The sequence below is a fragment of the Streptomyces sp. NPDC021096 genome (assembly GCF_040641275.1).
GTDB lineage: Bacteria > Actinomycetota > Actinomycetes > Streptomycetales > Streptomycetaceae > Streptomyces.
Map to the genome: position 1 here is coordinate 1 of NZ_JBFADG010000029.1, position 57,671 is coordinate 57,671.

48 protein-coding genes, 1 pseudogene and 1 riboswitch (1 of these 50 running past the window's edge) are annotated in these 57,671 nt (G+C 73.0%); of the genes and pseudogenes, 29 read left to right on the top strand and 20 right to left on the bottom strand.

From position 1 onward, the window contains the following. Nucleotides 1-77: 77 nt before the first annotated feature. Both cynS and AB0G59_RS25825 read right to left on the bottom strand, forming a co-directional pair. A complete protein-coding gene (gene cynS / locus AB0G59_RS25820) occupies nt 78-548 on the bottom strand; it encodes a cyanase (protein WP_360916087.1) in 471 nt (156 codons plus the stop codon). A gap of 156 nt (nt 549-704) precedes the next feature. Next, nucleotides 705-1,310: a carbonic anhydrase gene (locus tag AB0G59_RS25825; RefSeq protein ID WP_360916090.1), complete on the bottom strand. Its 606-nt coding sequence runs from the start codon at nt 1,308-1,310 to the stop codon at nt 705-707. A 124-nt stretch (nt 1,311-1,434) separates the two neighbouring features. Here AB0G59_RS25825 and cynR point away from each other — a divergent pair, with 124 nt between their 5' ends. After that, the gene (gene cynR / locus AB0G59_RS25830) at nt 1,435-2,346 is read left to right on the top strand and encodes a transcriptional regulator CynR (protein ID WP_360916093.1); all 912 of its coding nucleotides are present in this window, start codon (nt 1,435-1,437) and stop codon (nt 2,344-2,346) included. Between the two features lie 38 nt (nt 2,347-2,384). On the opposite strand, the gene AB0G59_RS25835 is transcribed toward cynR, so the two are convergent. The 6 genes from AB0G59_RS25835 to AB0G59_RS25860 form a co-directional block, all read right to left on the bottom strand. Beyond that, complete coding sequence (locus AB0G59_RS25835; RefSeq protein ID WP_071966907.1) at nt 2,385-3,179, bottom strand: enoyl-CoA hydratase; 795 nt, start codon at nt 3,177-3,179, stop codon at nt 2,385-2,387. Beyond that, a complete protein-coding gene (mmsB, locus tag AB0G59_RS25840; RefSeq protein ID WP_360916096.1) occupies nt 3,176-4,099 on the bottom strand; it encodes a 3-hydroxyisobutyrate dehydrogenase in 924 nt (307 codons plus the stop codon). The genes AB0G59_RS25835 and mmsB overlap by 4 nt, the downstream gene beginning before the upstream one ends. Continuing rightward, the gene (locus tag AB0G59_RS25845; protein ID WP_360916099.1) at nt 4,096-5,172 is read right to left on the bottom strand and encodes an enoyl-CoA hydratase/isomerase family protein; all 1,077 of its coding nucleotides are present in this window, start codon (nt 5,170-5,172) and stop codon (nt 4,096-4,098) included. Before AB0G59_RS25845 ends, mmsB begins: the two co-directional genes overlap by 4 nt. After that, nucleotides 5,169-6,323: an acyl-CoA dehydrogenase family protein gene (locus tag AB0G59_RS25850; protein ID WP_360916102.1), complete on the bottom strand. Its 1,155-nt coding sequence runs from the start codon at nt 6,321-6,323 to the stop codon at nt 5,169-5,171. Before AB0G59_RS25850 ends, AB0G59_RS25845 begins: the two co-directional genes overlap by 4 nt. After that, entirely contained in the window at nt 6,320-7,819 is a 1,500-nt protein-coding gene (locus tag AB0G59_RS25855) for a CoA-acylating methylmalonate-semialdehyde dehydrogenase (protein ID WP_360916105.1), read from the bottom strand. The genes AB0G59_RS25850 and AB0G59_RS25855 overlap by 4 nt, the downstream gene beginning before the upstream one ends. A gap of 162 nt (nt 7,820-7,981) precedes the next feature. Then, a riboswitch (cobalamin riboswitch) is annotated at nt 7,982-8,168 on the bottom strand. A 33-nt stretch (nt 8,169-8,201) separates the two neighbouring features. Beyond that, nucleotides 8,202-9,602 carry a short-chain fatty acyl-CoA regulator family protein gene (locus tag AB0G59_RS25860; protein ID WP_360916108.1) on the bottom strand — a complete coding sequence of 467 codons (1,401 nt, stop codon included), beginning with the start codon at nt 9,600-9,602 and terminating at the stop codon, nt 8,202-8,204. A 286-nt stretch (nt 9,603-9,888) separates the two neighbouring features. On the opposite strand from AB0G59_RS25860, the gene aceA reads away from it, so the two are divergent. From aceA to AB0G59_RS25875, 3 genes are all read left to right on the top strand, one after another. Next, nucleotides 9,889-11,169, top strand: a complete 1,281-nt coding sequence (aceA, locus tag AB0G59_RS25865; protein WP_360916110.1) for an isocitrate lyase — start codon at nt 9,889-9,891, stop codon at nt 11,167-11,169. Between the two features lie 84 nt (nt 11,170-11,253). Then, nucleotides 11,254-12,846, top strand: a complete 1,593-nt coding sequence (gene aceB, locus AB0G59_RS25870) for a malate synthase A (protein WP_360916113.1) — start codon at nt 11,254-11,256, stop codon at nt 12,844-12,846. Beyond that, entirely contained in the window at nt 12,843-13,712 is an 870-nt protein-coding gene (locus AB0G59_RS25875; RefSeq protein WP_360916116.1) for a 3-hydroxybutyryl-CoA dehydrogenase, read from the top strand. The genes aceB and AB0G59_RS25875 overlap by 4 nt, the downstream gene beginning before the upstream one ends. Before the next feature lie 55 nt (nt 13,713-13,767). Here the strand turns inward: AB0G59_RS25875 and AB0G59_RS25880 are convergent, their stop codons facing one another. After that, nucleotides 13,768-14,226 carry a pyridoxamine 5'-phosphate oxidase family protein gene (locus AB0G59_RS25880; protein WP_360916119.1) on the bottom strand — a complete coding sequence of 153 codons (459 nt, stop codon included), beginning with the start codon at nt 14,224-14,226 and terminating at the stop codon, nt 13,768-13,770. Nucleotides 14,227-14,427: 201 nt separating this feature from the next. Between AB0G59_RS25880 and AB0G59_RS25885 the strand changes: the two genes are divergently transcribed. Beyond that, nucleotides 14,428-15,249: an SDR family oxidoreductase gene (locus tag AB0G59_RS25885; protein WP_360916122.1), complete on the top strand. Its 822-nt coding sequence runs from the start codon at nt 14,428-14,430 to the stop codon at nt 15,247-15,249. Nucleotides 15,250-15,309: 60 nt separating this feature from the next. Here AB0G59_RS25885 and AB0G59_RS25890 read toward each other — a convergent pair whose 3' ends face one another. After that, nucleotides 15,310-17,667 (bottom strand): collagenase, encoded by a 2,358-nt coding sequence (locus tag AB0G59_RS25890; RefSeq protein WP_360916125.1) that lies wholly within the window; start codon nt 17,665-17,667, stop codon nt 15,310-15,312. 214 nt (nt 17,668-17,881) lie between these two features. After that, complete coding sequence (locus tag AB0G59_RS25895; protein ID WP_360916128.1) at nt 17,882-18,847, bottom strand: LysR family transcriptional regulator; 966 nt, start codon at nt 18,845-18,847, stop codon at nt 17,882-17,884. Between the two features lie 104 nt (nt 18,848-18,951). On the opposite strand from AB0G59_RS25895, the gene AB0G59_RS25900 reads away from it, so the two are divergent. Beyond that, on the top strand, nt 18,952-20,169 hold the full coding sequence (locus AB0G59_RS25900) for a peptidase M6 (protein ID WP_360916131.1): 1,218 nt from the start codon (nt 18,952-18,954) through the stop codon (nt 20,167-20,169). Nucleotides 20,170-20,251: 82 nt separating this feature from the next. Here the strand turns inward: AB0G59_RS25900 and AB0G59_RS25905 are convergent, their stop codons facing one another. The 5 genes from AB0G59_RS25905 to AB0G59_RS25925 are packed head-to-tail and all read right to left on the bottom strand — an operon-like array spanning nt 20,252 to nt 25,922. Further along, complete coding sequence (locus AB0G59_RS25905) at nt 20,252-21,235, bottom strand: ABC transporter ATP-binding protein (protein WP_360916134.1); 984 nt, start codon at nt 21,233-21,235, stop codon at nt 20,252-20,254. After that, complete coding sequence (locus AB0G59_RS25910; protein ID WP_360916137.1) at nt 21,232-22,248, bottom strand: ABC transporter ATP-binding protein; 1,017 nt, start codon at nt 22,246-22,248, stop codon at nt 21,232-21,234. Before AB0G59_RS25910 ends, AB0G59_RS25905 begins: the two co-directional genes overlap by 4 nt. Then, nucleotides 22,248-23,234 carry an ABC transporter permease gene (locus AB0G59_RS25915; protein ID WP_360916140.1) on the bottom strand — a complete coding sequence of 329 codons (987 nt, stop codon included), beginning with the start codon at nt 23,232-23,234 and terminating at the stop codon, nt 22,248-22,250. Before AB0G59_RS25915 ends, AB0G59_RS25910 begins: the two co-directional genes overlap by 1 nt. Next, a complete protein-coding gene (locus AB0G59_RS25920; protein ID WP_360916143.1) occupies nt 23,231-24,169 on the bottom strand; it encodes an ABC transporter permease in 939 nt (312 codons plus the stop codon). Before AB0G59_RS25920 ends, AB0G59_RS25915 begins: the two co-directional genes overlap by 4 nt. A 13-nt stretch (nt 24,170-24,182) precedes the next feature. Continuing rightward, nucleotides 24,183-25,922, bottom strand: a complete 1,740-nt coding sequence (locus AB0G59_RS25925; RefSeq protein ID WP_360916146.1) for an ABC transporter substrate-binding protein — start codon at nt 25,920-25,922, stop codon at nt 24,183-24,185. 129 nt (nt 25,923-26,051) lie between these two features. Here AB0G59_RS25925 and AB0G59_RS25930 point away from each other — a divergent pair, with 129 nt between their 5' ends. The 16 genes and pseudogenes from AB0G59_RS25930 (at nt 26,052) to AB0G59_RS26005 (ending at nt 44,696) form a co-directional block, all read left to right on the top strand. After that, a complete protein-coding gene (locus tag AB0G59_RS25930; RefSeq protein WP_360916148.1) occupies nt 26,052-27,422 on the top strand; it encodes an aminopeptidase P family protein in 1,371 nt (456 codons plus the stop codon). Between the two features lie 83 nt (nt 27,423-27,505). Next, nucleotides 27,506-28,654 carry an FAD-dependent oxidoreductase gene (locus tag AB0G59_RS25935; RefSeq protein WP_360916151.1) on the top strand — a complete coding sequence of 383 codons (1,149 nt, stop codon included), beginning with the start codon at nt 27,506-27,508 and terminating at the stop codon, nt 28,652-28,654. Nucleotides 28,655-28,697: 43 nt separating this feature from the next. After that, on the top strand, nt 28,698-29,012 hold the full coding sequence (locus AB0G59_RS25940) for a (2Fe-2S)-binding protein (protein ID WP_360916153.1): 315 nt from the start codon (nt 28,698-28,700) through the stop codon (nt 29,010-29,012). Further along, complete coding sequence (locus AB0G59_RS25945; RefSeq protein ID WP_360916155.1) at nt 28,993-30,438, top strand: NAD(P)/FAD-dependent oxidoreductase; 1,446 nt, start codon at nt 28,993-28,995, stop codon at nt 30,436-30,438. The genes AB0G59_RS25940 and AB0G59_RS25945 overlap by 20 nt, the downstream gene beginning before the upstream one ends. 67 nt (nt 30,439-30,505) lie before the next feature. Next, nucleotides 30,506-31,414: a dihydrodipicolinate synthase family protein gene (locus tag AB0G59_RS25950; RefSeq protein WP_071966886.1), complete on the top strand. Its 909-nt coding sequence runs from the start codon at nt 30,506-30,508 to the stop codon at nt 31,412-31,414. A 64-nt stretch (nt 31,415-31,478) separates the two neighbouring features. Next, nucleotides 31,479-32,483: a proline racemase family protein gene (locus AB0G59_RS25955; protein WP_360916158.1), complete on the top strand. Its 1,005-nt coding sequence runs from the start codon at nt 31,479-31,481 to the stop codon at nt 32,481-32,483. Next, on the top strand, nt 32,480-33,862 hold the full coding sequence (locus tag AB0G59_RS25960) for an aldehyde dehydrogenase family protein (protein WP_360916161.1): 1,383 nt from the start codon (nt 32,480-32,482) through the stop codon (nt 33,860-33,862). The genes AB0G59_RS25955 and AB0G59_RS25960 overlap by 4 nt, the downstream gene beginning before the upstream one ends. A 46-nt stretch (nt 33,863-33,908) precedes the next feature. Then, the gene (locus AB0G59_RS25965) at nt 33,909-34,631 is read left to right on the top strand and encodes a GntR family transcriptional regulator (RefSeq protein WP_360916164.1); all 723 of its coding nucleotides are present in this window, start codon (nt 33,909-33,911) and stop codon (nt 34,629-34,631) included. A gap of 68 nt (nt 34,632-34,699) precedes the next feature. Beyond that, complete coding sequence (locus AB0G59_RS25970; protein WP_360916167.1) at nt 34,700-35,254, top strand: hypothetical protein; 555 nt, start codon at nt 34,700-34,702, stop codon at nt 35,252-35,254. Between the two features lie 130 nt (nt 35,255-35,384). Beyond that, complete coding sequence (locus AB0G59_RS25975) at nt 35,385-36,371, top strand: CapA family protein (protein WP_360916170.1); 987 nt, start codon at nt 35,385-35,387, stop codon at nt 36,369-36,371. 202 nt (nt 36,372-36,573) lie between these two features. Beyond that, a complete protein-coding gene (locus tag AB0G59_RS25980) occupies nt 36,574-37,410 on the top strand; it encodes a phosphatase PAP2 family protein (RefSeq protein WP_360916173.1) in 837 nt (278 codons plus the stop codon). 161 nt (nt 37,411-37,571) lie between these two features. Next, nucleotides 37,572-38,759: an acyl-CoA dehydrogenase family protein gene (locus AB0G59_RS25985; RefSeq protein WP_360916175.1), complete on the top strand. Its 1,188-nt coding sequence runs from the start codon at nt 37,572-37,574 to the stop codon at nt 38,757-38,759. A gap of 112 nt (nt 38,760-38,871) precedes the next feature. After that, nucleotides 38,872-41,160 carry a tetratricopeptide repeat protein gene (locus AB0G59_RS25990; RefSeq protein WP_360916178.1) on the top strand — a complete coding sequence of 763 codons (2,289 nt, stop codon included), beginning with the start codon at nt 38,872-38,874 and terminating at the stop codon, nt 41,158-41,160. A gap of 65 nt (nt 41,161-41,225) precedes the next feature. After that, nucleotides 41,226-42,329: pseudogene (locus tag AB0G59_RS25995) on the top strand (nitronate monooxygenase family protein); the annotation flags it as partial. 104 nt (nt 42,330-42,433) lie between these two features. Further along, complete coding sequence (locus tag AB0G59_RS26000; RefSeq protein ID WP_360916180.1) at nt 42,434-43,984, top strand: acyl-CoA synthetase; 1,551 nt, start codon at nt 42,434-42,436, stop codon at nt 43,982-43,984. A gap of 130 nt (nt 43,985-44,114) precedes the next feature. After that, on the top strand, nt 44,115-44,696 hold the full coding sequence (locus tag AB0G59_RS26005) for a hypothetical protein (RefSeq protein ID WP_360916183.1): 582 nt from the start codon (nt 44,115-44,117) through the stop codon (nt 44,694-44,696). Between the two features lie 115 nt (nt 44,697-44,811). Here the strand turns inward: AB0G59_RS26005 and AB0G59_RS26010 are convergent, their stop codons facing one another. Both AB0G59_RS26010 and paaK read right to left on the bottom strand, forming a co-directional pair. Next, complete coding sequence (locus tag AB0G59_RS26010) at nt 44,812-47,241, bottom strand: penicillin acylase family protein (RefSeq protein ID WP_360916186.1); 2,430 nt, start codon at nt 47,239-47,241, stop codon at nt 44,812-44,814. Nucleotides 47,242-47,361: 120 nt separating this feature from the next. Next, a complete protein-coding gene (gene paaK / locus AB0G59_RS26015) occupies nt 47,362-48,699 on the bottom strand; it encodes a phenylacetate--CoA ligase PaaK (protein ID WP_360916189.1) in 1,338 nt (445 codons plus the stop codon). A 105-nt stretch (nt 48,700-48,804) separates the two neighbouring features. On the opposite strand from paaK, the gene AB0G59_RS26020 reads away from it, so the two are divergent. Further along, complete coding sequence (locus tag AB0G59_RS26020) at nt 48,805-49,506, top strand: alpha/beta hydrolase (RefSeq protein WP_360916192.1); 702 nt, start codon at nt 48,805-48,807, stop codon at nt 49,504-49,506. A 45-nt stretch (nt 49,507-49,551) separates the two neighbouring features. On the opposite strand, the gene AB0G59_RS26025 is transcribed toward AB0G59_RS26020, so the two are convergent. Beyond that, nucleotides 49,552-51,174, bottom strand: coding sequence for an acyl-CoA synthetase (locus AB0G59_RS26025; protein ID WP_360916195.1), 1,623 nt, complete (start codon nt 51,172-51,174; stop codon nt 49,552-49,554). A 134-nt stretch (nt 51,175-51,308) separates the two neighbouring features. Between AB0G59_RS26025 and AB0G59_RS26030 the strand changes: the two genes are divergently transcribed. The 6 genes from AB0G59_RS26030 (at nt 51,309) to AB0G59_RS26055 (ending at nt 56,259) form a co-directional block, all read left to right on the top strand. After that, the gene (locus AB0G59_RS26030) at nt 51,309-52,109 is read left to right on the top strand and encodes a crotonase/enoyl-CoA hydratase family protein (RefSeq protein WP_360916198.1); all 801 of its coding nucleotides are present in this window, start codon (nt 51,309-51,311) and stop codon (nt 52,107-52,109) included. A gap of 48 nt (nt 52,110-52,157) precedes the next feature. After that, a complete protein-coding gene (locus tag AB0G59_RS26035; RefSeq protein ID WP_360916201.1) occupies nt 52,158-53,102 on the top strand; it encodes an OB-fold domain-containing protein in 945 nt (314 codons plus the stop codon). Continuing rightward, nucleotides 53,099-54,127 carry a lipid-transfer protein gene (locus AB0G59_RS26040; RefSeq protein ID WP_360916204.1) on the top strand — a complete coding sequence of 343 codons (1,029 nt, stop codon included), beginning with the start codon at nt 53,099-53,101 and terminating at the stop codon, nt 54,125-54,127. The genes AB0G59_RS26035 and AB0G59_RS26040 overlap by 4 nt, the downstream gene beginning before the upstream one ends. Beyond that, complete coding sequence (locus AB0G59_RS26045) at nt 54,124-55,299, top strand: thiolase domain-containing protein (protein ID WP_360916207.1); 1,176 nt, start codon at nt 54,124-54,126, stop codon at nt 55,297-55,299. The genes AB0G59_RS26040 and AB0G59_RS26045 overlap by 4 nt, the downstream gene beginning before the upstream one ends. Nucleotides 55,300-55,374: 75 nt before the next feature. Next, nucleotides 55,375-55,614, top strand: a complete 240-nt coding sequence (locus AB0G59_RS26050; RefSeq protein ID WP_071966867.1) for a DUF397 domain-containing protein — start codon at nt 55,375-55,377, stop codon at nt 55,612-55,614. Nucleotides 55,615-55,758: 144 nt separating this feature from the next. Further along, nucleotides 55,759-56,259: a hypothetical protein gene (locus AB0G59_RS26055; protein WP_071966991.1), complete on the top strand. Its 501-nt coding sequence runs from the start codon at nt 55,759-55,761 to the stop codon at nt 56,257-56,259. 84 nt (nt 56,260-56,343) lie between these two features. Here AB0G59_RS26055 and AB0G59_RS26060 read toward each other — a convergent pair whose 3' ends face one another. Next, nucleotides 56,344-57,671: the 3' portion of an N-acetylmuramoyl-L-alanine amidase gene (locus AB0G59_RS26060; RefSeq protein WP_360916212.1), read on the bottom strand. Its footprint extends 667 nt past the window's final position; the window shows 1,328 of its 1,995 coding nt (coding positions 668-1,995); the start codon falls outside the window, past its right edge; it ends in the stop codon at nt 56,344-56,346.

A 57,671-nucleotide genomic window follows, 5' to 3' on the forward strand; every position in this document is an offset into this window, starting at 1 on the left:
GGGGGGGGGGGGGGGGGGGGGTCCGGTGACGACGACGTCACCGGACCCCGCCCCGGGCGGTTACCGGACCGGCCGGATCAGAAGGGCTTGGTCGGCAGGTACTTGCCGTCCAGGGTGATGACCGCGCGCTCGCCGCCCTCGGGGTCGGCGACCTTCTTCACGTCCAGCTTGAAGTTGATCGCGCTGATGATGCCGTCGCCGAACTGCTCGTGGACCAGGGCCTTGAGGGTCGTGCCGTAGACCTGGAGCATCTCGTAGAAGCGGTAGATGGTCGGGTCGGTCGGGATGCCGCCGGGAATCGAACCGCGCGTCGGGATGGTCTGCAGCAGCATCACGGCGTCGTCGTCCAGGCCCAGGAGCTCGGCGACGGCCTTGGCCGAGGCCTCGGGCAGCGGGTGCTGGCCGAGGACGGCGGCGGTGACGAAGGCGACCGACAGGCCCGCGGCGTCGGCGATCTGCTGCCAGGACAGGTCCTTGCGCACCTTGGCCTCGACGGCGGTGGCGGCCAGGGCCTCACGGGCGGTGGGGTCGAACTGCGCGTGCACCATGAGAAGGATTCCTTTCGGATGCGCCGTTCCTCCATGACGGAGGGGCGGCGGGGTGGGGTTTGGGGTGGTGATCCCGGGCGCCGGGCGGCGGCAGGGGATCAGGTAGTGCCGGTGGGTGGCCGGTCGTCAGGCGTTCACCGGCGGATGGGCCGGTCCTCAGGCCGCGAGGGCGGCCGGTCGGCCGGGTGCGCCGAGCTCCTCGACGGTGCCGGCGGGGATGTCGTAGACCCAGCCGCGCAGGGTGACCGTGCCCGCGGCCAGGGCACTGGCCACCGAGGGATGGGTGGCCAGGTTCGCCAGCTGGGCGGCCACGTTCTCGCGCACCAGGGCGTCGACCGTCCGCGTCCCGGCCCCGGCGGCCACGGCGCGGGCCCGGGAGGCGTCCGCGTGGCGCAGCCAGTCGGCGATCGCGGGCGCGCCGCTCAGGTCGTGGTCCTCGGCGAGGGCGGTCATCGCGCCGCAGGCGGAGTGCCCGCACACCACGATCTCGCGCACGCCCAGGACGGCGACGGCGTACTCGATGCTGGCCGCCACCCCGTCCGGCCCGGGGGTGTAGGCGGGGACGAGGTTGCCGGCGGTGCGGATGACGAAGAGCTCACCCGGCTCGCTCTGGGTGATCAGCTCCGGCACCACACGGGCGTCCGAGCAGCTGATGAACAGCGTCGTCGGCCGGTGGGTCGCGGCCAGGTGGGCGAAGAGCTCCGCCTTGGCCGGGTAGACGTCCCGCCGGAAACGCGCGACGCCCTCGGTGAGGTCTTGCATGGTCACTCCCTTCAGTGGCTGCCGGCCCCGAGGGGCTGACGAGATCCACCATGCATGACCTGCACCTATAGCGTCCAAGACGTAATAGCCATGACAGTCATCGATGACATCTATAGTCGTGGCTATGGCCCTGGAACTCCGTCATCTGCGCTATCTGCTCGCCGTCGCCGAGCACGCCAACTTCACCCGCGCCGCCGAGGACCTGCGGATCTCCCAGCCCACCCTCTCCCAGCAGATCAAACAGCTCGAGCGCACCGTCGGCGCCCAGCTCCTCGACCGCACCGGCCGCACCGTACGGCTCACCGACGCCGGTGAGACGTTCGTGCACTACGCGCGCCGCGCGCTGCGCGACCTGGCGGCGGCCGAGCGCGCCGTGCTGGACGTGGCCGACCTCTCCCGCGGCCACCTGCGGCTGGCCCTCACCCCCACCTTCACCGCCTACCTCGTCGGCCCGCTCACGGCCGAACTCCACGCCCACCACCCGGGCATCACCCTGGAGATCAGGGAGATGACCCAGGACCGCATCGAATCCGGCCTGCTGGCCGACGAAATCGACCTCGGCATCGCCTTCCACGGCCCCCACCTGCCCGGCATCGCCGCGACCGCCCTCTTCACCGAGACCCTCAGCCTCGTCACCGGCGCCCACGGGGACGGCGCCGGCCGCGACCGCGCGGAGCCGCTGCCCGTCGCCGACCTCGCCGACCGGCATCTCGCACTGCTCAGCGGCGACTTCGCCACCCGCGGCCACATCGACGCCTACTTCGCCGCCCACCAGGTGCGCCCGCGCATCGCGGTGGAGGCCAACTCGATCCAGGCCCTGACCGAAATCGTCCGGCGCACCCCGCTGGCCACCGTCCTGCCCGACGCCATCACCCACGACCACCCCCACCTGACCCCGGTGCCCCTCGAGCCGGCCCTGCCCGCCCGCGCCGTCACCCTCCTGCGCCGCGAGAGCGCCTACCTCAGCGCCGCCGCCCGGGCCTTCACCCGCCTGACCAGGGAATTCGTCCGCGCCCGCGGCTTCGCCCCCGCCTGAGCGGCGAGGGCGAAGGTCCGCGGTGGGTGGACTCCCGGTCAGCGGTGGGTGAACTCCGGCGGGCGCTTCTCCACGAAGGCCGTCATGCCCTCCTTCTGGTCGGCGGTGGCGAACACGGCGTGGAACAGCCGGCGCTCGAAGCGGACGCCCTCGGCGAGGGTGGTCTCGAAGGCCCGGTTCACCGCCTCCTTCGCCATCATGGCGACCGGCGCGGACATGCCCGCCACCGTCCCGGCGACCGCGAGCGCCTCGCCGAGCAGATCGGCGGCCGGCACGATCCGGGACACCAGGCCGGCCCGCTCGGCCTCGGCGGCGTCCATGGTGCGGCCCGTCAGGCACAGCTCCATCGCCTTGGCCTTGCCGACGGCGCGGGTCAGGCGCTGGGAGCCGCCGATGCCCGGGATGACACCGAGCTTGATCTCCGGCTGGCCGAAGACCGCGGTGTCGGCGGCCAGCAGGATGTCGCACAGCATGGCCAGCTCGCAGCCACCGCCGAGCGCATAGCCCGCCACGGCCGCGACCGTGGGCGTGCGCAGGGCGCCGAGGCGGTCCCAGGCGGTGAACCAGTCGCTGAGGTACATGTCCATGGAGCTCTGCGGGCGCATCTCCTTGATGTCCGCGCCGGCCGCGAAGGCCTTCGGCGAACCGGTCAGGACGATGCAGCCGACGTCCGGGTCGCGGTCGAGGGCCTCCGTGGCCGCCACGACCTCGGTCATGACCCGCAGGTTGAGGGCGTTGAGCGCCTTCGGACGGTTGAGGGTGAGGAGCGCGGTGCGGCCCGTGCGTTCGACGAGGATCGTCTCGTACGGGCGGTCCGGGGCGGTGTCGGTCATGTGGTGCTTCCCGTCCGGTCGGTGGGCCGGCCCGAGCGCGCCCTGACGGCCCGGACGATCGCGGAGAAGTCCTCGTCGGACCCGGGGCCCTGCGCGAACTCGGTGAACATCGCCGCGGCCCGCTGTCCGAGGGCCGTGTCCACCTCGCCCGCACGGGCCGCGTTCGCCGCGAGAGCGAGGTCCTTCGCCATCAGCGACGCGGCGAAGCCGGGGCGGTAGTCGCGGTTGGCCGGGCTGCCCGGGACCGGGCCCGGCACGGGGCAGTTGACGCTCAGCGCCCAGCACTGGCCCGACGCCGTGGACGCCACGTCGAAGAGCGCCTGGTGGGACAGGCCCAGGCTCTCCCCGAGCACGAACGCCTCACTCACCGCGATCATCGAGATGCCGAGGATCATGTTGTTGCAGATCTTGGCGGCCTGGCCGGCGCCGGCGGCCCCGCAGTGCACGGCCTTGCGGCCCATGGCGCCCAGCAGCGGCTCCGCCCGGGCGAACGCCTCCTCGTCACCGCCGGCCATGAACGTCAGCGTCCCGGCCTCGGCGCCCACCACCCCGCCCGACACCGGCGCGTCCAGGGCGCGGTGACCGGCGGCGACCGCCGCCTCGTGGGCGGCCCGTGCGTCGGTGACGTCGATGGTGGAGCAGTCGACGAAGAGCGTGCCGGGCCGGGCGGCGGCGAGCAGCCCCTGGTCCCGGTACAGGGCGAGGACATGGCGTCCGGCGGGCAGCATGGTGATCACCACGTCCGCACCCGACGCCGCCTCTTCCGCCGACGCGGCCGCCTCGACCCCGGTCTCCACGGCCGCGGCCAGCAGTGAGGGCACCAGGTCGTAGCCGAGGACACGGTGTCCGGCCCGCACCAGGCGCGCGGCCATGGGGCCGCCCATGTGGCCCAGTCCGACGAAGGCGATGACGCTGCTCACCAGGGCACCTCCTGAGGGAAACCGGTCGTCGCGAGGCCGAGCCCGCGCCCGCCGGGCGGTGCGAAGAAGCGGTCGACGTCCTCGTCGCCGACCTCGGCGAGCGTGGCGGGCGACCAGCGCGGAGTCCGGTCCTTGTCGATCACCTGCGCGCGGATGCCCTCGACGAAGTCCGGGTGGGACAGGGCCGCGCAGGAGACGCGGTACTCCTGCTCCAGAACGTGCTCCAAGGGACCGAGCGCACGCGCCCGGCGCAGGGCGGCGAGGGTCACCTTCAGCGCGGTGGGGGACTTGGCGAGGAGCGTCACGGCCGCGTCCTTCGCCGCCGGGACGCCGCTGTCGAGCAGCCGGTCGACGATCTCCTCCACCGTGTCCGCCGCGTAGCAGTGGTCGATCCAGCCGCGCCACGCCGCGAGTTCGCCGCCCGGCGCCGGCCGGACGTGCCGGGCCAGGACGTCGTGGACGGGTGCCCGGGCGAGGTCCGCGACCAGCCGAGGCAGCAGAGCGGAGGGGACGTGGTGGTCCGCGAGCCCGCACAGCAGCGCGTCCGCAGCGCCCACCGCCGCGCCCGTGAGCGCCAGATGGGTGCCCAGCTCCCCGGGCGCGAGCCCCAGCAGATACGTTCCGCCGACGTCCGGGACGAAGCCGATGCCGGTCTCGGGCATGGCGACGCGGGACCGCTCGGTGACGATCCGGACCGTGCCGTGGGCCGAGACCCCGACGCCGCCGCCCATCACGATGCCGTCCATGACGGCGACGTACGGCTTGGGGTAGCGGGCGATACGGGCGTTGAGCCGGTACTCGTCGCGGAAGAAGTCCGCGGAGGCCGCCCCCGCGGACGAGCGTGCGTCCTCGTGGAGGGAGCGGATGTCGCCGCCCGCGCACAGCCCGCGCTCGCCGGCTCCGGTGATGACGACGTGCTCCACCGCCGGGTCGTGCTCCCACGCGGTCAGCGCCGCGTCGATGCGGTGCACCATCGTGTGGGTGAGGGCGTTGAGGGCACCGGGACGGTTGAGGGTCATGTGGGCCGCGCGGCCTTCGGTGCGCAGCAGTACGTGCTCGCCGGTGGTGGTCATCGCAGGGCGCCCGTCAGTCCGCGGGCCACGATGAGGCGCATGATCTCGTTGGTTCCTTCCAGGATCTGGTGGACGCGCAGATCGCGGACGATCTTCTCGATGCCGTAGTCGCTGAGGTAGCCGTAGCCGCCGTGCAGCTGCAGGGCGCGGTCGGCGACGGAGTAGCCGGTGTCGGTGGCGAACCGCTTGGCCATCGCGCACAGCTGCGGGGCCTGCGGGGTGCCGCGGTCCAGGGCGTCAGCCGCCTGCCGGACGAGCGCCCTGGCCGCGGCCAGTTCCGTGGCCATGTCGGCGAGGCGGAACTGCAGGGCCTGTGCGTCGAGCAGCCGCATGCCGAACGCCTCGCGGTCGGCGAGATGGGCCAGGCTGCGGTCCAGGGCGCTCTGGGCGCCGCCCAGGGAACAGGCGGCGATGCCGAGGCGGCCTCCGTTCAGGCCGTTCATCGCGATGCGGAAGCCGTCGCCCTCGGCGCCGAGCCGGCGGCCGGCCGGGACGCGGACCCCGTCGAGGATCACCTGGCGGGTGGGCTGGGCGTTCCAGCCCATCTTCCGTTCGTTCGGGCCGAACGAGAGCCCGGGGTCGTCGCGTTCGACGACGAAGGCGGAGATGCCGTCCGCGCCGCCCTCGCCCGTGCGGGCCATGACGACGTAGACGTCGGCCGCGCCCGCCCCGGAGATGAACTGCTTGACGCCGGTGAGGACGTAGCCGTCGCCGTCCCGTCGCGCGCGGGTGCGCAGGGCGGCGGCGTCCGAGCCGGTGCCCGGCTCCGTCAGGCAGTAGCTGCCCAGCGCCTGCATGCCGCACAGCCCGGGCAGCCAGCGGCCGCGCTGGGCCGTGTCGCCGTACCGGTCGATCATCCAGGCGACCATGTTGTGGATGGAGAGGTAGCCCGCGATGGAGGGGCAGCCGGTGGCCAGTGCCTCGAAGACCAGGACGCCGTCGCCGCGGGTGAGGCCGGAGCCGGCGTGCTCCTCGCGGACGTAGACGCCGCCGAGGCCGAGCTCCGCGGCCTTGCGCAGGACGTCGAGCGGGAAGTGCTTGTCGCGGTCCCAGTCGACGGCGTGCGGGGCCAGGTGCTCCTGGGCGAAGTCCAGGGTGACCTCGGCCAGGGCGAGCTGGTCCGTGGTGAGAGTGGTCGTCACCGCGATCACCCCATTGTCGGGATGGTGAAGCTCGCGCCCTCCTTGACCCCGGAGGGCCAGCGCGAGGTGACGGTCTTGGTGCGGGTGTAGAAGCGGACGGCGTCCGGGCCGTGCTGGTTGAGGTCGCCGAATCCGGACCGCTTCCAGCCGCCGAAGGTGTGGTAGGCGACGGGCACCGGAATGGGCACGTTGACGCCGACCATTCCCGTGGTCACCCGTCGGGTGAAGTCCCGGGCGGTGTCCCCGTCCCGGGTGAAGATCGCCACCCCGTTCCCGTACGGGTGCTCGCTCGGCAGCCGCAGGGCCGCCTCGTAGTCGGCGGCGCGGGCCACGCAGAGCACCGGGCCGAAGATCTCCTCGCGGTAGATCCGCATGGCGGGGGTGACACGGTCGAAGAGGGTGGCGCCGGCGAAGAAGCCGCCCTCGTGGCCGGGCAGGACGAAGCCCCGGCCGTCGACGACGAGTTCGGCGCCCTCGGTGGCGCCGATGTCGACGTAGCGGCGTACGCGGTCCAGGGCGTCACGGCTCACCAGCGGGCCGAAGTCGGCCTCCGGGTCGTCCGAACGTCCGATCCGCAGGTCCCCGATGCGCTCCTTGAGGCGTGCGACCAGCGCGTCGGCCGTCTCCTCCCCGACGGGCACGGCCACCGAGATGGCCATGCAGCGCTCGCCCGCCGAGCCGTACCCGGCGCCGACCAGCGCGTCGACGGCCTGGTCGAGGTCGGCGTCCGGCATCACGATCATGTGGTTCTTGGCGCCGCCGAAGCACTGGGCGCGCTTGCCGTGCGCGGCGGCCGTGGCGTAGACGTGCGCGGCGACGGAGGTGGAGCCGACGAAGCCGACGGCCTGCACCCGGGGGTCCGTCAGCAGGGTCTCGGCGGACTCCTTGCCACCGTTGACCACGTTCAGGATCCCCGGCGGAAGGCCGGCCTCGAGGAAGAGCTCCGCGAGGCGCAGCGGTACGGACGGGGCCCGCTCGGACGGCTTGAGGACGAAGGCGTTCCCGCAGGCGATGGCCGGTGCGGCCTTCCACAGGGGGATCATCGCGGGGAAGTTGAAGGGGGTGATGCCGGCCGTGACGCCCAGTGGGGAGCGCAGCGAGTGGACGTCGATGCCGGTGCCGGCGTTGTCGGTGAACTCGCCCTTGAGCAGGTGCGGGATGCCGGCGGCGAACTCGACCACCTCCAGGCCGCGCTGGAGGTCGCCGTGGGCGTCGGCGACGGTCTTGCCGTGCTCGCGGGACAGCAGGCGGGCCAGCGAGTCCCGTTCGCCCTCGACGAGTTGGAGGAACCGCAGCAGGACGCGGGCGCGGCGCTGCGGATTCCACTCGCCCCACTCCGGTTGCGCGGCGGCGGCGTCCGCGATCGCGGCCGCGGTGTCCTCGCGCCCGGCCAGGGGCACCCGGGCCTGTACGGCGCCGGTGTTGGGGTCGTACACGTCGGTGAAGAGCCCCGACGTTCCGGGGGTGTGCTTGCCGCCGATGAAATGTGTCAGTTCACGGACCATGGAAGCCTGCTCTCGTCAGGTCAGGTGAGATCCGGGGATGGGCATGGGGCTTCGTGGCTCTGCGAAGAGCTACGCGTGCGCGGACATCAGTGCGCGCTCCGCCGGATCACCAGGGTCGTGAGTACGGACCGGTGCCATGCGTGTCTGCTCCATCCTCGTGGACAACACGGAACACCCCGCGGCCGGTATCCTGACTCCCGGATCACCGCGCGCCGCCAGCCTTCCCGACGAATGGCACATCTCGTCAGTGGCGTGCTGTCGACGGCACACTCCCCGGTCACAGTGGCGGGACCGTGCCGGAATCACACCGGCTTCCCTGACACCGCGGGCCTTGGTCACGAACATATAGTTGGACGTCCTAGTAAGTCCACCCCCGGCGTGATCACTTGTCCGCCACCGGGTACGGCACGAACGTGCTGCTGTTCTCGTCGATCGCCAGCGGCCGGCCCAGCGGCGGCACCGCGCGCTGCGGGCAGTCCAGGCGTTCGCAGATCCGGCAGCCCATGCCGATGGGGGTGGCCGCGGAGGTGTTGCCGAGGTCGAGCCCGTCGGAGTAGACGAGCCGGGAGGCGTGGCGCACTTCGCAGCCGAGGCCGATGGCGAACGTCTTGCCCGGCTCGCCCCAGCCCCCGCGGTGCCGGGTGACGGCGCGGGCGGTCCACAGGTAGCGCTGTCCGTCCGGCATGGCGGCGATCTGGACGTGGATCCGGCCCGGGGCGGCGAACGCCTCGTACACGTTCCACAAGGGGCAGGTGCCGCCCGCGCGGGAGAAGTGGAAGCCGGTGGCGGACTGGCGCTTGGACATGTTGCCGGCGCGGTCCACGCGGACGAAGGAGAACGGCACACCGCGCAGCCGCGGCCGCTGGAGGGTGCTGAGGCGGTGGCAGACGGTCTCGTAGCCGAGGCCGAAGCGGTCGGTGAGCCGTTCGATGTCGTAGCGGACCTCCTCCGCGGCGGCGTGGAAGGCGCGGTACGGCAGGATCAGCGCGGCGGCGAAGTAGTTGGCGATGCCGATCCTGGCGAGCGACCAACTGGCGGAGCCCTCCGCGTAGTCCTCCGACGCCAGCGCGGACAGCCGGTCGCCGAACTCCAGCAGCGCGAGCTGGGTGGCCATGCGGAAGGCCTGCTGTCCGGGGCGCAGCCGGTTGGACAGGTGCAGGACGCGGGTGGCCGGGTCGTAGTGGTGCAGCCGGTCGCAGTCCGCCGCCAGCCGCACTCCATGCCGTTCGGTCAGGCGCGCGGAGAGCGTTCGCACCACCTCGCCGGGCCGCACGCCCAGGGCGTGGGCCAGGTCCTCGGCCGCGAGGTCGGCCTCGTGGAGGTAGTTCTGCCGCCGGTAGAAGAACTCCCGTATCTCCTCGTGCGGGGAGCGCGGCAGGGCCACGTCCTCGTGGCCGCGGGCCTCCGCGGCTTCGGCCAGCCGCTCGGCCAGGGCGTGGCCGCGGCGGCCGAGGTCGAGCAGGACCGAGGCCACGGCCGGCATGCGCGAGGCCAGTTCCGCGAGGTCGGAGGGGGAGACCCGGGCGGCGTCGACCTCGGTGGCGAGCACCTCGCGCAGGTCGGCCACGAGTCTGCTGGTGTCGCGCTCCGAGAAGAACCCCGGGTCGACGCCGAAGGCCTCGGTCAGCCGCAGCAGCACCGGCACGGTCAGCGGCCGGGAATCGTGCTCCATCTGATTGAGGTAGCTGGGGGAGATCGCCAGGACGCGCGCCAGCTCCGCCTGACTGAGCCGCCGCTCCTCGCGCAACCGCCGCAGCCGCGCCCCCGCGTATGTCTTGCCCACCGCTCTCCCCCTGCTCCGTGCCCGACGTCCGTGATCGGACGGGTGTGTTGGCAAGATTCGCAGAACCGGGCCGGAAGATGCGCAGAACTTGGCAATCTTCCACGGTTGATGGCACTGAGTGCCACTGTCAGAGTCGTAGCGCGGCCCACCGCCCCTCCGGGCGCACTGTTCACCGCTTCACACGCCCGGAAGGGCGGCGGCGCCGCATCGGTGGCACGTCACTCAGTGACAACCCCACGCACCCTTCACAAGAACCGTGTGATCTCAGCGAACCCGGGAGACGGTCATGGCGCAGGCACAGACGGCGGCGGAAGCACTGAAGCAGCGGTGGGCGACGGACCCCCGCTGGAAGGGCGTCGAGCGCACCTACAGTGCACAGGACGTGATCCGGCTGTCCGGCAGCGTCCGCGAGGAGCACACCCTGGCCCGGCGCGGCGCCGAGCGGCTCTGGCGCCAACTGCACGAACGCGACTACATCCACGCCCTCGGCGCGCTCACCGGCGGCCAGGCCGTCCAGCAGGTCCGGGCCGGCCTCCAGGCCATCTACCTCTCCGGGTGGCAGGTGGCGGCCGACGCCAACCAGGCCGGCCACACCTACCCCGACCAGAGCCTCTACCCGGTCAACTCCGTGCCGCAGGTGGTCCGCAGGATCAACAACGCGCTGCTGCGCGCCGACCAGATCGCCACCGTCGAGGGCGCCCGGGACGGCATCGACTGGCTCGCGCCGATCGTCGCCGACGCCGAGGCCGGCTTCGGCGGGCCGCTCAACGCCTTCGAACTGACCAAGGCGATGATCGCCGCCGGTGCGGCCGGCATCCACTACGAGGACCAGCTCGCCTCCGAGAAGAAGTGCGGCCACCTCGGCGGCAAGGTCCTCGTCCCCACCGCCCAGCACATCCGCACCCTCAACGCCGCCCGCCTCGCCGCCGACATCGCGGACGTCCCCACCGTCATCGTGGCCCGCACCGACGCGCTCGCCGCGAACCTGCTGACCAGCGACGTCGACGAGCGGGATGCCCGCTTCGTCACCGGTGAGCGCACCGCCGAGGGCTTCTACCGGGTCGAGAACGGCATGGCCCCCGTCATCGCCCGCGGCCTGGCCTACGCCCCCTACGCCGACCTCATCTGGGTGGAGACCGGAACCCCGGACCTGGCCCAGGCACGGGAGTTCGCCGAGGCGATCCACGCCGAGTACCCGGACCAGATGCTGGCCTACAACTGCTCGCCCTCCTTCAACTGGAAGGCGGCCCTCGACGACGACCAGATCGCCAAGTTCCAGCGGGAGCTGGGGGCGATGGGCTACCGCTTCCAGTTCATCACCCTGGCCGGCTTCCACTCCCTCAACCACGGCATGTTCGACCTGGCCCGCGGCTACGCCGAGCACGGCATGACCGCCTACGTCGACCTGCAGGAGCGCGAGTTCGCCGCGCAGGAGCACGGCTTCACCGCGGTCAGGCACCAGCGCGAGGTCGGCACCGGCTACTTCGACCTGGTCTCGACCGCCGTCAACCCCGCCTCCTCGACCACCGCGCTGACCGGCTCCACGGAGGAGGAGCAGTTCCACTAGGCAGCCCCGGGGCGGGCCGACAACCACGCACCCGGCCCGCCCCGCCTCCGCCCGGTCCCTACCGCTCCGCTTGAGGAGACCCGCATGTCAACCACCGCTCTGACCAGCACGGTCCAGGTCCTCGGGGCACCGGGCGACCGCCACGACGAGATCCTCACCCCCGAGGCGCTGGACTTCCTCGGCCGCCTCGACGCGGCCTTCGCGAACCGGCGCTTCGAACTGCTCGCCGAGCGCCGCCGGCGCACCGAGCGGCTCGCCTCCGGCACCCCGCTCGACTTCTCGCCCGCCACCTCGGCCGTCCGCGCCGACCCCACCTGGCGGGTCGCCCCGCCCGCACCGGACCTCACCGACCGCCGGGTGGAGATCACCGGTCCGCCCGAGCGGCGCATGACCGTCAACGCCCTGAACTCCGGGGCCCGGGTATGGATGGCCGACTTCGAGGACGCCACCGCGCCGACCTGGGACAACGTCATCGCGGGCCAGCTGAACCTGCGGGACGCCACCGAGCGCCGCATCGACTTCACCACCCCGGACGGCAGGGAGTACCGGCTCGGCGACACCCCGGCGACCATCATGGTCCGCCCCCGGGGCTGGCACCTCACCGAAGCGCACCTCGTCGTCGACAGCCGCCCCCTGTCCGCCTCGCTCGTCGACTTCGGCCTCTACTTCTTCCACTGCGCACAGCGCCGGATCGACGCCGGCAGCGGCCCGTACTTCTACCTGCCCAAGCTCGAGAACCGCTCCGAGGCCCGGCTGTGGAACGACGTCTTCGTCCTCGCCCAGGACCTGCTCGGCATCCCCCGCGGCACCATCCGCGCCACCGTCCTCATCGAGACGGTCACCGCCGCCTTCGAGATGGAGGAGATCCTCTACGAGCTCCGCGAGCACAGTGCCGGACTCAACGCGGGACGCTGGGACTACCTCTTCAGCCTCATCAAGAACTTCGGCCACCGCCCCGACTTCGTCCTCCCGGACCGGGCGAAGGTCACCATGACCTCCCCCTTCCTGCGCGCCTACACCGAACTCCTCGTGCGCACCTGCCACAAGCGCGGCGCCCACGCCATCGGCGGCATGGCCGCCCACGTCCCCAGCCGCGACGCCCAGGCCAACGAGGCGGCCCTGGCCACCGTGCGGCTCGACAAGGAACGCGAGGCCGAGGACGGCTTCGACGGCTCCTGGGTCGCCCACCCCGGCCTCGTCCCCGTCTGCCGCGACGTCTTCGACGGCGTCCTCGGCGAGCGACCGCACCAGATCGACCGCACCCGCGACGACGTCCACGTCACCGCCGCCGACCTCCTCGCCGTCCGCCGTACCGCCGGACCGCCCACCCCCGAGGGCGTCCGCTCCAACATCGCCGTCGCGCTGCGCTACTTCGACGCCTGGCTGCGCGGCAGCGGGGCCGTCGCCCTGTACGGGCTGATGGAGGACGCCGCGACCGCCGAGATCGCCCGGTGCCAGATCTGGCAGTGGATACGCCACGGCGCCGTCGACCGCGACACCGTGCTCGCCCTGCTGGACGACGAGGTGGCCGCCCTCGGCGGGGAGTGCCCCTGGGCCCGCCCGGACGAGGTCCGCGCCCTCTTCACCCGCACCGCCCTGGGCCGGGACCTGCCCGCGTTCTTCACCCCCGACGCCTACGCCCGCCATCTCGTCGTCCGGCCGGAGGCACGCTCATGAGCGGCGCCATCACCCGCGTCGGGGTCGTCGGCGGCGGACAGATGGGCACCGGGATCGCCGAGGTCTGCGCCCGGGCCGGGCTCGACACCGTGGTCTGCGAGGCGGACGCCACGGCCGCCCGACGGGCCCGCGACCAGGTGACCGCCTCCCTCGAACGAGCCGTTCAGCGGGGCAAACTGGACCGGCCCTCCGCCGAGGACGCCCTCACCCGCCTCGCCTTCACCGCGGGCCTCGACGACCTCGCCGACCGCCAGCTCGTCATCGAGGCCGTCATCGAGAACACCGACGCCAAGACCGAGGTCTTCGCCGCCCTCGACAAGATCGTCCAGGACCCCGGCGCGATCCTGGCCACCAACACCTCCGCCATCCCGGTCATGCGCCTCGGCATGGCCACCCAGCGCGCCGACCGCGTCCTCGGACTGCACTTCTTCAACCCCGTGCCCGTCCTGCCGCTGGTGGAAGTCGTCGCCTCCCTCCACACGGCCGCGGAGACCGTCACAGCCGTCGAGGCCTTCGCCCGCGACACCCTGGGCAAGGCCACGATCCGCTCCCAGGACCGCACGGGATTCGTCGTCAACGCCCTCCTGATCCCCTACCTCCTCTCGGCCGTCCGCATGGCCGAGTCCGGCTTCGCCACCGCCGCCGACGTCGACGCGGGCATGGAACTCGGCTGCGCCCACCCCATGGGCCCGCTCAAGCTCGCCGACCTGATCGGCCTGGACACCGTCGTGGCCATCGCCGAGTCGCTGTACGACGAGTTCAAGGAACCCCTGTACGCCCCGCCCCCACTGCTCCAGCGGATGGTGGAGGCGGGCCTGCTCGGACGCAAGACGGGCCGCGGGTTCCACACCTACGACCAGGGCTGAGGGATCCGGTACGCCGCACCGCCGCGGGCTGAGGGGCCCGCGGCGGCGCGCCGGTTCACACGACCCAGCGACCGTCGCGCATCAGATGCCGGCCCGTGAGCTCGCGCTCCTCGTGCCACGCCTGCACCGCCAGCGGCACCACCTTGAAGAACGCGTACGACGCACCGCTCCTCCGGGGATCCCAGCCCGTCTTCACCACGAACGCCTCCACCGCCGCGGCCGGCACCTCCGAGGAACCGAACGTCTCCACCGTGCCGTCCACGAGCACGACATCACGCGTGTGCCCCAGCGCCAGCCGGGTCCGACCGCCGTGCCGCAGGTTGCGACCGGTCGGATTGCCGGCCCGCGTGGACAGCCAGATCGCCTCGCCGTCCCACACGAACCACAGAGGCACCAGACACGGCACCCCCTCGGCATCGGCCGAGGCCACCCAGATGTCCAGCTCGCGGCCCAGCCGCTCCAACACGTCGCGCTTGCGCTGCTCCGGGGCACGGACCGGCTCGTTGATCTCCATACGGCCCGACGCTACCGGCGCGGACGCGCGCGGCGCGTCGGGCCGTGGGCGTAGGGCCAGGGGCGGATGCGGGGCTCCGTCCCTGGCCCGGCCGCCCCGCGTCCGGCCCAGGAAGACGACCGCACCCCGGACGGGTGATTGGCACATGCACGTAAGCTGGCCGCGCAGGCTGCACGTGACCACTTCGGAGGCTGAACCACCATGGCGGACCAGCGAGTTTTCATCGTCACCGGCGGGGGAACGGGCATCGGCGCCGCAACCGCCCGGCTGCTGCGCGAGGCCGGGCACGAGGTGGTGATCTCCGGGCGGCGGGCCGAGGTGCTGCAGCGCGTCGCCGAGGAGACCGGGGCCCTGGCCCACCCCTCCGACATGGGCGACCCCGAGGCCGTCGAAGGGCTCGTGCAGAGGACCGTGGACACCTACGGCCGGCTGGACGGCGTGGTGCTCAACGCCGGTGTGGCCCGCGGGGGCGGCGTCGGCGAGCTGTCCGTCGAGGACTTCGAGACCGTGATGCGGATCAACGTCACCGGCCCCTTCCTGCTCCAGCGCGCCGCGCTGCCGCACCTGTTGGAGGCGCGCGGCTCGGTCGTCGCCGTCGCCTCGGTCTCCGCGCTGCGCAACGGCAGGGGCAACGCCGCGTACGCGACGTCCAAGGCGGCGCTGCTCCAGCTCTGCCGCTCCCTCGCCGTCGACTACGGGCGGCAGGGGCTGCGGGCCAACACGGTGTGCCCCAGCTGGGTGCGCACCGAGATGGCCGACCGGCGGATGACGCGCTTCGCCGAGGAGGTGGGGCCGGGCGACGGCGGCATCGACGCGGCGTACGAGGCGGCGACCTCCCTCGTGCCCGCCGGCCGCCCCGGCGACCCGAGGGAGGTCGCCGAGGCGATCGCCTGGCTGCTCTCGCCCGCCGCCTCCTTCGTCAACGGCGCGGTGCTCACCGTCGACGGCGGGGTGACGGCCGTGGACCCCGGCACCGTCGCGTTCGACTTCCATATCGAACCGCGGGCGCGCGAGGGGCGCTGACCCCTCGCGCGCGCCCGGCCCCGGGCCCGCGCCGATGGGCAGGCCCGGGACGCCGGTGCGTCAGCCCCGCAGCGGGCCCTCGCAGCTGAAGTCGGCCGATCCCGCGGCCCGGCCGGACCAGATGTCGACCTTGCCGAACGAGCAGTTCATGTCGGCGAAGTTGTTGGTGCCCTTCTTCGTACGGTCGAGGATGAAGTAGTCGACCGTCTCGGACATGTCCTTGAAGACCAGGTCGGCGTTGCCCGGGTCGCTCAGATTGGCGGTGATGCGGCCGGTGCAGGTGAAGCGGGGACGCCCGGGGGCCTCGTCGGTGCGGCATTCGGGCGACATGCCGGTCGTGGCCTTGAAGGACGCGCGGACCGTGGCGGGGTGGCCGGCGTCCAGCTGACCCACGGGCGTGAACGTGGTGTTCGGCACGTACAGGTCCTTGACCTTGGCGATCTGCTGGTCCAGGAAGGCGTCGTAGGCGCGCTGAACGCCGGTGTCCCTGCCGAGCCGGTCGCGCCAGGCGTCGAAGCCCGCGACGTCGTTGGCGCGGATACGGTCGTACATCTCCCTGAGCAGCGACGGCCGCTCCGACCACAGGAACTCGAAGAACGTGCCGGCGTAGGAGTAGAAGCGGAAGCCGTCCCGGTCGTACTCCGCGTGCAGCAGCTGGTACACGCTCATGCGCGGCTTGGTGCCGCCCGCCGTGTCGTTGATGATGCTCTGGACCAGGGACTTGCGGACCTTGATGCCGTCGTCGCGAGTGGCGCCGTCGAAGAACTCCGCCGTGCCCTCGTCCATCGCGGTGGTGCGGTCGCCCTGGTACCAGGGGCCCTCGCCGAAGCTGCCGGGCACCGCCCAGCGGCCGTTGAGGTAGTGGGTGTACTCGTGGCGGAACAGCTCCTCCAGCGTGAGCGTGGAGTCCTGCGGCACGCGGCGCTCGTACGTGTAGAAGGTGGCGCCCTTCTCGATGTAGATGCCGCCGTTGTTGGTGGCCATGCCCGTCAGCAACGGCTGGTAGATCTCGTAGTCGGCGCGCGAGGCGTACAGCACGATGTTCAGCGTGGTGTTGGTGTCGCCGGCCAGCGGCTGATCGGTGCCCAGGACGCGGTGGAACTGCGCCTTGACCTGCTTGCTCGCGTAGTAGAGGCGGTCCACGGTGGTGCGCGGCAGGGCGGTGCGGACCTTGATGCCGCCGTTGTCGTACGTGTAGGTGTTCGGGAAGATGCGGCGCTCGATGTCCGCCTTGCACACCCCGTACTGCTTGCACATCTCCAGCTCGTTCAGCCAGGTGACGATCTTGCCCCAGGGGGCGCTGCCCTGGCCGAAGTTGCGGGCGACGGTGTCCAGCACTCCGCCCAGCGAGGAGCTGATCTCACTCTTGACCGCGGCGACCTGGCTGAGCCGGCCGTACTCGTTGAGCGCGTCGCGCACCACCCACTCGTTCTCGGCGCCCTTGAGGTGGGTGTGGCCGGCGAAAGCCTTGAGGGCGGCGCGGTAGGCGGGGTCGGCGGCCACGGCCGCGTCGAAGGCGGGGTCGTCGTTGTAGACGCCCAGGTAGCCCACGGACAGCGCGCCCAGCGCGGCGCCGCCCCAGGACCGGTCCTTCGCGGTGTCGGGGTGGGAGGCGTCCATCGTGCCCAGGACCCGCTTGATCAGCGGCAGCTGGTGGTGGCGCAGCCCGGGGGCGCTGGCGGCGTAGAGGGCCTCGCGCAGGGTCTCGGCGTTGGTGCGGGTGGCATCGAAAGTGCGCGCCGCGACGCCGAAGTAGTGGACCGCGCGACGGATGGCCTCGACGGTCTGCGGGTCGGTGTGGTCGATCTCGTCGTGCGAGAAGTCGTGGTAGGCGGCGGCGTGGAGGTAGGTGAACATCTCCAGCACGTGGGTGCTGTTCTTCCCGTCGTGGGAGGAGCCGTAGCGCTCGGCGCGCTGCGCGACGGCCCGCACGTGCTCCTTCGTCATGACGCGGGCCAGTCGCTGGTCCCAGGTCCACAGGATGTCGCGCAGACAGCCGTCCGCGGTGACGGCCGGGTCGGCGAGGAAGTCGGCGAACTGCTCGGGGCCGAGCCCGCTGACGCCGTCGAGCGTGCAGGGAACGCCGGCGCCGCCCACCGTGGCGCGCGGGGCGAGGGACTTGGCCTTGCCCTTGCCGTCCTTGCTCTGCGGGGTGGCCGGGCCCGGGACGCGGGCCCGCGTCTGCTCGCCCGGCCCCGTCGCGGTCAGGTCCGCCGGCTTGGGGGCCTTCGCCAGGCGGGTGACCTCGTCGAAGGGGTTCGGCTCGGCCGCGGCCTGGCGCGGCGCGGCCGTGGTCGGCGCGACGGGGGAGGGGGCGGCGGGGGAAGCCGCGGAACCGGTCTGGACGGCCGTGGCGCAGAGCGTCACGGATATCGCCGCGGTGAGCAGGGATCTGCGCAGGGTTCTCGACTGGAACACCGATGACTCCTGTGTGGGAGGTGATGGGGGGTTACGCATGGGGCGTCATATGCCCTGCGACGGAAGGCGCCTGAGGGGCCGATGAGCCGCCATGTGATGCGTAACGTAGTAATGTGAAATGTTACTGACAACCCCTCAGGCGCAATCGGTTGTTCACATCGCGGTGCGGAAGACCTCGCTCCGGAGCGCGCCCGGGCTGCGGAAACCCTCCCGATCAGAGCGTCAACCGGGCCCAACCGGGGTTGCGCGCACGCCACTTGGCGTAGGCCGGGGCGTCGGCGCACGTGCTCAGATATCCCGCACCGACCCTGCGGAGGATTTCCTCGCCGTGCGCGGCGAGCGGCCCCTCGCGATGCCAGGCCAGTACGTGGCGGTACCACAGAGGGTTGCCGGACAGTGGACGGACGGTGACGCCCGGCACCTCGATGAAGGTCGCCTGGCACAGGCTCACGGCCAGCCCGGCCCGCACCAGCTCCACCAGCTGACGGCCCTCGGCCTCGTACGGGCTGCGGGGCTGACTCCCCGTCAAGGCACACACCGACGACCAGTACTCCCCGGTGCGGTCACCGTCGGGGCGCGGCACCGCCCAGTCCTCCTCCACGAGCCGGCCCAGGCTCACCTCCTCCCGCTCGGCCAGCGGATGGGAGGACGGCAGCAGGGCGAAGACGGGTTCGGTGACCAGCGGCCGCAGCTCCACGTCGCCGCCGGCGGCCAGCTCCTGGCCGGGGTGGTCACCGAGCGCCGCGGCCTCCAGGCGCCGCGCGGCGAGGTCGTCGAGGAGCGCCACGGGGGAGTACCGGCACCGCGCGGTCACCTCGGCCCCGGGCAGCACCGCGCGGATCGCCAGGAGCAGATGGCCGAGCAGCGGAGCCCCCACCGACCCGACCCGCACCCGCTGCGGCGCGTCCCGGCAGCGCGTCGCGCGGGCGGTGTCGGCCAACAGGCCGTCGACACCCGGCAGGATGGCACGGGCGCGCCCGAGCACCAGCTCCCCGAACGCCGTGGCCACCACGCCGGCGTGCCGGCGCTCGAACAGCGCCCCGCCGAGCATCGTCTCGATCCGCCTGAGCTGGGCGCTCAGCGCCGGCTGCGACATGCGCAGCGCCGCGGCCGCCCGGGTCAGGCTGCCGGCGTCCTCGATCGCGCACACCACCCGCAGATGACGCAGCTCGAGATCCATAGCGCGGATGTTATGAACCGGCGTGAGCTTCCCGACAGGTCCGGGTCCGCCCCACGCTTATGCCAAACATCACACCTGCACACGACGGGGGTTGAGCCCGAACCATGAGGAGAATCCATTCGCCCCGGCCGGTGATACCGGCCCTGCTGGCGGCGCTGCTGGCCGCCGCGCTGCTCCTGTGCGCGCCGCCCGCCCGCGCGGCCGCCCGCGCCGACCTCGCCACCGGGACGGCGGACAGCGCGTCCCGGTGCGCCCTGCCCGGCAGCAGCACCGGCTGGACCGACGAAGGAAACGAAGGACACGACACCGACTACTCCGTCTTCCGACGCCCCACCGGTGCCATCAGCGTCGGCATGATCTTCGTGGACTTCCCCGACGCGCCCGCCACCGAATCCCCGGCCTCCGACGCCGCCCGGATCACGCCCGGCGCGGACTGGCTGTGGTACGCCTCCTACGGCAACGCATGGCTGTCCATCAGCCAGAACCAGCGCTGGGCGCGCATGCCGCACCGCTCCACGGACTACGGCTTCGCCCGCGGCCTCACCCACGAGACGCACGAGGCGTACATCAAGGACGCCGTGGCCGCCGCGGACCCGTACGTCGACTTCTCGCGCTACGACATGCTCTACGTCGTCCCCACCCGCAACGCCTCCGCCATCTCCTTCAGCCCCACCTACATCTACGAGCCGGGAACCCGGGGCGTGGTCGCCGACGGCAACCGCCTGAAGTGGACGGTGACCTTCGGCCAGGACATGTGGCGCTGGGACCGCCGGCTCGTGGCGCACGAGAGCGCGCACACCTTCGGCCTGCCCGACCTCTACGCCTTCGACGCGGCGGACGACGCCCACCGCTTCACCGGCGGCTGGGACGTCATGGGCCTGATCGACGGCGCCGGATCGCAGTACTTCGCCTGGCACTCGTGGAAGCTCGGCTGGACCGCGGACAGCCAGGTCGTCTGCCGGGCGTCGCCGGGCAGCGACACCGTCCGGCTGACGGCCGTCGAGTACGGCAGCGGCACCAAGATGGCCGTCGTCCGCACCGGCCCGACGACCGCCTACGTCGTCGAATCCCGGCGGGAGCGCTCGGGCGCCTGCGCGACCGGGGCGCTGGTCTACAAGGTCGACTCGTCCGTGCCGACCGGCAAGGGCCCGGTGCGCGTCATGGACGCCAACCCCTCGGCCACCCCCGCGAGCGGCTGCCGCCCCCTGGACGACGCCCCTTACCGGGCGGGCCGGTCCTTCACCGACCCCGCGGCCGGCGTCCGCATCGACGTCCTGGGCGCCGACGCCTCCGGCGACACCGTTCGCGTCACCAAACGGTGAACCTCCCCGAAGGGCTGTGCCCTGGATCCCCCCATGGAACCAGGGCACAGGCTCATCGGCACGGGCGCGCGGCCCGTGGCGCTCAGGCCGCGTCGGGGAAGTGGCAGGCCACCTGCCGTGCCTCGCCCGGTGCCGCGACCCGCAGCAGCGGCGCCTCGGTCCGGCAGACCTCCTGCGCCTTCGGGCAGCGCGGATGGAAGGTGCAGCCGGGCGGGGGAGACGCCGGACTCGGTGGGTCGCCGAGCAGCGTGATCCGCTCGCGGGTGCGTTCGGCTGCCGGATCCGGCAGCGGCACGGCCGAGAGCAGGGCCTGGGTGTAGGGGTGCGCGGGGGCCGCGTACACCCGTTCCTTGTCGCCGACTTCGACGATCCGCCCCAGGTACATCACGGCGACCCGGTCGCACACCCGCTTGACCACCGACAGGTCGTGGGCGATGAAGAGGCAGGCGAGCCCCAGCTCCCGCCGCAGCCGCTCCATCAGATTGACGATCTGGGCCTGCACGGAGACGTCGAGGGCCGAGACGGGCTCGTCGGCGACGATCAGCCGTGGGCCGGTGGCGAGTGAGCGGGCGATGCCGATGCGCTGCGCCTGACCGCCGGAGAACTCGTGCGGGTAGCGGTCGAGGTGCTCGGGGATGAGCCCGACCAGCTCCATCAGCTCCGCCGCCCGCCGACGGGCGGCGGCAGCGGAGGTGCCCTGCACCAGCAGCGGGTCGGCGATGATCCGGGCCACGGTCTGGCGCGGGTTGAGGGAGGAGTGCGGGTCCTGGAAGACCATCTGGAGTTCCCGGCGCAGCGGTTTGAGCTCGCGCCGGCCCAGGTGGCTGATGTCGCGGCCGGCGTAGCTGATCGAGCCGCCGGTGGGCTCCAGGAGCCGTACGATCATGCGGCCCGTGGTGGACTTGCCGCAGCCGGACTCCCCGACCAGGCCCAGGGTCTCGCCCGCCGCCACGTCGAAGCTGACGCCGTCGACGGCCCGTATGGTCGCCGCGCGGCCGCGCCGGCCGGGGAAGGTCATCGTCACGTCGCGCACGCGGAGCAGGGGCGCGGCGGCTGTCGCGGTCATCGGGTGCCCTCCCGGGCGTGTGCGGTGGTGTGCAGGGGGAGGTGGCAGGCGACCAGGTGCCCCCGGGACGGGGTGAAGGCGGGCCGGTACTCCTCGCAGCGGGCGCGGTCGTGCGCGGACGCGGCCGCCGCGCGCGGGCAGCGCGGTGCGAAGGCGCACCCCGCGGCCGGGGTCAGCAGAGAGGGCGGGCTGCCGGGGATCGCCCGCAGCGGGGCGTCGTCGCTGTCGTCGAGGCGGGGGAGGGAGTCGAGCAGGCCCCGGGTGTAGGGGTGGGCCGGGTCGGCGAACAGGTCGTCCACCGGGGCCTGTTCGGCCGCCCGGCCGCCGTACATGACCAGCACCTCCTGGGCGACCCGGGCGACGACGCCGAGATCGTGCGTGATCATGACGACGGCGAGCCCGCGGTCCTGCTGGAGGCGGGCGATCAGCTCCAGGATCTGCGCCTGGACGGTGACGTCGAGGGCAGTGGTCGGCTCGTCGGCGATGAGCAGTTCGGGTTCGCAGGCGAGTGCCATGGCGATCATCACGCGCTGGCGCATGCCGCCGGAGAAGTGGTGGGGGTACTCGCCCGCCCGGCGTGCGGGGTCCGGGATGCCGACCTCGCCCAGCATGTCGACGGCCCGTTTGCGGGCCGCCCGGCGGCCGGAGCCGAAGTGGACGCGGTGGTGTTCGGCTATCTGCTCGCCGACAGTGTAGTAGGGGTGGAGGCTGGAGAGCGGATCCTGGAAGATCATCGCCATGCGGCGGCCCCGCAGCCGGTTCAGCTCGCGCTCGGGCAGTCCGGTCAGCTCCTGCCCGTCGAGGACGACGGAGCCGGTGACCTCGGCGCCGGTGTGCAGGCCCATCACGGCCAGGGAGGTGACGGACTTGCCCGAGCCGGACTCCCCGACGATGCCCAGGGTGCGGCCGCGGTGAACGGAGAAGCCGAGGCCCTCCACGGCCCGGACCGGGCCGCGCCCGGTGGGGAAGGTGACGGTCAGGTCCCGTACGCGGAGCAGGGGTTCGTCGGCCATCAGTACCTCACTCGCGGGTCGACGACGGCGTAGAGCAGGTCGACGGCCAGGTTGGCGACGACGATGAAGGCGGCGGCCAGGAGCGTGACGCCGAGGATGACGGGCTGGTCGCCGGTGGACAGCGCGCCGTAGAAGAGCCGGCCGATGCCCGGCAGGCCGAAGAGGGACTCGGTGATGACCGCGCCGGCCAGCAGCCCGCCCAGGTCCATGCCGAAGAGGGTCAGGACCGGTGTCATGCCCGCCCGCAGCCCGTGCTTGACGACCACGGTGCGGCGCGGCAGGCCCTTGGCGCGGGCGGTGCGGATGTAGGGCTCCGCCATGGTCTCGATCATCGAAGTGCGGCTCTGGCGCGCGTACATGGCGGCGTACAGCACGGCGAGCGCCAGCCACGGCAGGAGCAGGTTGGACGCCCATTGAAGGGGGTTGTCGGCCAGCGGTACGTACTGCGGGTACGGCAGCAGCCCGGTGGCCCGGATCAGGCCGTAGATCAGCATCATCGAGGTGAAGTAGACCGGCAGGGAGGCGGCGGCGACGGCGCCGACCATCAGGGCGCGGTCGGTGAGGGTGTCCTTGCGCAGGGCCGCGGTGACGCCGGCCGTCAGCCCCAGGAGCAGCCAGAGCGCGGCCGCGCCCACGGCGAGCGAGGCCGACACCGGCAGGCGGTCCATCAGCAGGTCCCAGACGGCCTCGGAGTTCTCGTAGGAGTAGCCGAGGCAGGGGAAGCGGCAGTGCAGGGCGTACTGGCCGCTGCCCATGGTCCGGCCGGTGAAGATGCCGGTGACGAAGTCCGCGAACTGCCGCCACAGCGGACGGTCGAGGCCCATGTGGGCGCGGATCGCCTCGAGCCGGTCCGCGCTGCACGACTTGCCGCAGGCGGCGGCCGCGGGGTCGGAGGGCAGGACGTAGAAGATGGTGAAGGTGACGGCGGCGATGGCGAGGAGCACGCCGGCGACGGCCAGGAGCCGGCGGCCGAGGTAGAGGATCATGTGCGGGCGCTCCTCGGGTCGAGGACGTCGCGCAGGGCATCGCCGAGCAGGGTGAAGGCGAGCACCGTCAGGAACAGGCAGCTGCTCGGGATGACGAAGTACATGGGATCCGTGTCGTAGAAGGCGACGCTCTCGGCGATCATCTGCCCCCAGGAGGGGGTGGGCGGACGGACGCCGACGCCCAGGTAGCTCAGGGCCGCCTCGGTGGCGATCATGCCGGGGACGATCAGGGTGGTGTAGGCGATGACGGGCCCGAAGACGCCGGGGAGGATGTCGCGGGTGAGGATGCGCCAGGGCCCGGCGCCGCCCACGCGGGCCGCGTCGACGTAGGCGCGGTGCTTGAGCGAGAGGGCCTGGCCGCGGACGACGCGGGCGATGCCGGGCCAGCCGAACAGGCCGATCACCGCGGTCATCAGCATGATCCGGTTGACGTCCTTGGCCACCGACATCATGGCGATCATGAAGATGAGGGAGGGGAAGGACATGGTGAGGTCCATCAGGCGGGAGAGCACGGCGTCGGTGCGGCCGCCGAAGTAGCCGGCCGCGAGGCCGGCGGCCGTCCCGGCGACGACGACGATCGCGGTGGCGGTCAGCGCGATGAGGAGGGAGACCTGGGCGCCGTGGACGACGCGGGCGAAGAGGTCGCGGCCCGTGACGGGCTCCACGCCGAGCCAGTGGTCGGCGGAGACGCCGCCGAGCGGGCCGATGGGCCGGCCGCCCAGGTAGGGGTCGACGGCGGTCTTGTCGAACTCTTCGGGGGACCAGCCGCCCAGGGCGCTCAGCAGCGGGGCGCCCGCGGCCATGAGCAGGAAGAGCGCGACGACGGCGAGGGAGACCTTGACGGAGGTGCGGCGGCGCAGTTCGGCGCGGGCGAGCCGCCAGGGGCCGCTGCCGGCGGGGACGGCCGCCGCGGGTGGGGGCGTGGTGGTGGTCATGGCGTACCGGCCCTCAGCCCTGGCTCTTGGAGGGGTCCTTGAGGCCGACGGTGGCGTAGTCGAGCTGGCCGCCGAAGGAGGTGTGCCCGTAGGCGCCGGCGATGTTGGTGCCGAGGACCAGCGGCCACCGCCGGACCAGGACCGGCACGGTCGGGGCCTTGGCGAGGATCTCACCGTCCAGTTGCTGCCACGCCTGGGCGGCCTGCTCGGTGTCGGTCATGGCGGCGATCTCGTCCATCCGCTTCATGGTCGCCTCGTCGCGGAAGAGGGAGTGGTTGCCGGAGTTGCCCTTGTCTTTGATGAAGCGGCCGTCGAAGACGAAGGGCAGGAAGGTGGAGCCGGAGGGGTAGTCCGGGCACCAGCCGGTGTAGACCATGTCGGTGCGGTTCTTGGTGTCGCCGATGGTGGCGTAGAAGGCGGACGGGTCCACGGTCTCGATGGTGACCTTGATGCCGGCCTTGGCGAGGGACTGCTGTATCGCCTCGGCCCGGCCCTTGTCGCCGGAGGAGACCGTGAGCTTGGTGGAGAAGCCGTCCGGCTTGCCGGCCTCCTTCAGCAGCTGCTTGGCCTTCTCGACGTCGCCGGCGGCGGGGACCTTCAGGGTGTCGGGCTGCTTGCCGCCGAAGAGCGTGGCCGGCATGTAGGCGGTCGACGGGTCGTTGAAGGCGGGGCCGCCGGAGGCCGTCAGGACGGCGTCCCGGTCGAGGGCGTACTGCACGGCCCGGCGGACCTTGACGTCGTCGAAGGGGGCCCGGCCGGTGTGCATCTGGACCATGTCCGTGCAGTTCTGGGACTCGGCGAGCAGGCGCTCTCTGACCTTCGCGTCCGGCAGCACCTTGGCCGCGCTCTCCGGCCGCAGGGCGTACCAGGGGACGGTGGAGGCGTCGGCGCCCTGGCTCGCGATCATCCGGTCGTCGATCTGGTTCGCCTTGAGCCCCATGAGGACGACGAGCTTGTCCGGGTAGGCCTTGCGGACCTCGTCCGTCTTCGGGTCCCACTTGTCGTTGCGGACGAGGACGAGCTTCTTGTTCCGGTCGTAGGAGTCGATTTTGTAGGGGCCGGAGGAGAACGGGCGGTTGTCGTACTGCGGGCCCTTGTCCCGTGCCTGCGGTACGGGCGCGAACGTCGGCATGACGGTGGCGTAGGGGAACTCCGCGAAGGACTTGCGCAGTTCGAAGACGATGGTGCGGTCGTCCGGCGTCTTGACCGAATCCAGGTGCTTGCCCTCGGCGGGGCCCCGGTAGCCCTCGGCGCCGGCGAGGTAGCGGGCCGCGTAGTCGGCGCCGCCGGGCAGGTCGGGGGAGAAGGACCGCTCCACGTTGTACTTGACGTCCTGCGCGGTGACGGGTGAGCCGTCCTCGTACGTCACGCCCTGCTTGAGGTGGAAGGTCCAGGTCCTGGCGTCGTTGGAGGGGGTGCCGAGATCGGTGGCGAGGTCGGGGGCCAGTTGCCCTCCCTTGGCTCCCGGCTCCGCCTTGTACGTGACCAGGGTGCGGTAGAGCAGCCGGGTCCCGAAGTCCATGTCGCTCATGACCCAGTTGCGGGCCGGGTCGAGGTGCGTGAAGTCCTGGTTGGACAGCACCGTGAGAGTGCCGCCCTTCTGCGGAGTGCCGCCGATCACCGCGCCTTCGTGGGCGGCGACGGGGTTCTTGGCGCCGTCGGCCGACTTCTTCCCGCCGGAACAGCCGGTCGCCCCCAGGGCGAAGGTGGCGGCCACGACCGTGGCCAGGGCAGTACAGGTGCGCTTGTTCATCAGTGGTCACTCCGTGAACAGTCGAACAGCCGGACGCTGGCTGAAATGTGACCCGTAACATAGTAATGTGAAATTGCACTGACAAGGTGTCAGTCACGCCGTTACCCACCTGTGTCCCAGGAGGACCTCGTGAACGAGCCGACGACCGCGGCGCCGCGCACGGTAAGTCATGACCTGCCCGCTTCACCGGAGTTCGCCCGCTTCATGGCGGGCGGCTGGGCGGCGACCCCGCTGCCGGCCGACATCCGGCTGCCCGTCGCGGACCTCGCCGCCGCCCGCCGGGCGAAGCTGTCCGCGAGCTTCCCCGGCGAGCGCCTGATCGTCCCCGCCGGAGAGCTGAAGGTCCGCTCCAACGACTGCGACTACCGCTTCCGGCCGCACAGCGCGTACGCCTGGCTGACCGGACTGACCGGCGAGGAACAGGCCGGACATGTCCTGGTCCTGGAGCCGGACGGCCCGCACCGCCACGAAGCGGTGCTCTACGTACGGCCCCGCTCGCCGCGCACCGGCGAGGGCTTCTACCGGGACCGCCGCTACGGCGAGTTCTGGGTCGGCCGCCGCCCCGACCTCGCCGAGGCCGAGCGCATGACCGGCATCCGCTGCGCCCACCTGGACGACTACGGCCTGCTGCCGCCGGGGCGCGACGCCTCCCACGACGCCCGGCTCGCCCGCACCCTGAGCGAACTGCGGCTGGTCAAGGACGCCTGGGAGGTCGGACAGCTCCAACTGGCCGTGGACCACACCGCCGCCGGCTTCGAGGACGTCGTACGGGCGCTGCCGCGCGCCCTGGCCCACCCGCGCGGCGAGCGGTGGATCGAGGGCGTCTTCGGCCTGCGCGCCCGGGCGGAGGGCAACGGCCCCGGGTACGACACCATCGCCGCCTCCGGCGCGCACGCCTGCGTCCTGCACTGGATACGCAACGACGGGCCCCTGGACCCCCGCGAGTTGCTGCTGTTGGACGCGGGCGTGGAGACCGACACCCTCTACACCGCCGACATCACCCGCACCCTCCCCCTCTCCGGGCGCTTCACCTCCGTCCAGCGGCAGGTCTACGAACTCGTCCTCGCCGCCCAGGAGGCGGGCATCGCCGCCCTCAAGCCGGGCGCGAGCTTCCGCGACTTCCACCGGGCCGGCATGCGCGTGATCGCCGAGGGGCTGGTGGAGTGGGGCGTGCTCAAGAGCGCCGAGGGTGACCTGTACCGCCGCTACACCCTCTGCAGCAGCGGGCACATGCTCGGCCTGGACGTCCACGACTGCGCCCAGGCGCGGGCGGAGACGTACCTGGACGGCGTGCTGGAGGAGGGCCAGGTGCTCACCGTCGAACCGGGGCTCTACCTCCAGCCCGACGACGAGACGCTGCCGCCCGAACTGCGCGGCATCGGCGTGCGGATCGAGGACGACCTGGTGATCACGGCCGAGGGCGCGCGGCTGATGTCGGGGGCGCTGCCCCGCACTCCGGACGCGATCGAGGCGTGGATGGGCGAGCTGGCGGGGAGTTGAGGAGGCCGCGAAGACCAGGAAGGCGAAGAAGACTGATCGGAACGACTCTTGGCAGTCGTAGTGCAATGTGAAATATTACTGACGTGCCAACGAGAAACTCCTCGGACGTCGTCGTCGTCGGAGCGGGGGTGATCGGCGCCGCGTGCGCCTACTACGCCGCCCGCTCCGGCCTCTCGGTCACCGTCGTCGACCGTGGCCCCGTCGCCGGCGGGACCACGGGGGCCGGCGAGGGCAACCTGCTGGTCTCCGACAAGGAACCGGGCCCCGAGCTCGAACTCGCCCTGCTCTCCGCGCACTTGTGGCGGGAACTGGCCGACGTGCTCCCCGCGAGCGTCGAGTACGAGGCGAAGGGTGGCCTGGTCGTCGCCTCCGACGAGGCGGGCATGGAGGCGCTGCGGAAGTTCGCCGCGACCCAGGCCCTGGCCGGCGTCACGGCGGAGGAGATACCGGCGGACCGCCTGCACGACCTGGAACCCCACCTGGCCCCCCACCTCGCGGGCGGCTGCCACTACCCCCAGGACGCCCAGGTCCAGCCCGCCCTCGCCGCCGCCCACCTGCTGCGCGCCTCGGGAGCGCGCGTACGCACCGGCGAGGAGGTCACCGCGATCCTCACCGGCGCGGACGGCGACGTGCGCGGGGTCCGGACACCCGCCGGCGACCTCCACGCCCCGTACGTGGTGAACGCGGCCGGCACCTGGGGCGGCGAACTCGCCGCCCTCGCCGGCGCGCACCTGCCCGTCCTGCCCCGCCGCGGCTTCGTGCTCGTCACCGAACCACTGCCCCGCGTGGTGCGGCACAAGGTCTACGCGGCGGACTACGTCGCCGACGTGGCGAGCGGCTCCGCGGCCCTGCAGACCTCGGCCGTGGTCGAGGGCACCCCCGCCGGGCCCGTCCTCATCGGCGCCAGCCGCGAACGGGTCGGCTTCGACCGCACGGTGTCGGTCGAGGTGCTCCGCCGCCTCGCCCACCAGGCCACGACGCTGTTCCCGGTGCTGGCCGGGGTGCGGGCGATGCGGACGTACGCCGGGTTCCGCCCCTACCTGCCCGACCACCTGCCCGCCATCGGAGCCGACCCCCGCGCGCCCGGACTGCTCCACGCCTGCGGCCACGAAGGCGCCGGCATCGGGCTCGCCCCGGCCACCGGGCTCGCCGTCGCCCACCTGCTGACGGACCGCGAATCGCCCCTGGACCTGGGACCGTTCCGCCCCGGCCGCTTCGCGCCGCCCGCCTGAGCCCTCCGCCCACCCCCCTTCCGCACCCGAGAGGAGGCCCGCAGTGGCCCGTACCCCCGCCGGCCTGGTCCAGGCCGAACCCGGCCCGCCGTTCGAGATCACCTTCGACGGCCGGACGGTCCCCGCCCGCCCCGGGCAGACCATCGCCGCCGCCCTGTGGGCCGCCGGCATCCTCGCCTGGCGCACCACCCGCGACGGCGGCCGCCCGCGCGGCGCCTTCTGCGGCATCGGACAGTGCTACGACTGCCTCGCCACCGTCAACGCGCAGCCCAACAGGAGAGCCTGTCTGGTGCCCGCCCGGCCCGGCGACGCGATCACCACCCAGGAAGGACACGGCCATGCCGGGCTCGCCGTCTGAGCCGTACGACCTCGCCGTGATCGGCGCGGGCCCCGCCGGCCTCGCCGGTGCCACCGCCGCCGCCCGGCTCGGCCTGACCGTCGCCCTCCTGGACGCCTCCACCCAGACAGGGGGCCAGTTCTTCCGGCACCCCGACCCGGCCATGAAAGCCGCACGACCGGGGGCCCTGCACCACGACTGGTCCGCCTTCGCCGCCCTGCGCCGCCGCCTGGAGAGCAGCGACGTCACCCACCTCGCCGGGCACCACGTGTGGACCGTGGCCCGCGAGGACGAACGGCTGTGGACCGTGCACGCCCTCACCGGCGCCGACGGCGACGGCGAACGCCCCGTACGGATACCGGCCCGCACGGTCCTGTTCGCCACCGGCGCCCATGAACGCCAACTCCCCTTCCCCGGCTGGACCCTGCCCGGCGTCGTCGGCGCCGGCGGCGCCCAGGCCATGCTCAAGTCCGGCCTCGTCCTGCCCGGCAGCCGGATCGTCGTCGCGGGCAGCGGACCGCTGCTGCTCGCCGTCGCCGCCTCGCTCGCCGCCGCGGGCGCCCGCGTCCCCGCCGTCGTCGAGGCGTCCGGCTACCTGGGATACGCCCGCCACCCCCGCGCCCTGGCCACCAACCCCCACAAGCTCCTCGAGGCGGCCGTCCACGGCTCGGCGCTGCTGCGCCACCGGGTACGGCCGCACCCGCGCAGCGCGGTCACCGAAGTCCACGGCACCGACCGCGTGGAGGCGGTCACCGTCTCCCGCCTCGACCGGCAGTGGCGGCCGGTACCCGGCACGGGCCGCCGCATCGCCTGCGACGCCCTGGCCGTGGGACACGGACTCATCCCGCAGACCGAGCTCGCCACGGCCCTGGGCTGCGCGATACGGCGCACACCCGACGGGACGCACGCCCTGCTCCTGGACGACCTGCAGGAGACCACGGTCCCCGGCCTGTGGGCCGCGGGCGAGAGCGGCGGTATCGGTGGCTGGCAACTCGCCCGCGTCGAGGGCGAACTGGCGGCCTTCGCCGTGGCCGACCGCCTGCGCGGCCGTACCCCTCCCGCCGCCGGTCCGCACCTGCGGGCCCTGCGCCGCCGCCGGGCCCGGATGCGCGCCTTCGCCGACGCCATGGCCACAGCCCACGCCCCCGGGCCCGGCTGGACCGACTGGCTCCGCGACGACACCGACGTCTGCCGCTGCGAAGAGGTCACCGCCGGCCGCGTCCGCGAGGCGGTCACCGACCTCGGGGCCCGCGACGCCCGCACCGTCAAGCTCCTGACCCGGGCCGGCATGGGCTGGTGCCAGGGACGGATGTGCGCGACGGCTGTCGCGTGCCTCGCCTCCGGGGCGGGGGAGCGGCCGGAAGAGGGCGCCGTGGCGCCGTCCGCCGAGCGCCGTCCCCTCGCCGTGCCCGTACCGCTCTCCGCTCTGGGCGACCAGGGCGAATGAACACAACAGACAGCACATCAGACAACACATCGGACAACACGTCAGGCAACGCAGAAGGGTTACCGGCATGACCGTCACCTCCTGGAACACCGACCACCCCTGGCGCGGCATCATGACCGCCACCGCGCTCCCCCTGCGCGAGGACCTCTCCGTCGACTACGACGCCTACGCCGAGCACGTCCGCTGGCTCATCGACAACGGCTGCGACGGCGTCGTGCCCAACGGCTCCCTCGGCGAGTACCAGACCCTCACCGACGAGGAGCGCGCCCGCGTCGTGCGCACCGCCGTCGAGGCGGCCGGCGACGGCGCCCGCGTGATGCCCGGCGTCGCCGCCTACGGCAGCGGCGAGTCCCGCCGCTGGGCCGAGCAGGCCGCCGAGGCGGGCTGCGGCTCCGTCCTGCTGCTGCCCCCCAACTCCTACCGCGCCGACGAGCACGCCGTACGCGCCCACTACGCGGAGGTCGCCGGCGCCGGAGTGCCGGTCGTGGCGTACAACAACCCCATCGACACCAAGGTCGACCTGACCCCCGGCCTCCTGGCCCGGCTCTACCACGACGGCAGCATCGTCGCCGTCAAGGAGTTCAGCGGCGACGTCCGGCGCGCCTACGAACTGGCCGAACTCGCCCCGGAACTCGACCTGCTCGTCGGCGCCGACGACGTCCTCCTCGAACTCGTGCTCGCCGGCGCCGTCGGCTGGATCGCCGGATACCCCAACGCCTTCCCCGACGCCTGCTCCCGGCTCTACCACGCCGCCGCCGCGAAGGACCTGGAGAAGGCGCTGCCCCTGTACACCTCGCTGCACCCGCTGCTGCGCTGGGACTCCAAGACCGAGTTCGTGCAGGCCATCAAGGTCTCGATGGACATCGCCGGCCGCCCCGGCGGCCCGACCCGGCCGCCGCGCCACCCGCTCACCGGCGAGATCGAGGCCGCGGTGCGCGCCGCCACCGAGAAGGCCGTCGCCGACGGCCACCGCTGACCCGCCGCCGGCCCCGTCCGTACCTCCGGGGCCGCCCGGCCGCCCGACCGCCGAAAGGACGTCCGTGCGCACTCGTCACGTCTTCCATGCCGTCGACTCCCACACCGAGGGCATGCCCACCCGCGTCATCACCGGTGGCGTGGGGGTGATACCCGGCGCCACCATGGCCGAGCGCCGGCTCCACTTCATCGAGCACCTCGACCACCTCCGTACGCTCCTGATGTACGAACCACGCGGCCACTCCTCCATGAGCGGCGCGATCCTCCAGCCGCCCACCCGCCCCGACGCCGACTACGGCGTGCTCTACATCGAGGTGTCCGGCCTGCTACCGATGTGCGGCCACGGCACCATCGGCGTCGCCACCGTGCTCGTCGAGACCGGCATGGTGCCGGTCACCGAACCCGTCACCACCGTGCGGCTGGACACCCCCGCCGGCCTGGTCACGGCCGACGTCCGGGTCGAGGACGGCGCGGCGAAGGCCGTCACCTTCACCAACGTGCCCGCCTTCTGCGTCGGCCTGGACCGCAAGGTGGAGGTGCCCGGCTTCGGCACGGTCACCTACGACCTCGCCTTCGGGGGCAACTTCTACGCCTTCGTCGAACTCGACGCGCTGGGGCTGCCCTTCGCGCGGGACCGCAAGGACGACCTCCTCGCGGCCGGGCTCGCCGTCATGGACGCCGTCAACGCCTCGCCGGACCGGCCCGTCCACCCCGAACGCCCCGAGATCAGCGGCCTCAAGCACGTCTACCTCGCCGCTCCCGGCTCCGACGCCCACCGCTCCCGGCACGCCATGGCCATCCACCCCGGCTGGTTCGACCGCTCGCCCTGCGGCACCGGCACCTCCGCCCGCATGGCACAGCTGCACGCCCGGGGCGCGCTCCCCCTCGACCGCGACTTCGTCAACGAATCCTTCATCGGCACCGAGTTCACCGGCCGCCTGGTGGGGGAGACGGAGGTCGGCGGGGTGCCGGCGGTCGTGCCCACCATCACCGGACGCGCCTGGATCACCGGCACGGCCCAGTACTTCCTCGACCCGGACGACCCCTTCCCCGGAGGCTTCCTGCTGTGACCGCCGCCCCGACACCGTTCCTCTCGCGCAACCCGGCCGATCCGGCCGACATCCTCACCGAGGTCGCCCCGGTCGGCGCCGACGCCGTCGCCGCGGCTGTCGAGCGGGCCCGCGCCGCCCAGCCGGGCTGGCTCGGCGGCGGCGCGGCCGCCCGCTCCGCGGCGCTCTCCGCGATCGCCGCCGCCGTCGAGGCCGCGGCCGCGGAGCTGGCCGACCTCGCCGTTCGCGAGGTCGGCAAACCGCTCGCCGAGGCCCGGGCCGAGGTGGCCCGCACCGCCGCCGTCTGGCGCTACTACGCCCAGGCTCCCTACGAGCCCACCGGCGCCGTCCACGAGAGCGCCGCCGGCCCCGGGCTGCTGCTGACCCGCCGCCGCCCGCACGGCGTCGCGGGCCTGATCACCCCCTGGAACTTCCCGTTCGCCATCCCCAGCTGGAAGGCCGCACCGGCCCTGGCGGCCGGCAACACGGTCGTCCTCAAACCCGCGCCGGAAGCCACCGCGTGCGCCCGGCGCCTGGCCGAGATCATCGGGCAGGCCCTGCCCGAAGGGGCGTTCACCCTGGTCACCGGCGGCCCGGAGGAGGGCGAGGCCCTCCTCGCCACCGCCGACGCCCTCTCCTTCACCGGCTCCACCACCGTCGGCACCGCGGTCGTACGGACCGCCACCGCCCGGGGCATCCCGGTCCAGGCCGAGATGGGCGGGCTCAACGCGGCGATCGTCCTGCCCGACGCCGACATCGCACGCGCCGCCGGCCACATCGCCTCAGCGATCGCCGGATACGCGGGGCAGAAGTGCACCGCCACCAGCCGCGTCATCGCCGTCGGCGCCGCCCTCGGCCCGCTGCGCGAGGCCCTCGCCGAGGAACTGCGCACGCTCGCCGTGGGCGACCCCGCCGACCCGGCGACGGTGTGCGGGCCGCTCATCGGCGAGCGGGCCCGCGACCGCTTCGCCGCGGCCCTGGAAGGGCTGCCCCCGCTCGCCGCCGGTACCGCCCCCGACGGCCCCGGGTGGTACGCGGCCCCCGCCGTGGTCGAAAAGCTCCCGGAAGGCCACCACCTGCTGCGGGAGGAGGTCTTCGGGCCCGTCGCGGTCCTGCTGCCCGCGGACGACCTCGCCGACGCCGTACGGATCACCAACTCCGTGCCGTACGGGCTGGTCACCTCGGTCCACACCGCCGGCCTCGACGCGGTCCTGCACGGCCTCGACCGCCTCGACACCGGTATGGTCCGCGTCAACGCGCCCTCCGCGGGCGTCGACTTCCATCTGCCCTTCGGAGGGACCAAGGCCTCCGGCCACGGACCGCGCGAACAGGGCCGCGCCGCCCTGGAGTTCTACACCTCGAGCCGGACGTACACCCTGACTCCCGCTCACACAATGTGACATTGTACGCTGGTGGTCCAGTCCATCGGGGCACGAAAGGGACACCATGGGGCACCTCCAGCAGCGCACCCCCCTCATCACCGCCACGGTGCGGCTGCGCGACCAGGTCGCCCACGCCCTGCGGGCCGCGCTGATCTCCGGTGAACTGCGCCCCGGCGAGGTCTATTCGGCGCCGGGTCTCGCGGAGGACTTCGGCATCTCCGCGACGCCCGTGCGCGAGGCGATGCTCGACCTGGCCCGCGAGGGCCTGGTCGAGCCGGTCCGCAACAAGGGCTTCAGGGTGACCGAGGTCAACGAGCGCGACCTGGACCAGTACACCGAGATCCGCACCCTGATCGAGGTCCCCATGACGGGCCGGATCACCCGGACCGCGGCCCGCGAGGAGCTCGAGGCGCTGCGGCCGGTCGCCGAGGAGATCGTGCGCGCCGCGCGCGAGCACGACCTCATCGGCTACCTCGAGGCCGACCGGCGCTTCCACCTCACCCTGCTCGCGCTCTCCGGCAACGAACGCCTCGTCGAAACCGTCAGCGACCTGCGCAAGCGCTCGCGCCTGTACGGCCTGAACGCCCTGGACGAGCGCGGCGAGCTGATCCCCTCGGCCGAGGAGCACCTCGAACTCCTCGACCTGATGCTGGCGGGCGACGCCGAGGGCGCCGAGAAGTGCATGGCCCGCCACCTCGGCCACGTGCGCTCCCTGTGGGCGAAGGGCGTCAGCGAGGACGGCCCCGACGGCGGCAAGCCGGCGCGGAAGCCCGGCGCCGGCCGCTGACGTTCACACCCGGGCGGCTCCGGCGCGCCGCGCTTCCACTTGGGCGGGCACGCTGCGAATCTGCTCGAATGATCAAGCGTTCCGCCGCCCGGTTCCTGGCCGTCGCCATGGCCGCTTCGGCGTTCGGCGGCATCAACGCTGCCGCCGCGTCCTCGGCGACCGCCGCCGACCCCGTGCAGCACATGTGCCCGGACTCCACCCCGCTGCAGTCCCGGTGGATCGACCTGCCCGGCCTCAAGCCCACCATGATCCACAGCGCCCACGTGTGCAGCCGGCGCAGCGGTGCCTCGATCAAGTCCATGGTCCGGCTGTACTGGCAGATCGAGGAGGACGTCATCCAGGACCGGAGCAAGCGGTACACCTCGTTCAAGGTGACCAACCGCCTGGAGCGTCGCTCCGGTGCCTCGGGTGCCGACTCCGTCGTCACCACCAAGGCCTGTGACGTCACCAACGAGGTCAACGGCGACTACGGCAACAGCGTGGGCCTGGAGTGCGCCTCCCCCTCCGCCACCTTCGACCCCGCGTACAAGTGGTCCGGGGACGCCGCGATCGTCTACGACATCGAGGGCGACAACAAGGGCCCCATCACCTGGAAGCTGACCGGCTCCGCGCTGACGAGCTGACCTCTCGCGAGGCCGCACAAGGCGGTGCCCGGGACCGGAGACGGCCCCGGGCACCGCCTCTTCGCTTTCTCCCCGGGCCGTGCGTCGCATACTGGCGGTGAGGGCGTCGGACCGGCGGAAGGCGGAGCGGATGGCGCCGATCACGGTGGCGATGGCCGGCGACACCATGCTGGGACGGGGCGTCGGCGAGCGGCTCGCACAGGTGCCGGAGCCCGCGACGCTGCTGAGCGAGGAGCTGCGCGCGGTCGTCGCCGGGGCCGATCTGTTCGTGGCCAACCTGGAGTGCTGCGTCTCCGGCCGCGGCGAGCCCTGGCCCGAGCCGGGCAAGCCGTTCTTCTTCAGGGCCCCGTCGGCCACCGCCGACGTGCTGGCCGAGCTGGGCGTGGACTGCGTCACCCTGGCCAACAACCACGCCCTGGACTACGGCTACGACGCCCTGGCGGACACCCGTGACCTGCTGACCCGGGCCGGCGTCCGGGCGGTGGGCGCGGGCCCGGACGCGGCCGCGGCCCGGGCGTTCGCCGTGCTGGAAGCGGGCGGGGTGCGCCTGGCCGTGATCGGCGTCACCGACCACCCGGAGGACTTCGCGGCCGGCGAGGACAGCCCCGGGGTGGCCTACGCCGATCTCGGGCACGGCGTGCCGGGCTGGCTCGCCGACCTCGTGGCCCGCGCCGCCGGGGAGGCCGACGTCGTGCTGGTCACCCCGCACTGGGGCCCCAACATGACCTCCGGGCCGCCCCGCCACGTACGGCGCGCGGCCGCGGCGCTGCTGGAGGCCGGGGCGACGATGATCGCCGGGCACTCCGCCCACGTCTTCCACGGGGTGGCCGACCGCGTCGTCCACGACATGGGCGACTTCATCGACGACTACGCGGTCGACCCAGGCCTCCGCAACGACCTGGGCCTGCTCTTCCTCCTCACCCTGGACGGCCCCGCCCCGGCGTCGTACCGGCCGGTCCGGCTCGAGGCGGTGCCCCTGTACCTGGACTACTGCCACACCACCGCGGCGCGCGGCGAGCAGTGGCGGTGGATCCACGACCGGTACGCACGGGCCTGCGCGGAGTTCGGCACGGAGGTGAGCGTCAGCGGAGAGCGGCTGGTCGTCGACTGGGTGTAGCGGCCGCCACTACACACCGTCACCGAGCGCCTCCGGTGCCCGCCCGGCGGCTACAGGCGGGACCGTGGTCCACGGCCCGGCGCGGTAGTTTTTGCTGTACAGCCGCGCCGACGTCATCTGCACGGCATGTACCCGTCACCCGACCGTACGTCTCGCGCTGCCGCCCCGGTACCGCCATACCGATCCGAAGGACGCCCCACCCATGCCCTACGTGCGCCATTGGCTGCGCAACTCCCTCCTGCTGTTCGCGAGCGCGATCGCGCTCGGGCTGGTCGCCGCGCACACGAAGGTGATCCAGCCGCACGACCTGGATCTGGACCGGACGATCCAGACCAACACGCGCACCGGCTGGCTGAACACCACGATGGAGCTGGTCAGCTACTGTGCCTCGCCGGTCGCCGGAGTGGTGATCCTCGCGATCTGGTGCGGGTACCTGCTGTTCGTGCGGCGCCGGCCCATCACCGCCGCGGCCGTCTTCCTCGTGGTCGCGGTCGGCTGGAACAGCACGCAGCTCGCGAAGGCCATCGTGGCCCGTCCCCGGCCGCCGCGTGAGTTCATGCTCGACCCCGAGATCGGCTCCAACAGCTTCCCGAGCGGTCACACCGCCTTCACGGTCGCCGTCGCCGTCGCCGTGTTCTTCCTCTTCCGCGAGTCCCGGCACCGCCGCACGGTCGTCGTCTGCGGCGTCCTCGCGGTGCTGCTGGTCGCCTTCTCCCGGATGTACGTCGGCGCCCACTACCCGACCGACACCTTCGGCTCGGTGCTGATCGCCGGCTCCGCGATCCTCTTCGTCACCGGCGTGTGGCACGCCTGGCTGCTGCCGAACCTGGAGCGCGTGCCGGTGCTGGGCGGCCTGCTGGGCCGCTTCGGCCTGGCCGAGGAGCGGGCCGCGCTCGCGGCGGCGGAGCACGGCGGCGAGTACGGCGACCCGTACGGCCAGTACGGTCACCACGACCAGTACGGTCAGTACCCGGCCGCCGGGCAGGGCCACGGGCGCCCGGCCTCCGGCGGCCGGCACCGCAGGCACGCGGGGCGCTGACGCCGCGCGGCATCACTCCCTCGCGCGAGAGCGCACGATCATGGCGGATCCCCGACGGGGGTCCGCCATTGTCGTACCCGCACGGCCTTCCGCATTACTGCAACACGTTCTACCGTGTGCGCCCGTACCCCAGGGACCGCCGGCGACCACATGGAGGGGCCGTGGATCTGCAGTACACCCCGGAGCAGCAGCGGTTACGGGCCGAACTGCGCGCCTACTTCGCGGACCTGGTGCCCGACGACGCGTACACCCGGCACGCCGACCCGGCCGAGCGCAAGCGCTTCTACCGGCGCACCATCCGCCGGCTCGGCGCCGACCGCCGGCTGGGCGTGGGCTGGCCGGTGGAGTACGGCGGCCGCGGGATGACGCCCATGGAGCAGTTCATCTTCTTCGACGAGGCCGCGCAGGCCGGAGTGCCGCTGCCCCTGATGGCGCTCAACACGGTCGGGCCCACGCTCATGCAGTTCGGCACCGAGGAGCAGAAGGCCTACTTCCTGCCCCGCATCCTCTCCGGCGAGCTGGACTTCGCCATCGGCTACAGCGAGCCCGGCGCCGGCACCGACCTGGCCTCCCTGACCACCCGGGCGGTACGCGACGGCGACGACTATGTCGTCAATGGACAGAAGATCTGGACCACCAACGGCGACACCGCCGACTGGGTCTGGCTCGCGGTCCGCACGGCCCCGGTGGAGGACGGCGTACCGCCCCACAAGGGCATCAGCATCCTCCTCGTCCCCACCAGCGACCCCGGCTACTCCTGCACCCTGATCAACACCCTGGCCTCGCACGACACCACCGCCAGCCACTACGACGACATCCGCGTGCCCGTCACCCGCCGGGTCGGCGAGGAGAACCGGGGCTGGCGCCTGATCACCACCCAGCTCAACCACGAGCGCGTCACCCTCGCCGCCCACGGCACCACCGCCATCAGGGCCCTGCGCGACGTACGGGACTGGGCCGCGGCCACCAAGCTCCCCGACGGCCGCCGCGTCATCGACCTCGGCTGGGTACGCGGCCGGCTCGCCCGTACGCACGTACGCCTGGACGCCATGAAGCTGCTCAACTGGCGCATGGTCGACGCCCTCCAGCACGGCACCCTCACCCCGCAGGACGCCTCGGCCGTCAAGGTCTACGGGTCCGAGGCGCGCCGGGACGCCTACGCCTGGCTGATGGAGGTCCTCGGCGCCGCGGGTCCCCTGAAAGAGGGGTCCGCGGGCGCGGTCCTCCACGGAGAGCTGGAGCGCGGCTACCGCAGCGCCGTCATCTTCACCTTCGGCGGCGGCAACAACGAGATCCAGCGGGAGATCATCTCCTGGATCGGCCTGGGGATGCCCCGGGTGCGCCGCTGACGCCCGATCAGGCCCCGGTCAGCCGTCCGTCGGCCTACAAGCCGCACACGGTGGCCGCCATACTTGAGAGGCCGGGGGAGGCGAAGCGAATCGACGGGGGCGGCGGCACAGCATGGCGGACACCAGGCTGATCCAGGGCCGGTACCAGCTGCTCGACCTGATCGGGCGGGGCGGAATGGGCGAGGTCTGGCGCGCCCGCGACGAATCGCTGGGCCGCCAGGTGGCCGTCAAGTGCCTCAAACCCATGGGACGCCAGCACGAACAGTCCTACCTTCGGGTGCTGCGCGAACGGTTCCGGCGAGAGGCGCGCGTCGCCGCCTCCCTGCAGCACCGCGGCATCACGGTCGTCCACGACTTCGGCGAGTCGGAGGGCGTGCTCTACCTCGTGATGGAGCTGCTCGAAGGCCGCAACCTCAGCCAGCTCCTGGAGGACAACAAGCAGCACCCGCTGCCCGTGCCCGAGGTCATCGAGATCGCCGAGCAGGTCGGCGCCGCCCTCGCCTACACCCACCGGCAGGGCATCGTGCACCGCGACCTCAAGCCCGCCAACATCGTCCGCCTCACCGACGGCACGGTGAAGATATGCGACTTCGGCATCGCGCGCCTGGCCCACGACATCGGGTTCTCCACCCGTCTGACCGGCACCGGCATCGCCATGGGCACCCCGCACTACATGTCGCCCGAGCAGATCGGCGCCGGCAACGTCGACCACCGCAGCGACCTGTACTCGCTGGGCTGTGTGCTGTACGAGCTCGCGACCGGCGCCCCGCCCTTCGACATGGACGACGCGTGGGCCGTGCTCGTCGGCCACCGCGACACCCCGCCGCGGCCGCCGTGCGAGCTGCGCCCCGAGCTTCCCGCGGCCTTCGGGCGCATCGTCCTCGACCTGCTGGCCAAGGACCCCGAGGACCGACCCGAGGACGCCGGCGACCTCGTCCGGCGGGTCGCCGCCCTGCCCCCGTACCGGGCGGGCGCGCCCCCGCGCCGCACCCTGCCCGAAGGGCGCCCCCGGCCCGTACGGGCGTCGGCGCGACTGCCCGAACCGCCCCGGCTGCCCGGCTGGGCCCGGAACATGACCACCGGCTCCAAGGCCGCCGGCACCGGCCCCCTCACTCCGCCCCCCGACCCCGCCGCCGCCCTCACCGGCGCGTGGACCGGCCCGTGGGAGGAGGACCGCACGCTCCCGGCCGGCACCGGGGCGCACGGGACCGGGCCCCGCACCGCCGGCGCCGAGCGCCCGCCCCCCGAGCTGCTCGCCCGGCTCGCCGGACGGCACAGCGAGGGCCTGCGCCTGGCCCGGCTCGACCGCTGGGCGGAGGCCGGCGAGGTACAGCGGGCCGTCGCCGCCGAGCGCGAACGGCTCCTCGGCCCGGACCACCCCGACACCCTCGCCAGCCGCTACGAGGTCGGCTTCGCCCTCAGCCGGCTGGGCCAGCCGCGCGAAGCGCTGCGGGAGTTCGCGCGGACCGCCGCCGGACGGGAGCGGGTGCTGGGCCCCGAGCACCCCGACACCCTCGCCGCGCGCCAGGAGACGGCGTACGTGCTCGGCCAGCTCGGCCGGCACTTCGAGGCCCATCAGGTCTACACGACGGTCCTCGGCGCCCGCGAGCGCGTCATGGGCACCGACCACCCCGACACCCTGCGCTGCCGCCACAACCTGGCCTTCAACCTCAGCAGACTGGGACGTCTGGAGGACTCGTACACCATGGCGCGCGACGTCGCCGCCGCCCGCGCCCGCGTCCTGGGCCCCGAGCACCCCGACACGCTCGTCACCCGCTACGAGGTCGGCTACGCCCTGGGCCAGCTCGGCCGCTGGACGGAGGCGCTGCGCACGTACGAGGAAGTGGCCACCGCCCGGGCGCGGGTGCTCGGCCCGGACGACCCCGACACGCTCGCCGCCCGCTACGAGGCCGGCATCTGCCTGGGCCGGCTCGGCCGCAGCGCGCAGGCCCTGGAGCTCTACCGCGAGCTGGTGGAGGACCGCACGCGCGCCCAGGGCCCGGCCCACCCCGACACCCTGCGCGCCCGGCACGGCCTGGGCGTCAACCTCGGCCGGCTCGGCCGCTGGGAGGAGGCCCTGGCCGAGGCGCGCGACGTCTGCGCCATCCGCGCCCGGGTGCTGGGCGCCGACCACCCCGACACCCTCGTCAGCCGTCGTGAGGTGGCGGTCGGGCTCGGCTGGCTCGGCCGCTGGACCGACGCCCTCGCCGTCTACCGCGACGTCGCCCAGGCCCGCCAGCGGGTGCTGGGCGCGGCCCACCCCGACGCCCTGGCCAGCCGTCAGGACGAGGCCCACTGCCTGGAGCAGCTGGGCCGCTCCGCCGAGGCCGTCGAGCTCTACCGGCAGGTGGCGGCGTTGCGCAGGACCCGCTCCACACGCGGCCATCAACCACTGATCTGACACAGTGTCAGAAAAATGCTCCTCCCGGGTTCCCTCGCCCGCCCCGCTGCGGCATCCTGCCGCCCATGCGGACCGAGCTGAGCAGGCGGATGGGAATCGAGCACGCCCTCTTCGGCTTCACCCCGTTCCCGGCGGTCGCCGCCGCCATCACCCGCGCCGGCGGACTCGGCGTCCTGGGCGCGGTGCGCTACCGCGCCCCCGGAGACCTGGCGCGCGACCTCGACTGGATGCAGGCGCACACCGACGGCAGACCGTACGGGCTCGACGTCGTCATGCCCGCGAAAAAGGTCGAGGGGGTGAGCGAGAGCGACGTCGAGGCGATGATCCCGGCCGGGCACCGCCGCTTCGTCGAGGAGACCCTCGCCCGCTACGGCGTGCCGCACCTCGCCGAGGGCGAGGCCTCCCGGTGGCGCATCACCGGATGGATGGAGGAGGTCGCCCGCAGCCAGCTCGACATCGCCTTCGACTACCCCATCAGCCTCCTGGCCAACGCCCTCGGCCCGCCGCCCGCCGACGTCATCGACCGCGCCCACGACCACGGCACCCTCGTCGCCGCGCTCGCCGGCAGCGCCCGGCACGCCGCCCGGCACGCCGCCGCGGGCGTCGACATCGTCGTCGCCCAGGGCTACGAAGCGGGCGGCCACACCGGGGAGATCGCCACCATGGTGCTCACCCCCGAGGTCGTCCGGGCCGTCGACCCGCTGCCCGTACTGGCCGCCGGGGGCATCGGCAGCGGCGAACAGATCGCCGCCGGTCTCGCGCTCGGCGCACAGGGCGTCTGGCTCGGCTCGCTCTGGCTCACCACGGAGGAGGCCGGCCTGGCCTCCCGCGTCCTGACCGCCAAGCTCCTCGCCGCCGGTTCCGGGGACACCGTCCGCTCCCGGGCCCTGACCGGCAAGCCCGCCCGCCAGCTGCGCACCGCGTGGACCGACGCCTGGGACGACCCGGCCGGCCCCGCCGCCCTGCCCATGCCCCTGCAGGGACTGCTCGTCGCCGAGGCCCTCACCCGCATCCAGAAGTACGAGGCGGTCCCCCTCCTCGGCACCCCGGTCGGCCAGATCGTCGGCCGCATGGACACGGTACGCGGCGTCAAGGCGGTGGTCGACGACCTGACCCGGGACTTCGAGAGGGCAGTGGCAAGGCTGGACCGGATGACAGGTTGTGGGCAGTCGTTCCGCAGGCTGGGGGCACCTCCCAGCGGTAGCTGGGGGAGGGTGGGCACAACGGACGACGGCCCGCACCCGCCCCACACACCTGAGGGGAACGATGCGTCATGACGGCGACAGTCAGCGGCTTCTGGGCCCAAGCCACGGCCGCCCCGAACCGCAGAGTACTGGTCACCCCCACCGGCGAGGCCTGGACGGCCGGCCGCCTCCACGAGGCCGCCAACCGCCTCGTCCACGCCCTGCGCTCCGCCGGGCTCCGCGAGGGCGACGCCTTCGCCACGGTCCTCCCCAACGGCCCCGAGTTCCTCACCGCCCATCTCGCCGCCACCCAGGCCGGCTTCTACCTCGTCCCCGTCAACCACCACCTCCTGGCGTCCGAGATCGCCTGGATCGTCGCCGACTCCGGCGCCAAGGTGCTCATCGCCCACGAGCGCTGGGCCGCCGCCGCGACGGCCGCCGCGGACGAGGCCGGCCTGCCCGCCGCGGGGCGCCACGCCGTCGGGGACATCGCCGGCTTCCGCCCGTATGCCGCGCTCCTGGACGGCCGTCCCGGCACCCCGCCCGCCGGCCGCACCCTCGGCTGGGTCATGAACTACACCTCCGGCACCACCGGACGCCCCCGCGGCATCCGCCGCCCCCTGACCGGCAGGCCGCCCGAGGAGAGCCATCTCGGCGGCTTCCTGGGCATCTTCGGCATCGCGCCCTTCGACGGCAACGTCCACCTGGTCTGCTCGCCGCTCTACCACACCGCCGTCCTGCAGTTCGCGGCCGCGTCCCTGCACATCGGGCACCGGCTGGTGCTGATGGACAAGTGGACGCCCCAGGAGATGCTGCGCCTGATCGACACCCACCGGTGCACCCACACCCACATGGTCCCCACCCAGTTCCAGCGCCTGCTGGCGCTTCCGGAGGACGTACGGGCCTCCTACGACGTCTCCTCCCTGCGGCACGCCGTCCACGGCGCCGCGCCCTGCCCGGAGCATGTGAAACGAGCCATGATCGACTGGTGGGGGCCCTGCGTCGAGGAGTACTACGCGGCCAGCGAGGGCGGCGGCGCGTTCGCCACGGCGAAGGAGTGGCTGCGCAGGCCCGGCACGGTCGGCCGGGCCTGGCCCATCAGCGAACTCGCCGTCCTCGACGACGACGGCAAAACCGTGCCGCCCGGCGAACTCGGCACGGTCTACATGCGGATGACCACCGGCCGCTTCGCCTACCACAAGGACGCCGCCAAGACCGAGGAGAACCGGATCGGCGACTTCTTCACCGTCGGCGACCTCGGCCACCTCGACGAGGACGGCTACCTCTTCCTGCGCGACCGCAAGATCGACCTGATCATCTCCGGCGGTGTCAACATCTACCCCGCCGAGATCGAATCCGTGCTCCTGGCCCACCCCGCCGTCGCCGACGCCGCCGTCTTCGGCATCCCGCACGACGACTGGGGCGAGGAGGTCAAGGCCGTCGTCGAGGCGGCCGACGGCCACCGGCCGGGCGAGGAGCTCGCCGCCGCGCTGCTCGCCCACTGTGCCCACCGCCTGGCCGGCTACAAGTGCCCCAAATCGGTGGAGTTCATCGCCTCCATGCCGCGCGACCCCAACGGCAAGCTCTACAAGCGGCATCTGCGCGAGCCGTACTGGAACGGCCGGAACCGCGCGGTGTGACGGATTCCCGACCCCTGCGGATCCCGCCCCTCCACGGCGGTTCCCGGCCGATGCCCGCCTAAGGGATGTGCCGGCCGCCCCGGCTCGCTAAACAGGACGGCGATCAGCCCATCAACAGGAGGAGACTGCTGTGAACGGCTTCGTCACCACAAGCGGCAAGGCACTGCTGGCACTGTCCGCGGCCGCCGTGCTCGGCCTCACCGGAACCGCCACCGCACAGGCGCAGACGCCCTCGGAGCGGACCGCCAGAACCGGCGCCGTCGACACGGCGGCCGACGCGGTCAGAGACCAACTGGCCGAGCGTGGCGCGGCCGCCGGACGGATCGTGTGTTACCGCGTCCACGTGGCCGAGCAGGGCTGGCTGCCCGCCGTCTGCGACGGCAGCGTCGCGGGGACCACCGGTCAGTCGCGGCGCATCGAGGCCATCGAGGTCGCCGTGGGCAACGTGGGCTGGGTCTGCCTCAACGCCCACCTCGCCGACATCGGCTGGCAGGGCACGCGCTGCGCCAACGACTTCCAGAACGTCGTCGTGGGCACCACCGGGGAGTCCCGCCGCCTGGAGGCCCTCAACATCCGCGTCTCCTCCGGCTCCGTGTGGGCCCGCGCCCATGTGCAGGACCTCGGCTGGCAGAACGCCGTGCGCGGCGCCTCCGTCACCGTCGGCACCACCGGCCAGTCCCGCCGCATGGAGGCCATCCAGATAGACGTCTGACCCAAGGACGTCTGACCCAAGCACGTCCCGTCCGTGGACGTCTGATCCCCGGGGAACGGCGAAGGGCGCACCGCGCGGCTCGCGCGGTGCGCCCCCACGCATGCGGGGTCAGCGCTCAGCGCTCGCCGACCCGCACCACCTTCAGCTTGGGCGACGCCATGATGTCCTTCTCGCAGAACCGGCCCCGCACCATGCGCCCGGCCGAGAACAGCTCGGTCTGGTCGCTGTAGTGCGGCGACGCGGAGTTGGAGGACTGCGAGTAGGTCAGCAGCGTACGGGCCACGGGGCAGCCGCTGCCGTCGAAGCCGACGGCCTGGATGTAGCTGGAGCCCACGCCCACGTCCGAGTAGCCGCCGCGGGCGGCGTTCCAGCCGCGCGCCTCGATGATGTTCCAGATGCCGAGCGCGTTCGTGCCGCCCGGTATCGCTATCCGCTTGCCGTTCCGCGTGACGAACTGGTGCTTGCCCAGCGGTGCGTCGAGCGCGATGTCCGCCGACCGCAGCTCGCGGACGGTGTCCGCCAGCGCGCGGGCGAAGCCCGGGTGGCCGGTGTTGAGGGTGTTCGGGGTCTTCACCGGTGATGCGGCGGAGAAGGGCACGCGCCACAGCTGGTCGGCCGGTATGGCCTCGTCGTCGACGAGCCTGCGCCAGAACCGGTCGAAGAGCAGCGCTCCCTTGCTGCCGGTGCCGACCGTGCGGTCCCAGGCGGCCAGCACTCCGCACGCGGCCGAGACGTCGACGGGCTTGCCGTCGCTGCCCCGGGCGGTGCCTGACGGCAGCGCGGCGCAGGCCTTGGCGGCGTCCTCGGCGGCGAGGTCGCCGGCCGGAGCCCGGTTGGAGAACTGCAGCTTCTGCAGATCGTCCACCGTCAGCTTGCCGCGCTCGGCCATGGCGGCGACGCCCTCTATGGAGCCCCGGGTGCGCAGGCCGCGCTGGGTGGCGATGTCCCCGAAGATCCGCGGGTAGCCGGTGAGGGGCCGGTCCGCGTTGGCCAGCCAGGGGCTTTCGTTGGAGTTCTCGGCGTACGGGGCGTCGACGAGCGTCGGCATGGCGGACGGGCCGAAGATGCCGGGCTGTGCGGCGTCGGCGTCCTTGCCCAGCGCGCATGCGCCGCGCGAGCCGTCCAGGACGGCCAGGCCGCCGGCCGGCAGGGTCTGCCGGCCCAGCGGCGTGGAGCAGCGCGCGGCCAGCTCGTCGGTGACGCGCGGCAGGACCTGCGACTGGGTGTAGAGGCTGTGGCCCCTGGAGTCGGCGGCGATGGTGTTGACCCAGGGCAGTCCCTGGGTGCGGCGCAGCACGTCCCGGACGTCCTGGACGCTGCGGGCCTTGCTCAGCCCCAGCGAGGACTCGCCGAAGCGCAGGTTGGCGGCGTTGGGGTCGACCAGGACGAACACCGACGCGGCGGTCCAGGGCAGCGGCAGCTCGGCGGTCAGCGAGGTGAGGACGGGGCCGTAGCGGGTGTGCCACTGCGTGCGGGTGACGTCCGAGACGCGGCCGTCCTTGCCCCGCACCGGGACGGTGACCGTGCGCTTGGTCATCTTCTCCGGTCTGCCGTCCACCAGATAGGAGTACGGGTCCGAGGGCGCGGTCTTGAGTTCGTAGAGGCTCAGGGGCACGCCGGTGGAGACGGTGTGGCTCCAGGCGATGTCGGCGTTGTGGCCGATGGAGATCATCGGGAGGCCGAGCAGCGAGCCGCCCGCCACGTTCAGCTCGCCGGGAACGGTCAGCTGTGACTGCCAGAAGCGGCGGCCGCCGGCCCACGGGTAGTGCGGGTTGCCGAGCAGCAGGCCGCGGCCGTCGGCGGTGGTGGAGCCGGCGAAGGCGACCGCGTTGGACCCCATGTCGGCGTTCTGGCGGTCGAAGACCTTGCGGGCGGCGGCCGCGAGGTCCTTCGCGCCCGGCTTCGGCCCGGCCCCGGTGGTCGGGTGGGCCCCGGTGATGCCGTCGGCCGCCATGCCCTGGCCGCCCAGCACGGTGATGGCGTAGCCGCGCCGGGCCACGTCGAGGGCGGTGACGGGGCGCACCCAGCCGGCGCCCTTGCAGGCGGGGTCGTTGATCCGGTTCTGGCGCAGCCAGGCGTTGTAGCCCGCGGCCCAGCCGCGCATCAGCTCCTTGGACTGCTTGCCCGGCCCGGCGGGGGCGGGCTGCTCGAGGAGCTTCTCCACCGTCCTCGCGTCGTTGATGCCACGGAAGAAGAGGTCGCTGGAGAGGTTGTCGCCGGCCTCGGACAGGGACCCGTCGGGCTTGCGGTCGGCGCCGAAGGTGCGCGAGCGCTCCCCGCGCAGGGTGACGAAGCCGTCGGCGAGCACGCAGACCTGGTCGGCGGCCTGGGCCCAGCCCTGGCCGAACCCGAGGTTCGCGTAGTCCTTGCCGACGATGTGCGGGATTCCGTACTCGGTGTAGCGGATGACGGCGGAGAGGCCGCCCCCGGACGGGCGGTGCCCGCGCTCCGGTGCGGCGGTGGCCGCGGCGGGCAGGGCGGTGGCGCCGGTCAGCAGCGCGAGGCCGCCGACCGTCAGCGCGCGTAAGCGGTGACGTAGGTGCAACGTGGTCCCCCATCAATTGATAAAAGGGAGCAAACGGTTGACTGTGTGACGCAGGTGCGCCAAGAGGGTCTCAGTATCCGTCCGCGTGTTCGGGGCCGCCCCCGGAATCGGGTGTACCGCTTATCTGGATCGGCGGGCCGCCGTCTCGCGGGGCCGTTCGTCCACGACGCGCCTGAGCTTGCCCATGGACCGCTCGAGGGTCTGCGGGTCCACGACCTCGACGGTCACCGAGACCCCGATGCCCTCCTTCACCCGCCGGGCCGTCTCCTGCGCCGCCGCCTCGCGTTGAGCGGCCGTCGCCTCCTGGCGCGCCTCGGCGCGCACGGTGAGCCGGTCCATCCGTCCCTCGCGCGTCAGCCGCAGCTGGAAGTGCGGGGCGAGGCCCGGGACATGCAGCACGATCTCCTCGATCTGAGACGGGAAGAGGTTGACGCCCCGCACGATGAGCATGTCGTCGGCCCGGCCGGTGATCCGCTCCATCCGGCGGAAGGCGCGGGCCGTGCCCGGCAACAGCCGCGTCAGGTCGCGGGTGCGGTACCGGATCACGGGCATGGCCTCCTTGGTGAGCGAGGTCAGGACCAGCTCGCCGTGCGCGCCGTCGGGCAGGGCCTGCCCGGTGACCGGGTCGACGATCTCGGGGAAGAAGTGGTCCTCCCAGATGTGCGGCCCGTCCTTGGTCTCCACGCACTCCTGCGCCACGCCGGGGCCGATCACCTCCGACAGGCCGTATATGTCGACGGCGTCGATGGCGCAGCGCTCCTCGATCTCCTGGCGCATCGCCTCGGTCCAGGGCTCGGCGCCGAAGACGCCCACCTTGAGGGAGGTGCCGCGCGGGTCGACGCCCTGCCGCTCGAACTCGTCGAGCAACGTCAGCATGTACGTGGGCGTGACCATGATGACCCGGGGGCGGAGGTCCTGGATGATCCGTACCTGCCGCTCGGTCATTCCGCCGGACGCGGGAATCACCGTGCAGCCCAGCCGCTCGGCGCCGTAGTGCGCGCCCAGTCCGCCGGTGAACAGCCCGTATCCGTACGCCACATGGACCGTGTCGCCGGGGCGGCAGCCGGCCGCGCGCAGTGAGCGGGCCACGACGCCGGCCCACAGGTCCAGGTCGCGCTCGGTGTAGCCGACGACGGTCGGCGTGCCGGTGGTGCCGCTGGAGGCGTGCAGGCGCCGCACCCGCGAGCGGTCCACGGCGAACATGCCGAAGGGGTACTGCTCGCGCAGATCGGCCTTCGTGGTGAAGGGGAAGCGGGCGAGGTCGGCGAGGGTGCGGCAGTCCTCGGGGCGCAGTCCGGCGGCGTCGAACGAGCGGCGGTAGAAGGGGACGTTGTCGTAGGCGTGCCGCAGCGTGGTGCGCAGCCGGGTCAGCTGCAGCGCGGTCAGCTCCTCCCGCGGCATCCGCTCCGCCGCGTCCAGCCCGTCCCGGTGGTCCCCGTGGTCCTGAGTGCCCGTCATGAGTCGCCCCGCTCCCCGACCGATCGTTCGGTAGATTCGCTGGATCAAGTATTTTCGCCCTCGATGGCGGGCGTCAAGAGGTCCCGGCTCGCTAGCCTTCCCCTCATGGGTGATCTCGAAGAGGTGCGGGTTGACGGAGTGCGGCTGACGTACCGGACCTGGGGCCCCGCGGACGGCCCGCCCGCGGTGCTGCTGCACTGCCTCGGCGAGGACGGCTCGGACTGGGCCGAGGTGGCCTCCTGGCTGGCCCTGGGTGGCCACCGGGTGTACGCGCCCGACCTGCGCGGACACGGGGGAAGCGACTGGCCGGGGGAGTACGCGCTGCCGCGCATGCGCGACGACGTGACCGGCTTCCTCGCCGCCCTCGGCCTGGCGCGCGTGACGCTGATGGGCCATTCGCTCGGCGGCGCCGTGGCCCAGCTGGTGACCGCGGCGGCCCCCGCCCGGGTCGGGCGGCTGGTGCTCGAGGACGTGCCGCCCCTGGTACCCGCGGATCCGCCGCTCGTCGTGCCGGAGCGGCCCGCGGGCCCGCTCGGCTTCGACTGGGCCGTCAAGGAGCAGCTCACCGCGCAGCGCAACGCGCCCGATCCCCGCTGGTGGGCGGAGCTGGCGTCCTTCACGGCGCCGACGCTGGTCGTCGCGGGTGGTACGACCAGCCATCTCCCGCAGGAGCTCATCGCCGCCGCGGCCGAGCGGATTCCCGACTGCCGCCTCGTGACGGTCGAGGGCGCGGGCCATCTCGTCCACACGGCCCGCCCGCGGGAATTCCGGGCGGCCGTGGAGGAATTCCTCGCCGCGACGGCCTGACGAGCCGACCGGGCCCGCCGGGCTCCCGGAGCGAGCGTCGGCGCGTCAACCGCCGCCCGCCGCCACTGTGCGCGCCCAGCGGTAGTCCGCCTTGCCGCTGGGGGAGCGCTGGATGCGGTCGGTGAGGACCACCGAGCGCGGCACCTTGTAGCCCGCGAGGCGGGCCCGGCAGTGGGCCTGCAGAACGTCCAGGGTGGGCGGGGCCGCGCCCTCGCGGGGCTGGACGACCGCCGCGACGCGCTGGCCCCAGCGGGCGTCCGGGACGCCCGCCACGAGCGCGTCGTACACCGCCGGATGCGCCTTCAGCGCCTGCTCGACCTCCTCGGGGAACACCTTCTCGCCGCCGGTGTTGATGCACTGCGAGCCCCTGCCCAGGACGGTGATCACGCCGTCCTCGCCGGCCGTCGCCAGGTCGCCGAGCAGCACCCAGCGCTCGCCCCCCAGCAGGAAGAACGTCTCGGCGCTCTTGCGCGGATCGTTGTAGTAGCCGAGCGGCACATGGCCGCGCTGGGCGATCCGGCCCGTCGCGCCGGGCGGGACCGGACGGTGGGTGAGGGGGTCGACCACCGCCGTACGGTCGTTGACGCGCAGCCGGAAGCCGCGCTCCGGCCCGGAGTCCTCGGTGGCGGTGCCGTTGAAGCCCGACTCCGAGGAGCCGAAGTTGTTCAGCAGTCGCACCTTCGGCAGCAGCGCGGCGAACTGCGCGCGCACGGTCTCCGACAGGACGGCGCCCGAACTGCTGACGCTGAGCAGGGAGGAGCAGTCGGTGTCCCGCAGCGGTCCGGCCAGGGCGTCCACCAGCGGGCGCAGCATCGCGTCCCCGACCAGCGAGAGGCTGCTGACCCGCTCGCGCGCCATGGTCCGCAGGACCTCCTCGGGCGCGAACCTGCTGTGCAGGACGACCTTCTGCCCGAAGTTGAAGGCGATGAGGGCGGTGAGCGTGGACGTGCCGTGCATCAGCGGCGCGGTGGGGAAGAAGACCAGGCCCTCGCCGCCCGCCGCGACCCGCTCGGCCAGCTCCTCGGGCCGCTCGACAGCTCTGCCGGTCGGTGCCCCGCCGCCCAGCCCCGAGAAGAAGAGGTCCTCCTGCCGCCACACCACCCCCTTGGGCATGCCGGTGGTGCCGCCCGTGTAGATCAGGAACCGGTCGTCGCCGGAGCGCGGGGCGAAGTCGCGCGCGGGGGAGCCCGCCGCCTCGGCCTCCTCGAGGGGGACGGGGGTCACACGCGGCGTCGCGGCGCCCGGCGGCGGGGTTCCCACCCGCACGAGGTGGCGCAGCCGCTCCGCCCGGGGCAGTGCGGCGCTCACGCGGTCCGTGAAGCCGGCGTCGTAGACGAGCGCCGCCAGGTCGGCGTCGCGGTAGAGGTAGGCGAGTTCGTCCTCGACATAGCGGTAGTTGACGTTGACCGGCACGGCCCGGACCTTCAGGCAGGCGAAGAGGGCCTGGAGGTACTCGACGCCGTTGTAGAGGTGGAGGCCCACGTGCTCGCCCGGGCCGATGCCGCTGTCGAGGAAGTGGTGGGCCAGCCGGTTGGCGGCGGCGTCCAGCCGCGCGTACGTCAGCCTGCGCTCGGTGCCGCCGCCCGGGAGGTCGCGGTGGACCAGGGCCTCCCGGGCGGGCACCGTGTCGACGACCGACTCGAAGAGATCCGCGAGGTTGTAGTCCACGGCGGTCATTACAGCGCCGCCGCGCGGAGGGGGGAAGCCCCGGACCCAAGAAATCTGACGGGTTGTCAGAAAGCTATTGAACCGCACCCCCGCCTCCTGCACGCTGTTGGGGGTCTCACGACGGGAGGACTGCCATGGGCGGTACCGAACACCTCACCGTGGAGCGCTCCGGCGCCACGCTCGTACTCACCCTCGACCGGCCCGAGGCGAAGAACGCGCTGTCGCTGCCGATGCTGGCCGCCCTCCACGACGGCTGGCTGCGGGCGGACGCCGACGACACCATCCGCTCGGTCGTCCTGACCGGCGCGGGCGGCGCGTTCTGCTCCGGCATGGACCTCAAGGCACTGGCCGCGCGCGCACCGGACGACGACCCCGTGCGCGAGCGGTTCCGGGCCGACCCCGACCTGCACTGGAAGGCCATGCTCCGCCACTACCGGCCGCGCAAGCCCGTCATCGCCGCCGTCGAGGGCCCCTGCGTGGCCGGCGGCACCGAGATCCTCCAGGGCACCGACATCCGCATCGCCGGCCGCGGCGCCACCTTCGGCCTCTTCGAAGTGCGGCGCGGCCTCTTCCCCATCGGCGGCTCCACGGTCCGCCTGCCCCGGCAGATCCCCCGCACCCACGCCCTGGAGATGCTGCTCACCGGGCGTCCGTACACCGCCGCCGAAGCCGAGCGCATCGGACTGATCGGGCGCGTCGTTGCGGACGGCACCGCCCTGGAGGCCGCCCTGGAGACGGCCGCACTCGTCAACGCCAACGGCCCCCTCGCCGTCGAAGCCGTCAAGGCCAGCGTCCACGACACCGCCGGCCTGAGCGAAACAGAGGCCCTCGCGCTCGAACTCGAACGCGGCAGGCCCGTCTTCGACACCGACGACGCGAAGGAGGGCGCCCGCGCCTTCGCCGAGAAACGGCCCCCCGTCTACCGACGCGCCTGACAGCCGGCGACCCGAGCCAAGCGACCGAGAGATTGAGGACGCACGCCGATGCCGGAGAACCTCACCGCCCCCCTCGTCGTCTCCTTCCCCTTCACCCGCTCCCTCGGCCCCGTGCAGAGCGCCTTCCTCACCGGCCTGCGCGAACGCACCGTGCTGGGCGTCCGCACCCGCGACGGCCGGGTGCTCGTACCGCCCGTCGAATACGACCCGGTCACCGCCGAGGAGATCCGCGACCTCGTCGAGGTCGCCACCACCGGCAAGGTCACCACCTGGGCCTGGAACGGCTCACCCCGCCCCCGCCAGCCCCTGCCGCACCCCTTCGCCTGGGCACTGGTACGGCTCGACGGCGCCGACACCGCCCTGCTGCACGCCCTGGACGCGGACGGCCCCCAGGCCGTCCGCACCGGCATGCGGGTCCGCATCCGCTGGGCCGCCCGGCGCGAAGGAGCGATCACCGACATCGCCTGCTTCGAACCCTGCGCAACCGCCGCCGCCGGCCACGCCCGCGCCCACAGCGGCGAGTTCCCCGAACCCGTCACCGGCATCACGGCCCCCGCCCGCCTCGACTACACCTACACCCCCGGCCGCGCCCAGAGCCGCCACCTGAACGCCCTCGCCCGCCACCGGACCCTCGGCGAGCGCTGCCCCTCCTGCCGCAAGGTCTGCGTACCGCCCCGCGGCGCCTGCCCCACCTGCGGCGTCGCCACCACCGAACAGGTCGAGGTCGGCCCCCGCGGCACGGTCACCACCTTCTGCGTCGTCAACATCAAGGCCAAGGACGCACACATCGACGTGCCCTACGTCTACGCCCACATCGCCCTCGACGGCGCCGACCTCGCCCTCCACGGACGCATCGCCGGCATCCCCTGCGACCAGGTGCGCATGGGACTGCGCGTGGAACCCGTATGGAAGGAAGGCGACCGCTACCCCGACCACTACCGCCCCACCGGCGAACCCGACGCCGCCTACGACACCTACAAGGAGTCGCCGTGACGCACCGGGACGTCGCGATCGTCGCCTTCGCACACAGCGAGCACCACTCCACGGCAGGACTCTCCGAGACCGAGATGCTGCTGCCGGTCCTGCACGAGGCCCTCGGCCAGGCCGGACTCGCCCCCGGCGAAGCGGACTTCACCTGCTCCGGATCGAGCGACTACCTCGCCGGCCGCCCCTTCTCCTTCACCCTCGCCCTCGACGGCGTGGGAGCCTGGCCGCCCGTCTCCGAGTCCCACGTCGAAACGGACGGAGCCTGGGCCCTGTACGAGGCCTGGGTGAACATCCTCACCGGCCAGGCCGACACCGCCCTCGTCTACGCCCACGCCAAACCCACCTCCGGCACCCTGCCGGACGTCCTCACCCGCCAGCTCGACCCCTACTACCTCGCACCCCTGTGGCCCGACTCCATCTCCCTGGCCGCCCTCCAGGCCCGGGCCCTCATCGACGCCGGCCACACGGACGAGGCCCACCTCGCCGACCTCGCCGCCCGCCGGCGCACGGCCGCCGGAGAACGATCGCCCGCCCCTGACGCGTACGCCGTACAGCCGCTGCGCGTGCGCGACTGCTCCACCGTCACCGACGGCGCCGCAGCCGTGGTCCTGGCCGCCGCCGGCACCGCCCGCCGCATGTGCGACCGGCCCGCCTGGATCCGCGGCATCGACCACCGCATCGAAGCGCACGCACCCGGCCTGCGCGACCTCACCGACTCGCCCTCGACACGCCTGGCCGCCGAACACGCCGGAGCCTTCGACGCACCCGTCGACACCGCGGAGATCCACGCCCCCTTCACCGCACAGGAAGTCGTCCTGCGCAGGGCCCTGCGCCTCGACGACACCGTCACCGTCAACCCCTCCGGCGGCGCGCTCGCCGCCGACCCCGTCATGGCCACCGGCCTCATCCGGCTCGGCGAGGCGGCCGCCCGCATCCACCGGGGAGCCTCCGACCGCGCCCTGGCCCACGCCACCTCCGGACCCTGCCTGCAGCACAACCTCGTCGCCGTACTCGAAGGGGAGGGCGCATGAGCGCCGCTCACCGGGAACCCGTCGCCGTCGTCGGCATCGGCCAGACCCGGCACGCCGCCGCACGCCGCGACGTCTCCCTGGCCGGACTCGTCCGCGAGGCGGCCCTCGCCGCCCTCGCCGACGCCGCACTGACCTGGAGCGACATCGAAGCCGTCGTCATCGGCAAGGCCCCCGACTTCTTCGAGGGCGTCATGATGCCCGAGCTCTACCTCGCCGACGCGCTCGGCGCCGTCGGCAAGCCGATGCTGCGCGTGCACACCGCCGGCTCGGTCGGCGGCTCCACCGCCCTCGTCGCCGCCAACCTCGTCGCGGCCCGCGTCCACCGCACCGTGCTCACCCTCGCCTTCGAGAAGCAGTCCGAGTCCAACGCCATGTGGGGCCTGTCGCTGCCCGTCCCCTTCCAGCAGCCCCTCCTCGCCGGCGCCGGGGGCTTCTTCGCGCCACACATACGGGCCTACATCCGCCGCAGCGGCGCACCCGCCACCACCGGCACCCTCGTCGCCTACAAGGACCGCCGCAACGCCCTGAAGAACCCCTACGCCCACCTCCACGAACACGACATCACCCTGGAGAAGGTGCGCTCCTCGCCCATGCTGTGGGACCCGGTCCGCTACTCCGAGACCTGCCCCTCCTCGGACGGGGCCTGCGCCATGGTCCTCGCCGACCGGGCCGGCGCCGCCCGCGCCCCGCACCCGCCCGCCTGGCTGCACGGCGGCGCCATGCGCAGCGAACCCACGCTCTTCCCCGGCAAGGACTTCGTCTCCCCGCGCGCCGGCCGGGACTGCGCCGCCGACGTCTACCGGCAGGCCGGCATCACCGACCCGCGCCGCGAGATCGACGCCGTCGAGATGTACGTGCCCTTCAGCTGGTACGAGCCGATGTGGCTGGAGAACCTCGGCTTCGCCGACGGGGGCGAGGGCTGGAAGCTCACCGAGTCCGGGGCCACCCGGGCCGACGGCGACCTGCCCGTCAACCCCTCGGGCGGCGTCCTGTCCACCAACCCCATCGGCGCCTCCGGCATGCTGCGCTTCGCCGAGGCCGCCCTGCAGGTCCGGGGCATGGCCGGGGAGCACCAAATCCCCGGCGCACGCCGGGCGCTGGGGCACGCCTACGGCGGCGGCGCACAGTTCTTCTCCATGTGGCTGGTGGGCGACGCCCCGCCCACCGCCTGAGGCCCGCGCGGCCTGTGCGGCGGGGGCCTCGCTCGCTAGTGTGGGCGGCGACGACGAGCCGGGAGGAGTGCGAACGTGGCGGACAGCACGACCGAACAACTGGCAGGCGACGCGAAGCCGGAGCTCGACCTCGCCACCGCCAGGTGGCAGGCCAGCAGCCGCGGCAGGCGGGGCAACGTCCAGATCGCCTTCGTCGAGGGCTACATCGCCATGCGGGACCGGCGCGACCCCGATGTGCCGGCCGTGATCTTCTCCCCGGGGGAGTGGCGGGCCTTCGTGCTCAGCGCACGCGACGGAGAATTCGACCTCACCTAGCGGGCACGCCCCCCACGGCGGCGCGGACCGCTTCCGGCCCCGTTTTCGACCGCTGCCCGCCCGTTCCCGGTTCACCCCGGGCACGCACCGCCCACACGGGTTCCCCGCGGGCACGGCACGGGGCCGGGCACGTACGATGTGGGCATGTCGTTCCTCCGCCGCCGCAGCGCCGCCACCCCCACCGGGCCGGACTTCGACGTCCTCGCCATGGACCCCGGTGACTGGCCGGGTGACCTCGGGGCCGGGCTGCTGCCCGCGCCCGACGGAAGCTGCCAGGGCGTCTTCCTCCGCTACGACCTGTTCGGCGGACGCGGCCCCGCGATGATCATCGGCAACCTCCCCGAGGGCTCCCCGGCCCGGGACCTCGGCGAGGGGCAGCCGCCCTTCGAGGTGGCGCAGCTGCTGGCCGCGCTCGGCAACGACGAGCCGGTCGAGGTGCTGGAGACCGAGGACGTGCCGGTCATGCACGAGGACAATCTGCTGATCGTGCGGCGGCTGAAGTGCTCCGAGAGCCGGATCTCCTGCACCCAGTTCGACCGCAGCGACGGCGTCCTCGTCACGATCGCCAGCTGGGACCGGCCGATCACCGACGACCTCTACCAGCTGCTCAAGCCGCTCCCCGCGGAGATGTTCCAGGCCGGCTAGGACCGCCGCCGCACCACACCGACCACGACGGCACCGGAGCCCGGCGCGCCCTGCGGCGCGCCGGGCTCCCGCCGTCGGGCGCCCCTACCAGTTCGAGGGGCGGACCGTCACCTCCGAGGCCTTCACGAAGGCCACCCGGTGCCCGAACTGGATCTCGTAGTAGACCTCCTTGCCCCGGACCACCCTGTGGCCCGCGGGCTCGAACGTGGCCGCCCACAGATATTCACCCGGCGACGTCGCACCCAGGACGTACGCCTGCCCGGCGCGGAGCTTGTACGGCAGTGGCGTCACCGCCTGCACCGGCACGCCCGCGGGGTAGGCCTCCTTCTCCGGGTAGGCGCGCCCGTACACCGGGATCTCGCTCAGGCCCTCCTTCGGCGTGATCATCCGACCGTGCGCATCCAGGGCCGTCGGGTTCCACCACGGGTTGTGGAACCACGCCATCTGCCCCAGGTACCAGATCGCGGTCCAGCCGCCCTCCCGGCCCGCGACAGCGAACTGCTGTCCGGTGGAGGCGCGGGCTCCGGTGTCGTTGACGCCGGTCGTCGAGGGACTGCCGTCCGGCTTCAGCCCGATGTCCTTGACCAGGGGGGCGTCGTCGCGGGGCGCCGTGTGCAGCCGGACCGCGCCCGAGCCGTGCGGCGCGCACGTATCGCCCGGCTTGACGCAGCCGGTGTAGACCGGCTCGTGATCGTCGTAGTCGGGAGCGATGGTGACCATCCCGCTGAAGGGGCTCCCCGTCGTACGGAAGGGCTTGCCCATCAGCTCGAAGTAGTGCGCCCAGTCCCAGAACGGGCCCGGGTCGGTGTGCATGCCCGGGATCGTCGCCGGCGTCGTGCCCGGGACGTTGTCGTGGCCCAGGATGTGCTGCCGGTCCAGCGGGACGTCCAGCTTCTGCGCCAGGTGCCGCACCAGCCGGGCGGAGGTGCGGTACATCGCCTCCGTGTACCAGGCGTCGGGCTGGGCCAGGAAGCCCTCGTGCTCGATGCCGACCGACTTGGAGTTGATGTACCAGTTGCCCGCGTGCCAGGCGACGTCCTTGGTGCGGACGTGCTGGGCGATGTGCCCGTCGCCGGAACGGATGGTGTAGTTCCAGGAGACGTACGCCGGGTCCTTGATGAGCTTGATCGTCGTCTCCCATGTCCCTTCGGTGTCATGGATGACGATGAAGTCGACCTTCTGCGAGGCGGGCCGGTCGGCGATGTCGTGGTTGCCGTAGTCCTTGCCCTCCAGCTGCTGGTACGGGGCCGGGATCGACTCGCAGGCCACCGAGGCCGGGCACTCGACGCCGTCGGTCCGGGCCGGGGTGAGCCCCAGCCGCCACAGCTGCCCGGTGCGCGGGGCCAGACCCGGGGCCGGGGCCAGGGCGACCTGCTGGCCGCTGTCGGTGGTGCGCCGCTGACCGCCGCGCA

Excerpts from the sequence above, each read along its gene's own strand:
- AB0G59_RS25915 (WP_360916140.1), bottom strand. The coding sequence starts at position 23,234 with ATGATCCTCTACCTCGGCCGCCGGCTCCTGGCCGTCGCCGGCGTGCTC.
- cynS (WP_360916087.1), bottom strand. The coding sequence starts at position 548 with ATGGTGCACGCGCAGTTCGACCCCACCGCCCGTGAGGCCCTGGCCGCC.
- AB0G59_RS25980 (WP_360916173.1), top strand. The coding sequence starts at position 36,574 with ATGCCCTACGTGCGCCATTGGCTGCGCAACTCCCTCCTGCTGTTCGCG.
- AB0G59_RS26045 (WP_360916207.1), top strand. The coding sequence starts at position 54,124 with ATGAGCGCCGCTCACCGGGAACCCGTCGCCGTCGTCGGCATCGGCCAG.
- AB0G59_RS25905 (WP_360916134.1), bottom strand. The coding sequence starts at position 21,235 with ATGACCGCGACAGCCGCCGCGCCCCTGCTCCGCGTGCGCGACGTGACG.
- AB0G59_RS25885 (WP_360916122.1), top strand. The coding sequence starts at position 14,428 with ATGGCGGACCAGCGAGTTTTCATCGTCACCGGCGGGGGAACGGGCATC.
- AB0G59_RS25900 (WP_360916131.1), top strand. The coding sequence starts at position 18,952 with ATGAGGAGAATCCATTCGCCCCGGCCGGTGATACCGGCCCTGCTGGCG.
- AB0G59_RS25875 (WP_360916116.1), top strand. The coding sequence starts at position 12,843 with ATGAGCGGCGCCATCACCCGCGTCGGGGTCGTCGGCGGCGGACAGATG.
- AB0G59_RS25950 (WP_071966886.1), top strand. The coding sequence starts at position 30,506 with ATGACCGTCACCTCCTGGAACACCGACCACCCCTGGCGCGGCATCATG.
- AB0G59_RS25965 (WP_360916164.1), top strand. The coding sequence starts at position 33,909 with ATGGGGCACCTCCAGCAGCGCACCCCCCTCATCACCGCCACGGTGCGG.
- AB0G59_RS25895 (WP_360916128.1), bottom strand. The coding sequence starts at position 18,847 with ATGGATCTCGAGCTGCGTCATCTGCGGGTGGTGTGCGCGATCGAGGAC.
- AB0G59_RS25920 (WP_360916143.1), bottom strand. The coding sequence starts at position 24,169 with ATGACCACCACCACGCCCCCACCCGCGGCGGCCGTCCCCGCCGGCAGC.
- AB0G59_RS25855 (WP_360916105.1), bottom strand. The coding sequence starts at position 7,819 with ATGGTCCGTGAACTGACACATTTCATCGGCGGCAAGCACACCCCCGGA.
- AB0G59_RS26035 (WP_360916201.1), top strand. The coding sequence starts at position 52,158 with ATGCCGGAGAACCTCACCGCCCCCCTCGTCGTCTCCTTCCCCTTCACC.
- AB0G59_RS25880 (WP_360916119.1), bottom strand. The coding sequence starts at position 14,226 with ATGGAGATCAACGAGCCGGTCCGTGCCCCGGAGCAGCGCAAGCGCGAC.
- paaK (WP_360916189.1), bottom strand. The coding sequence starts at position 48,699 with ATGACGGGCACTCAGGACCACGGGGACCACCGGGACGGGCTGGACGCG.
- AB0G59_RS26030 (WP_360916198.1), top strand. The coding sequence starts at position 51,309 with ATGGGCGGTACCGAACACCTCACCGTGGAGCGCTCCGGCGCCACGCTC.
- aceB (WP_360916113.1), top strand. The coding sequence starts at position 11,254 with ATGTCAACCACCGCTCTGACCAGCACGGTCCAGGTCCTCGGGGCACCG.
- AB0G59_RS26020 (WP_360916192.1), top strand. The coding sequence starts at position 48,805 with ATGGGTGATCTCGAAGAGGTGCGGGTTGACGGAGTGCGGCTGACGTAC.
- AB0G59_RS25835 (WP_071966907.1), bottom strand. The coding sequence starts at position 3,179 with ATGACCGACACCGCCCCGGACCGCCCGTACGAGACGATCCTCGTCGAA.
- cynR (WP_360916093.1), top strand. The coding sequence starts at position 1,435 with ATGGCCCTGGAACTCCGTCATCTGCGCTATCTGCTCGCCGTCGCCGAG.
- AB0G59_RS26055 (WP_071966991.1), top strand. The coding sequence starts at position 55,759 with ATGTCGTTCCTCCGCCGCCGCAGCGCCGCCACCCCCACCGGGCCGGAC.
- AB0G59_RS26000 (WP_360916180.1), top strand. The coding sequence starts at position 42,434 with ATGACGGCGACAGTCAGCGGCTTCTGGGCCCAAGCCACGGCCGCCCCG.
- AB0G59_RS25945 (WP_360916155.1), top strand. The coding sequence starts at position 28,993 with ATGCCGGGCTCGCCGTCTGAGCCGTACGACCTCGCCGTGATCGGCGCG.
- AB0G59_RS25975 (WP_360916170.1), top strand. The coding sequence starts at position 35,385 with ATGGCGCCGATCACGGTGGCGATGGCCGGCGACACCATGCTGGGACGG.
- AB0G59_RS25970 (WP_360916167.1), top strand. The coding sequence starts at position 34,700 with ATGATCAAGCGTTCCGCCGCCCGGTTCCTGGCCGTCGCCATGGCCGCT.
- AB0G59_RS25910 (WP_360916137.1), bottom strand. The coding sequence starts at position 22,248 with ATGGCCGACGAACCCCTGCTCCGCGTACGGGACCTGACCGTCACCTTC.
- AB0G59_RS25925 (WP_360916146.1), bottom strand. The coding sequence starts at position 25,922 with ATGAACAAGCGCACCTGTACTGCCCTGGCCACGGTCGTGGCCGCCACC.
- aceA (WP_360916110.1), top strand. The coding sequence starts at position 9,889 with ATGGCGCAGGCACAGACGGCGGCGGAAGCACTGAAGCAGCGGTGGGCG.
- AB0G59_RS25825 (WP_360916090.1), bottom strand. The coding sequence starts at position 1,310 with ATGCAAGACCTCACCGAGGGCGTCGCGCGTTTCCGGCGGGACGTCTAC.
- AB0G59_RS25990 (WP_360916178.1), top strand. The coding sequence starts at position 38,872 with ATGGCGGACACCAGGCTGATCCAGGGCCGGTACCAGCTGCTCGACCTG.
- AB0G59_RS25845 (WP_360916099.1), bottom strand. The coding sequence starts at position 5,172 with ATGACCACCACCGGCGAGCACGTACTGCTGCGCACCGAAGGCCGCGCG.